This is a genomic window from Bartonella sp. CL25QHWL, assembly GCF_042195335.1.
GTDB lineage: Bacteria > Pseudomonadota > Alphaproteobacteria > Rhizobiales > Rhizobiaceae > Bartonella.
The window spans coordinates 1-57,671 of record NZ_JBHIOE010000002.1 but is presented as its reverse complement, the minus strand read 5'-3'; the positions used below and the strand labels follow the sequence as shown (position 1 = coordinate 57,671).

Annotated in this window: 47 protein-coding genes, 1 tRNA gene and 5 pseudogenes (1 of these 53 running past the window's edge); 22 read left to right on the top strand and 31 right to left on the bottom strand. The window is 36.5% G+C overall.

From position 1 onward, the window contains the following. Positions 1-78: the 3' portion of an HlyD family type I secretion periplasmic adaptor subunit gene (locus ACFILY_RS01505; RefSeq protein WP_375637417.1), read on the top strand. The gene continues 1,248 nt to the left of window position 1, outside the view; the window shows 78 of its 1,326 coding nt (coding positions 1,249-1,326); its start codon lies off the left edge, out of view; the stop codon is at positions 76-78. Then, the gene (locus ACFILY_RS01500; RefSeq protein ID WP_375637418.1) at positions 78-542 is read left to right on the top strand and encodes a toxin-activating lysine-acyltransferase; all 465 of its coding nucleotides are present in this window, start codon (positions 78-80) and stop codon (positions 540-542) included. Before ACFILY_RS01505 ends, ACFILY_RS01500 begins: the two co-directional genes overlap by 1 nt. A gap of 232 nt (positions 543-774) precedes the next feature. On the opposite strand, the gene ACFILY_RS01495 is transcribed toward ACFILY_RS01500, so the two are convergent. Continuing rightward, positions 775-849, bottom strand: a tRNA-Gln gene (locus ACFILY_RS01495). 875 nt (positions 850-1,724) lie between these two features. On the opposite strand from ACFILY_RS01495, the gene ACFILY_RS01490 reads away from it, so the two are divergent. After that, positions 1,725-2,327 carry a superoxide dismutase gene (locus ACFILY_RS01490; RefSeq protein ID WP_375637419.1) on the top strand — a complete coding sequence of 201 codons (603 nt, stop codon included), beginning with the start codon at positions 1,725-1,727 and terminating at the stop codon, positions 2,325-2,327. Between the two features lie 82 nt (positions 2,328-2,409). Here the strand turns inward: ACFILY_RS01490 and ACFILY_RS01485 are convergent, their stop codons facing one another. Further along, positions 2,410-4,503 carry a S9 family peptidase gene (locus ACFILY_RS01485; protein ID WP_375637420.1) on the bottom strand — a complete coding sequence of 698 codons (2,094 nt, stop codon included), beginning with the start codon at positions 4,501-4,503 and terminating at the stop codon, positions 2,410-2,412. 853 nt (positions 4,504-5,356) lie between these two features. Here ACFILY_RS01485 and ACFILY_RS01480 point away from each other — a divergent pair. Beyond that, positions 5,357-5,794, top strand: coding sequence for a MucR family transcriptional regulator (locus tag ACFILY_RS01480; protein WP_012754848.1), 438 nt, complete (start codon positions 5,357-5,359; stop codon positions 5,792-5,794). Between the two features lie 98 nt (positions 5,795-5,892). Here ACFILY_RS01480 and ACFILY_RS01475 read toward each other — a convergent pair whose 3' ends face one another. Further along, positions 5,893-6,303, bottom strand: a complete 411-nt coding sequence (locus ACFILY_RS01475; protein WP_375637421.1) for a SufE family protein — start codon at positions 6,301-6,303, stop codon at positions 5,893-5,895. 108 nt (positions 6,304-6,411) lie between these two features. After that, a pseudogene (locus tag ACFILY_RS01470) lies at positions 6,412-6,787 on the bottom strand (DUF5330 domain-containing protein). A gap of 1,038 nt (positions 6,788-7,825) precedes the next feature. Between ACFILY_RS01470 and ACFILY_RS01465 the strand changes: the two are divergent. Continuing rightward, entirely contained in the window at positions 7,826-8,659 is an 834-nt protein-coding gene (locus ACFILY_RS01465) for a peptidoglycan-binding domain-containing protein (RefSeq protein WP_375637422.1), read from the top strand. 823 nt (positions 8,660-9,482) lie between these two features. Here the strand turns inward: ACFILY_RS01465 and ACFILY_RS01460 are convergent. The 4 genes from ACFILY_RS01460 to ACFILY_RS01445 all read right to left on the bottom strand — a co-directional run bounded on the left by ACFILY_RS01460 (position 9,483) and on the right by ACFILY_RS01445 (position 14,487). Continuing rightward, positions 9,483-9,704 (bottom strand): hypothetical protein, encoded by a 222-nt coding sequence (locus ACFILY_RS01460; protein WP_375637423.1) that lies wholly within the window; start codon positions 9,702-9,704, stop codon positions 9,483-9,485. A gap of 696 nt (positions 9,705-10,400) precedes the next feature. Then, a complete protein-coding gene (gene ppdK, locus ACFILY_RS01455) occupies positions 10,401-13,067 on the bottom strand; it encodes a pyruvate, phosphate dikinase (RefSeq protein WP_375637424.1) in 2,667 nt (888 codons plus the stop codon). A gap of 177 nt (positions 13,068-13,244) precedes the next feature. Then, complete coding sequence (locus ACFILY_RS01450; protein ID WP_273791562.1) at positions 13,245-13,904, bottom strand: DsbA family protein; 660 nt, start codon at positions 13,902-13,904, stop codon at positions 13,245-13,247. Positions 13,905-13,986: 82 nt separating this feature from the next. Beyond that, positions 13,987-14,487: a DUF721 domain-containing protein gene (locus ACFILY_RS01445; RefSeq protein WP_273791561.1), complete on the bottom strand. Its 501-nt coding sequence runs from the start codon at positions 14,485-14,487 to the stop codon at positions 13,987-13,989. Between the two features lie 202 nt (positions 14,488-14,689). On the opposite strand from ACFILY_RS01445, the gene mutY reads away from it, so the two are divergent. Further along, complete coding sequence (gene mutY, locus ACFILY_RS01440; protein ID WP_273791560.1) at positions 14,690-15,748, top strand: A/G-specific adenine glycosylase; 1,059 nt, start codon at positions 14,690-14,692, stop codon at positions 15,746-15,748. Positions 15,749-16,504: 756 nt separating this feature from the next. On the opposite strand, the gene ACFILY_RS01435 is transcribed toward mutY, so the two are convergent. After that, positions 16,505-17,593, bottom strand: a complete 1,089-nt coding sequence (locus tag ACFILY_RS01435) for a site-specific DNA-methyltransferase (protein WP_375613050.1) — start codon at positions 17,591-17,593, stop codon at positions 16,505-16,507. Between the two features lie 371 nt (positions 17,594-17,964). Between ACFILY_RS01435 and ACFILY_RS01430 the strand changes: the two genes are divergently transcribed. The 8 genes from ACFILY_RS01430 to ACFILY_RS01395 all read left to right on the top strand — a co-directional run bounded on the left by ACFILY_RS01430 (position 17,965) and on the right by ACFILY_RS01395 (position 28,815). Further along, entirely contained in the window at positions 17,965-18,660 is a 696-nt protein-coding gene (locus ACFILY_RS01430) for an HAD family hydrolase (protein ID WP_375620663.1), read from the top strand. A gap of 430 nt (positions 18,661-19,090) precedes the next feature. Beyond that, positions 19,091-19,264 carry a hypothetical protein gene (locus ACFILY_RS01425; RefSeq protein ID WP_375637425.1) on the top strand — a complete coding sequence of 58 codons (174 nt, stop codon included), beginning with the start codon at positions 19,091-19,093 and terminating at the stop codon, positions 19,262-19,264. A 1,403-nt stretch (positions 19,265-20,667) separates the two neighbouring features. Beyond that, the gene (locus ACFILY_RS01420) at positions 20,668-21,024 is read left to right on the top strand and encodes a hypothetical protein (protein WP_273791363.1); all 357 of its coding nucleotides are present in this window, start codon (positions 20,668-20,670) and stop codon (positions 21,022-21,024) included. A gap of 174 nt (positions 21,025-21,198) precedes the next feature. Next, positions 21,199-21,561, top strand: a complete 363-nt coding sequence (locus ACFILY_RS01415) for a hypothetical protein (protein ID WP_273791362.1) — start codon at positions 21,199-21,201, stop codon at positions 21,559-21,561. A 216-nt stretch (positions 21,562-21,777) separates the two neighbouring features. Further along, on the top strand, positions 21,778-22,140 hold the full coding sequence (locus tag ACFILY_RS01410; RefSeq protein WP_273791361.1) for a hypothetical protein: 363 nt from the start codon (positions 21,778-21,780) through the stop codon (positions 22,138-22,140). A gap of 636 nt (positions 22,141-22,776) precedes the next feature. Beyond that, complete coding sequence (gene thrC / locus ACFILY_RS01405; protein ID WP_273791360.1) at positions 22,777-24,174, top strand: threonine synthase; 1,398 nt, start codon at positions 22,777-22,779, stop codon at positions 24,172-24,174. A gap of 82 nt (positions 24,175-24,256) precedes the next feature. After that, positions 24,257-25,531 (top strand): M16 family metallopeptidase, encoded by a 1,275-nt coding sequence (locus tag ACFILY_RS01400; protein ID WP_375631389.1) that lies wholly within the window; start codon positions 24,257-24,259, stop codon positions 25,529-25,531. A gap of 398 nt (positions 25,532-25,929) precedes the next feature. Next, positions 25,930-28,815, top strand: a complete 2,886-nt coding sequence (locus ACFILY_RS01395) for an EAL domain-containing protein (RefSeq protein ID WP_375637426.1) — start codon at positions 25,930-25,932, stop codon at positions 28,813-28,815. A 42-nt stretch (positions 28,816-28,857) separates the two neighbouring features. Here the strand turns inward: ACFILY_RS01395 and ACFILY_RS01390 are convergent, their stop codons facing one another. Continuing rightward, a complete protein-coding gene (locus ACFILY_RS01390; protein WP_375631387.1) occupies positions 28,858-29,442 on the bottom strand; it encodes a YqgE/AlgH family protein in 585 nt (194 codons plus the stop codon). A 71-nt stretch (positions 29,443-29,513) separates the two neighbouring features. Here ACFILY_RS01390 and ACFILY_RS01385 point away from each other — a divergent pair, with 71 nt between their 5' ends. Beyond that, positions 29,514-30,392, top strand: coding sequence for a protein-disulfide reductase DsbD domain-containing protein (locus ACFILY_RS01385; RefSeq protein ID WP_273791356.1), 879 nt, complete (start codon positions 29,514-29,516; stop codon positions 30,390-30,392). Between the two features lie 26 nt (positions 30,393-30,418). Here ACFILY_RS01385 and rnhA read toward each other — a convergent pair whose 3' ends face one another. The 4 genes from rnhA to cyoE form a co-directional block, all read right to left on the bottom strand. Beyond that, a complete protein-coding gene (rnhA, locus tag ACFILY_RS01380; RefSeq protein ID WP_375637427.1) occupies positions 30,419-30,886 on the bottom strand; it encodes a ribonuclease HI in 468 nt (155 codons plus the stop codon). A gap of 5 nt (positions 30,887-30,891) precedes the next feature. After that, entirely contained in the window at positions 30,892-31,851 is a 960-nt protein-coding gene (locus ACFILY_RS01375; RefSeq protein ID WP_375637428.1) for a homoserine kinase, read from the bottom strand. Further along, entirely contained in the window at positions 31,851-32,906 is a 1,056-nt protein-coding gene (gene ispH / locus ACFILY_RS01370) for a 4-hydroxy-3-methylbut-2-enyl diphosphate reductase (protein ID WP_375631385.1), read from the bottom strand. Before ispH ends, ACFILY_RS01375 begins: the two co-directional genes overlap by 1 nt. A 182-nt stretch (positions 32,907-33,088) precedes the next feature. Further along, a complete protein-coding gene (gene cyoE, locus ACFILY_RS01365) occupies positions 33,089-34,024 on the bottom strand; it encodes a heme o synthase (protein ID WP_273791365.1) in 936 nt (311 codons plus the stop codon). A gap of 344 nt (positions 34,025-34,368) precedes the next feature. On the opposite strand from cyoE, the gene ACFILY_RS01360 reads away from it, so the two are divergent. Further along, positions 34,369-34,908 (top strand): invasion associated locus B family protein, encoded by a 540-nt coding sequence (locus ACFILY_RS01360; protein WP_273791352.1) that lies wholly within the window; start codon positions 34,369-34,371, stop codon positions 34,906-34,908. A 110-nt stretch (positions 34,909-35,018) separates the two neighbouring features. Next, positions 35,019-36,443, top strand: a complete 1,425-nt coding sequence (gene tldD, locus ACFILY_RS01355) for a metalloprotease TldD (protein WP_273791351.1) — start codon at positions 35,019-35,021, stop codon at positions 36,441-36,443. Positions 36,444-36,961: 518 nt separating this feature from the next. Here tldD and ACFILY_RS01350 read toward each other — a convergent pair. From ACFILY_RS01350 to ACFILY_RS01315, 8 genes are all read right to left on the bottom strand, one after another. Beyond that, a complete protein-coding gene (locus ACFILY_RS01350; RefSeq protein ID WP_375637429.1) occupies positions 36,962-38,215 on the bottom strand; it encodes a class I SAM-dependent RNA methyltransferase in 1,254 nt (417 codons plus the stop codon). Continuing rightward, positions 38,212-38,955 carry a TlyA family RNA methyltransferase gene (locus ACFILY_RS01345; protein WP_375637430.1) on the bottom strand — a complete coding sequence of 248 codons (744 nt, stop codon included), beginning with the start codon at positions 38,953-38,955 and terminating at the stop codon, positions 38,212-38,214. The genes ACFILY_RS01350 and ACFILY_RS01345 overlap by 4 nt, the downstream gene beginning before the upstream one ends. Positions 38,956-38,971: 16 nt before the next feature. Continuing rightward, on the bottom strand, positions 38,972-40,879 hold the full coding sequence (gene dxs, locus ACFILY_RS01340; protein ID WP_375637431.1) for a 1-deoxy-D-xylulose-5-phosphate synthase: 1,908 nt from the start codon (positions 40,877-40,879) through the stop codon (positions 38,972-38,974). Positions 40,880-41,115: 236 nt separating this feature from the next. Further along, positions 41,116-41,370, bottom strand: coding sequence for an exodeoxyribonuclease VII small subunit (locus ACFILY_RS01335; protein ID WP_273791347.1), 255 nt, complete (start codon positions 41,368-41,370; stop codon positions 41,116-41,118). Between the two features lie 7 nt (positions 41,371-41,377). After that, a complete protein-coding gene (gene ribB, locus ACFILY_RS01330; RefSeq protein ID WP_375637432.1) occupies positions 41,378-42,481 on the bottom strand; it encodes a 3,4-dihydroxy-2-butanone-4-phosphate synthase in 1,104 nt (367 codons plus the stop codon). A 15-nt stretch (positions 42,482-42,496) separates the two neighbouring features. Beyond that, positions 42,497-43,585 carry a chorismate synthase gene (aroC, locus tag ACFILY_RS01325; protein WP_375622315.1) on the bottom strand — a complete coding sequence of 363 codons (1,089 nt, stop codon included), beginning with the start codon at positions 43,583-43,585 and terminating at the stop codon, positions 42,497-42,499. Positions 43,586-43,731: 146 nt separating this feature from the next. Further along, positions 43,732-44,550 carry an enoyl-ACP reductase FabI gene (gene fabI, locus ACFILY_RS01320; RefSeq protein WP_273791344.1) on the bottom strand — a complete coding sequence of 273 codons (819 nt, stop codon included), beginning with the start codon at positions 44,548-44,550 and terminating at the stop codon, positions 43,732-43,734. 127 nt (positions 44,551-44,677) lie between these two features. Then, the gene (locus ACFILY_RS01315; protein WP_375637433.1) at positions 44,678-45,580 is read right to left on the bottom strand and encodes a DnaJ C-terminal domain-containing protein; all 903 of its coding nucleotides are present in this window, start codon (positions 45,578-45,580) and stop codon (positions 44,678-44,680) included. Positions 45,581-45,904: 324 nt separating this feature from the next. Here ACFILY_RS01315 and pdxH point away from each other — a divergent pair, with 324 nt between their 5' ends. Beyond that, positions 45,905-46,528 (top strand): pyridoxamine 5'-phosphate oxidase, encoded by a 624-nt coding sequence (pdxH, locus tag ACFILY_RS01310; RefSeq protein ID WP_375628318.1) that lies wholly within the window; start codon positions 45,905-45,907, stop codon positions 46,526-46,528. 237 nt (positions 46,529-46,765) lie between these two features. Here the strand turns inward: pdxH and ubiA are convergent, their stop codons facing one another. Beyond that, entirely contained in the window at positions 46,766-47,770 is a 1,005-nt protein-coding gene (gene ubiA / locus ACFILY_RS01305; RefSeq protein ID WP_375631380.1) for a 4-hydroxybenzoate octaprenyltransferase, read from the bottom strand. Between the two features lie 90 nt (positions 47,771-47,860). Here ubiA and purD point away from each other — a divergent pair, with 90 nt between their 5' ends. After that, positions 47,861-49,144, top strand: coding sequence for a phosphoribosylamine--glycine ligase (gene purD, locus ACFILY_RS01300; RefSeq protein ID WP_375631379.1), 1,284 nt, complete (start codon positions 47,861-47,863; stop codon positions 49,142-49,144). 1,069 nt (positions 49,145-50,213) lie between these two features. Here purD and ACFILY_RS01295 read toward each other — a convergent pair. From ACFILY_RS01295 to ACFILY_RS01285, 3 genes are all read right to left on the bottom strand, one after another. Then, on the bottom strand, positions 50,214-50,741 hold the full coding sequence (locus tag ACFILY_RS01295) for a DUF6101 family protein (RefSeq protein WP_012754813.1): 528 nt from the start codon (positions 50,739-50,741) through the stop codon (positions 50,214-50,216). Between the two features lie 144 nt (positions 50,742-50,885). Beyond that, complete coding sequence (locus tag ACFILY_RS01290; protein WP_273791339.1) at positions 50,886-52,295, bottom strand: FAD-binding oxidoreductase; 1,410 nt, start codon at positions 52,293-52,295, stop codon at positions 50,886-50,888. A 2-nt stretch (positions 52,296-52,297) separates the two neighbouring features. Next, the gene (locus tag ACFILY_RS01285) at positions 52,298-53,260 is read right to left on the bottom strand and encodes an L-threonylcarbamoyladenylate synthase (protein WP_375631377.1); all 963 of its coding nucleotides are present in this window, start codon (positions 53,258-53,260) and stop codon (positions 52,298-52,300) included. 282 nt (positions 53,261-53,542) lie between these two features. Between ACFILY_RS01285 and ACFILY_RS01280 the strand changes: the two genes are divergently transcribed. Together ACFILY_RS01280 and ACFILY_RS01275 are read left to right on the top strand one after the other, a co-directional pair. Further along, positions 53,543-53,827, top strand: a complete 285-nt coding sequence (locus ACFILY_RS01280) for a type II toxin-antitoxin system RelB/DinJ family antitoxin (protein WP_375631376.1) — start codon at positions 53,543-53,545, stop codon at positions 53,825-53,827. Positions 53,828-53,834: 7 nt separating this feature from the next. Beyond that, positions 53,835-54,116 (top strand): type II toxin-antitoxin system YafQ family toxin, encoded by a 282-nt coding sequence (locus ACFILY_RS01275; protein WP_273791336.1) that lies wholly within the window; start codon positions 53,835-53,837, stop codon positions 54,114-54,116. Positions 54,117-54,176: 60 nt separating this feature from the next. On the opposite strand, the pseudogene ACFILY_RS01270 reads toward ACFILY_RS01275, so the two are convergent. The 5 genes and pseudogenes from ACFILY_RS01270 to ACFILY_RS01250 form a co-directional block, all read right to left on the bottom strand. Beyond that, positions 54,177-54,394 (bottom strand): annotated as a pseudogene (locus ACFILY_RS01270) (hypothetical protein). Between the two features lie 146 nt (positions 54,395-54,540). Next, positions 54,541-54,741: a hypothetical protein gene (locus tag ACFILY_RS01265; protein ID WP_375637436.1), complete on the bottom strand. Its 201-nt coding sequence runs from the start codon at positions 54,739-54,741 to the stop codon at positions 54,541-54,543. A gap of 12 nt (positions 54,742-54,753) precedes the next feature. Beyond that, a pseudogene (locus ACFILY_RS01260) lies at positions 54,754-55,110 on the bottom strand (glycoside hydrolase family protein); the annotation flags it as partial. Next, positions 55,105-56,118: pseudogene (locus tag ACFILY_RS01255) on the bottom strand (hypothetical protein); the annotation flags it as partial. The pseudogenes ACFILY_RS01255 and ACFILY_RS01260, both read right to left, overlap by 6 nt. Continuing rightward, positions 56,118-56,330, bottom strand: a complete 213-nt coding sequence (locus ACFILY_RS01250; protein ID WP_375645322.1) for a hypothetical protein — start codon at positions 56,328-56,330, stop codon at positions 56,118-56,120. The pseudogene ACFILY_RS01255 and the gene ACFILY_RS01250, both read right to left, overlap by 1 nt. Positions 56,331-56,582: 252 nt before the next feature. Here ACFILY_RS01250 and ACFILY_RS01245 point away from each other — a divergent pair. Next, positions 56,583-57,671: pseudogene (locus ACFILY_RS01245) on the top strand (tyrosine-type recombinase/integrase); the annotation flags it as partial.

Below are 57,671 nucleotides of genomic sequence, written 5' to 3'. Positions count from 1 at the left end.
ACCTCAAAACGACGTCTCATTTCTTATTTCTTTGAACCTATCACCAAAATTTTAGAACAATCTCTAAAGGAAAGATGATGTCTGTAAATGAAAATCCATCACCATCACTCATAGATCCTCTTACGGCTTTGGGTGCCATGGTTGTTTTAATGCTTACATCTCCCTTATACCGCCGCTGGCGAATCTGGGATATTGAACGCAACATAGGCCCCGCCTTACAGACTGGGCAATATAAACTCTATAAAAATGAACGTGGAGAATTTTGTGCCTTTATCACTTGGGCTTTTTTAGATGAGAAAAATCATCAATCTATGCTTGAAAAGGGAGAGCTTTTACCCGATGTCAATTGGCAGAATGGAAAATACGTATGGTTTATTGATTGTGTAGCACCCTATGGCCATACTGCTCATATTGTACGCGATATGCAACGAAATATATTTCCTGATCAGCGTTATTGCTACGCTGTTCGACGTAATGAAGATGGTGGAATACGAAAAATTGCACGCTGGTGTTGCTATAGAGCGCAAAATCCAGCCAAATAGTTTTTCTAAAGCAAGTGCGCATAAATCATTTACCCCTCGTCTTATAGAAAAGAATCTTTTAAAAGAGTTCTTTGAGCGATAGCTATAGCAAGAGAACCTTACCATATTTAGAGCTAACCCACTATAAATAAGTGTTTCTCAACTTACCAGACTTGCTATGAATAGCAACACAGAGGTTAAGGGGGCTAATCCACTCTCAAGCTGAACTTTGATTAACTAATTTCACTAGAATTGGCTGGGGTACCTGGATTCGAACCAGGGAATGCCGGTACCAAAAACCGGTGCCTTACCGCTTGGCTATACCCCAAAAAAACACGCTTTATAGCGACTCCTGCACCTTATAGCGATTCCTGTGATTGGACGCAATATCTGAAAATCAAAGACTTTACTTTTTTATCATAAAATTTCTGAGTCTTGTATGGCATTGCCATCGATACAAATTCGTAGCAGAAACTGATATACAGTTGTGATTTTAACATAAGAAGGAACCATTTATCCATCAATTATTTTGCTCTTTGTATTGATTTTCTAGGAACAGAAAATGAAAATCTTGCAGTTTACTCATGTATCTAATAAATTTGCATATGATTTACTTTTCTTGATATATTAAAATCCCATCTTGCTCAATTTAAGAAAAAAGCTGTCACCACATTGGCAACCGGTAAGTGTATGATAGTGCTGCAGTGCTCTTGCATTAAGCATAAAGATGGTAATGTCCACTAATTTTTACATTATATTATTCATGGGTAGCACCATAAAATAAAATCAAGCACATTGAAAAATATTTCCTAAAAAATAACACTTAATATTCTGTTGAAAACATTATGATACACCCATAAACTGGAAGAGTTTTGCAAAAATTAAAAACATTTTATATGGTATTTGAAAAAATAGAGATACAAAAACAAGGAATAATAGCTATTTCCATTTACTTTTTATTCAAAAGATAATGATATTTATTACCCACTCATAGATGTAAAAAATCTTCAGAAGCAATCTTTATGTAGACCAATACCCTTTTTGATTGATGAATATACATTTCCTAAAAGCTTCTTTTACAAAAAGAGAGACATTAAAACTATTTCATACAAACTAGGTATTCAACATTTGCTTTTAAATGCGGTAAATGGCAAATTAGGCTTATGAAATAAGCTTAACAATTAGAATCGAGGAGATTTTTAAATGGCTTTTGAATTGCCCCCATTGCCTTATGATTACGATGCCCTTTCGCCTTATATGTCACGCGAAACGCTTGAATATCATCATGATAAGCATCACCTCGCTTATCTTACCAACACCAATAATTTTGTGAAAGAGTTAGGCTTAGAAAATGAAAGCCTTGAAGATATTGTTAAAAAAAGTTTTGGAAAAAATATTGGTTTGTTTAATAATGCAGCGCAGTATTACAATCATAACCACTTTTGGCTTTGGATGAAAAAAAATGGTGGTGGCCAAAAACTTCCTGAAAAGTTAGCAAAAGCTATTGACGCTGATCTAGGTGGTTACGACAAATTCCGCGCTGATTTTATTGCTGCTGCTAGTGCCCAATTTGGTTCTGGATGGGCGTGGGTTGCTGTTAAAAATGGCAAGCTTGAAATTATGAAAACGCCTAATGGCGAAAATCCCTTAATTCACAATGCTCGACCTATTTTGGGTGTCGATGTGTGGGAACATTCCTATTACATTGATTATCGCAATACTCGACCGAAGTACCTCGAAGCCTTTGTAGACCATTTAATTAATTGGGACTATGTTTTGAAACTTTATGAAGAATGTGAATTTTAAACTGTCTCAATAATTTTTTAGTGTATGAAAGTCCCTATAATCCAATAAATTATCGGAGACTTTCATACAGAGGTATTATGGATTAGCAAAAGTCTTTTCCTGCTATCTTTAGAATATATGCATAGATATAGGCAACTTCTTCTAGCTTTGAAAAACGTCCAGCTGCACCAGCGTGCCCTGAATCCATATTAATACGTAATAAAACTGCATTATCGTCTGTTTTTAGGTCTCGTAATTTTGCCACCCATTTTGCAGGCTCCCAGTAAGTTACACGAGGATCTGTTAATCCTGCCATCACAAGTATAGGGGGATAGTTTTGAGCTTTGACATTATCGTAAGGGGAATAGGAAGCAATAAGCTTATAATCTTCTTCTGATTCAAGAGGATTCCCCCATTCGGCCCATTCTGGAGGAGTGAGTGGCAATGAAGCATCTAACATTGTCGCTAAGACATCAACAAAAGGCACATTTGCTACGATCCCAGCAAAATCCTGTGGAGCTATATTGGCAATGGCTCCCATCAACATCCCCCCTGCTGAACCACCATGAGCAATCAGCCGGTCGTGAGAAGTGAATTTATTGTTTACAAGGTAACGCCCACAAGCAATAAAATCTGTAAATGTATTGTGCTTAAAGAGATGTTTTCCTTTCTCATACCATTCTACTCCCTTTTCTTTTCCTCCGCGAATATGAGCAATAGCGTAAATAAAACCTCTGTTTACTAGAGAAAGTACATTACTATTGAAACTGGCAGGTATAGAGATCCCATAAGCACCATAACCGTAAAGCAGACAAGGCGCACCACCATCAAGGGGAGTATTTTTGTGATAAAAAAGTGAAATAGGAATCTTCTCACCATCGTCTGCTATTGCTGTAATACGTCGTGTTACATATGCATCTTTATTATGCCCAGAGGGAATTATTTGCGTTTTTAAAAGCATCCGTTTACAACTTTTCATCTCATAATCAAACACTTGATCAGGTGTTGTCATAGACGAATAGGAAAAACGAATAGTTGGACTGTTATATTCTGCAACTCCTTGCAGACCTAAAGAATAAGCCTCTTCAGTAAAAGCAATGGAATTAACTTGTTTAGTGGTACGTTCCATTACTTTTATACGTGGAAGCCCCTCAAAACGTTCGATCCAGACAAGAAAATCTTGATAAGCATCATGGGATAATATTAGGCACCCAAGCTGATGTGGGACAAACTCAGACCAATTTTCTGATTGTGGAGATGTATATGGCGCTACCATAATTTTGAAATCTTTTGCATTATCTAAATTGGTCAGAATATAAAAGACATCACCACCTTCTGTAAGTGAATATTCAATACCTTTTTGTCGTTTCCGTACACATTGGGGAATAGTAAAAGGCGCCTCAGCAGGAATTAACCAGATCTCGGATGTTTCATGATCATGAATATTAATATAAATAACATCATTAAGCTTAGAACCGCTTACATCTAAGAAAAAACCTGGATTGTCTTCACGAAAAATAAGCTTATCTTGTGATTGATCTGTGTTTAATTGGTGATAATAGAGCTCTGAAGGTCGGTGGTTTTTATCCATCTTAGTATAGAAAAAACCTTCAGATCTAGCATCCCATACAATTTGACCAGATGTATCAGTAATTGTGTCTATACAGTCAGACAATGTCTCAAAATTACGAATTTTAGCTGTATAGAATTCTGATCCTTTGTCATCATAGGTCCATACCACATGTGTATGGTCAGGAGATTCTTGAACTGAACCAAATTTGAAATATCCTTTGCCTTCTGCCAAGACGTCACCATTAAGGTACACGTTTTTTTCTCCGCCATTCCTTGGTGTCCGAAAATAATGTGGTTGTTGGCCTCCGGTAACATAAGAGAATCCGTAAGCAAAAGGACCATGTTTTATAGGAACAGAACTATCATTCTCTTGGATCCTGTTTTTCATTTCGGTAAAAAGCAAATCTCGTAGTGGTTTTGTATCAGCCATTTGAGCTGATTGATAAGCATTTTCTTTTTCAAGATAATGTCGAATATTGAGATCAAGACAGTTAGGATTTTTAAAAACATCTTGCCAGTTAGACGCACGTAGCCAATGATAGGGATCATCACGAAAAATACCATGATATATTTCCTTATGAGTGATTCTAGATGCTTTGGGAGGAATTGCAAAAGTGCGAGTCATACACAATCCTATATTAAAATATGTTAACAGCTTCATTTATATGTTAGAATCACAATTATTGATGCAAGTGTACAAATCTATAAGTTCTATTCACTTGCAAAAATAGTGCCATGATAATTTTTAAACTAATACCTTTCTGTTCATTACATATCACAGCTATTGTTTTCTAGGGATATAATACCACTTTTATAATGAAAGTGACTGGTAAAACAATTAAACTATGAGAAAAAGAATTGATTTTTTTTGAAACAGTATAATCGCATAATTTTATAGAAATGAATAAATATATCAGAAATATTATTATTACTTTATAAAAAATAAAAATATTCTATGTCGTTTTAATGAATAGTTTTATATTATAAACAATGCTATTGTGTCATGTTTGTAATATATATTGTTTTTTATTATTAAATTTAATAAATATAAATAATAAAAATAAATTTGAAATTTATTAAAAATAAACTTACTAAATTATAAGTATTCAAAACATAAAATAATAATTTATATATTATATTTTTATAATTAGTAATTTTATTTTTACGTTCTCAAAAAAATAAATAAATTTCATCCTATATCTTTTTATATTTGTGATGTATTATATATTATGTATGATATGTTATAGGCTAAAAATATATTTTAGCATGTAATAATTTCGTTTTTCTTATTGTATATTATGACAAAAAATAGGTATTTATTTGATTTTTTTGTGTTTTGGCAATTTTATAGAATAATTGAATTGACAAAAAAGATTTTTGTACAATATGAAACTCATGTGCATGAGATCTTTATATCATGAGTATATGCACTATATCTCGATTTTGAATTACTCAATTTTAAATTAAAGGAAACAAGAATGGAACATCGTGCAGTCTTAGAGACTGAAAGCAATTTAGTTATTACATTGGTTGCTGATATTGTTGCTGCCTACGTGAGTAATAATTCTATTCGACCGACTGAAGTGCCAAGTTTAATTGCTGATGTCCATGCTGCTTTTCGTAAAGCAGGGAATCTAGAGTTAACAGAAGTCGAAGTTGAAAAACAAAGGCCTGCCGTTAATCCAAAACGTTCAGTATTTCCTGATTATCTCATTTGCCTTGAAGATGGAAAGAAGTTTAAATCTCTAAAGCGTCATCTCATGACACATTATGGAATGTTGCCAGAGGAATATCGTGAAAAATGGCAGTTAGATAGTTCTTATCCTATGGTGGCGCCTAATTATGCAAAAACACGATCGGCTTTGGCCAAAGAAATGGGTCTTGGACGCAAAAGCAAACGGAAAAAAACTAAATAATCTTATTTTGCGAAAAAATGGTTTCGTGTATAAAGTTGATTTTAGTATACATGTGTTGTGTGAAGCTTTTGTATATATAGCAATTTCTATCAAGGGGATTACATATAGCTTTCGTTACGAATCCGTTTAATCATTGATTTCAAACCATTTGATCGTTGTGGTGTAAGATTTTCATTTAAACCAAGTTTTTCAAAAAGCTCTTGAGCATCAGAATTGCGAATTTCAGAAGCTTTTTTGCCTGAATAAAAAGCAAGAAGTATATAAATGAGTCCACGCACAATATGAGCATCGGAATCACCTTGAAACGTCAATATTGGATCTTCTGAGTTATTACGTGAAGATAAAAGCCACACTTGGCTAACACAACCAGGAACTTTGTGAGCATCATTTCGAGCGCTTTCCGGAAAAGGTGGCAATTCATAGCCAAGCTCGATGACATAACGATAACGATCTTCCCAATTATCCAAAAGCGAAAAGTTCTCTATAATAGTACCGATTTTTTCCGCCATTATTTTAGTCCTGTTTCGTTTGAATAATCATTCTTGAATACACTTATAAAAAATAAATATTTATTCTTCCTAACATAAATAACACGAAGAACGTTAAAAATCCTTATTTCAAGATAACATTTCATGGTTTTGTAAGAACTCTTGTATTTCTATTTTGTAAGAAACATTAGGGGAAGTCTCTGATATTATTTTTGTTCCCTAATATGTTCCCTAAATATTCATAAGCAGCTCTTGCACCGTAATATGCGCGTTCGCCAAGTGAACTTAAAAAAGATTTTCCTACTTTACAGGTTTTTATATTACGGTCACAAAATGCGCCTAAATCATTTAAGGCTTCCTTAAAAGCAATAATCACATCGCTCGTTGTTGTCTCATTATTTTTGGGGCTAGAAGAATGATTACTGCTTGGATCTGCTACAAAAAATGAAATAATGACAAAAATAAAAAATAATAATAATAATAATTTGATTAAAAAACGTATCATGGATAATCAATGTAGCGCAGTGGTAAATACAATAAAAGAAGCATTTTATATACTGTTGCTTTATAAACAATTTATAAAATGTGCTTTTTATAAAATTGAGTATTCATGTATTGGGTCTATATCATTGGCTTTTTTATAAATATGGCACAATTCCGCCGTATAAAATAGGATACATTGTCTATTCAGTAAAAAATTAACATCAAAATTATACACTTACAGGCTGATCATGTTAATGAACATACTATGGTAAAAAATGAGAGATATAATTATGTCGTGTACATACTTATTTTAGATAATAGCTCACCATCTTAGCTTAGTTGAAAAAGCTAAAAAGAGTAAAATTCTGTTATTCTGACTCTAGTGTCGATAAAATATTTATATTATCTATAAAATTTTTACTAGCACATCATAAACATGATCAACATGTCGATCAAAATATTAAACAATAGATGCATCTCTTACAACTCCATCTAAAGATCTCAAGACCAGTTTTTCTATAACATTGTAAATCAATTTAATTGATACGAAGTTATTTACACTAAAATATAATTATATTAAGAGATAATTATATTTTACCAAACCGTTTATGGATAAGTAACCATCTATATGTAAATTATAAAGAATAGATAATGATTGTCATCTGTTTAGTGTTATAGGCAAATATTTTCAATTTTATTTTAAATAATAGGCAAACATATGCCCCAAAATGAAGAATAACGTGGCATTATTGTTTAGATAATTATATGTGATAATGCAGTTTGCAAACACCAAAATGATCTTGAATGCTAATCATTTGGTGCTCTCTTTATACACATTAAAGACTTGTCAAAATGAAATGAATAAAAGTTGCCAAGAACTCTTGTTGATTTATCAACTTATAAATTGATATAATGAAGCTGCTCATTTTAGGAGTTTGAAAGGAAAAATCAATAATATCAATGCACTTCTCTCTGGCTGGAAGTAAGAACTGATTCATATTCGTTTCCTAATTTATATTTGTTTCTTTGTAAAAAATAAACGCAACTGAAAATAAAAGTAATGGCAACAAAACGAAAGACATACCGAAAAAAAAATGTAAAACACCGTAAATACTATAGTAGTATTGTTATAACACTTCTTCTTATAATTTTTCATTTTATTTTTTGGAGTGCAAAAACTCTTTATTTCTATACGCGAAAAAATACTTTATTTTTTGTTGGATCTCTTCTTTTTAGCATTAGTTTTTTATTTATTTCATTTAATGCTTTATTTTCGCAAATGACAACGCATCAAAATATTTTAACTCAAATGAAATTTTCCTCTGTTCAAAGTATAGGTAAGAGCTCTACTTTATCGGAAAAAGAAGAAAAATCACAAGAACTCTCCCGTGTAACTTCTGTACATTCTCAAAATCATAACCACACAAATTCATCTTTATCCTCTCAATCAGCAAGCATGCTGGAAAAGCAAAAAGAACTAGCAAAATTAGGCCTTTATGATGGACCCTTAGATGGATTGGAAGGACCTAAAACACGCCGAGCCATCACTTTATGGAAACAGCAAACTGCTCAGAGAATGCAAAAGAATGTTCTATCTAATCCCGCAACAGATGAAATCGCGATATTAATTAAGCAAAGCGAAATAGAAACAAACAATACAAAAAATATGACACACTTAAAAGAAGCTATTTTAGAACCTTCTGTTGAAGATATTATACAAGTGCAAAAAGCTTTACATATTTTTGGGAATGAAGAGGTTATTGTCACAGGAATAGAAGATCAAAAGACGATAGAAGCTTTAAAACAGTTTCAAAAAATATTTGATCTTCCTGTAACAGGTAAAATTAATCACACAATTTTAATGAAAATGCGTGAAATTGGTTTATTTAATTGAAGCTAATCATCTACATTATAAAAATAATCTCTTAATTTATAATGATAATTCATCTTTCGTTTGTTTAATGCTCCCCTCAAACATTCCTTCATCTCAAGCCCTCTTATATTCAATCAATCAGAATGGTTTTCTTACACATTACATATTGAGCCGTATAATTTGCTGCAAGAAAACCACAACCGATTGCAGAAAAAAGAAATATTGCAAAATAGAAAACGCGCTTGTTCTAGCATTTTTATTGCTTCTGATGATAAAAGGACACAAAATTTTTGTAGTATCACGTAAACCTTTCATATTATCGAACCACGAATTGTCCATATATTATCGTCAATTTGATCTTTATAAATATGATGCAAAGAATTTATGCAAACACCTGTAAGGATAAGTAGACGTAAAGCTAGTTGTGTTATGGTTGTTGTTTTGCAAAGTATCTGAAAAAAACAGCACTTCTCTCCAATCTATTGCTGGAAAATTATGTGTTTTATGACATTGTTTTCCTAAAATAGCGTGTGTATTTAATATTGCCTATAAATCAACATCTAAATTTAACGCAGCAGTATATTTGAAACAAATGTTAAGACAGTTTAGTACTTTTCTCAGCTGTTATAGCTTTTGTATGCCAAATGGAGGCAAGAATATTGCGCATCTCTGTTTGTATAATCTCTTAAAACAGGGAGACAGCCTAATTTGGGAAGAATATGAAATTTTAAGGTAAAAACCAGTTTTCATCTTTGCCATTTCCTTTTAATTCAGCTTTACGCCTTTCAAAGACATCTAAAGCAATATCTTTAAAATAATGGAGATTACCTATTGCCTCATGCTTTTATTTATCACATGTCTTTTTGAACTCACCCCCCCCCTCACGCAAAACAAAATGTCCCAAACGAAATACACTTGGATTGCCATTCACGGGCTTTCTTAAAAAAACATCTCTTAAAGCACCCAAGACCATTTCACAACAACGCCCGTGAATAATAGCAGCCCCTACTGCGCGCGCGCTATCATTTTTACACTTGTGAAAAAGCAAGCCAGCACCATTACACACTGTACCTACCTTCAATTTGTGACAGCTCTTGACACTTGAGACGATTCATAAGAGGCATATCCTTGCTTTATTTTTTATCCACAGACGCTCATCCCGCCTATAACATGCAAAAAACATGGTTTTGATTGATTCATTATAAAAGAGGTTGAAATGAGAAGATCTTATGATATTTACAGCTTTTGTTCAATATAAGAAATAAAAAAATATCATTATAAATCAACATATTGTATAACTTTGATATTCCTTCATAAAGGTAAAGATGGTAGCGTATAGTGGAGTTTATAAACTTACGGGGAGTTTACATAATCCCCATTCCACGAATGTCAATGTGAAATGGACATCCACTGAGAGATGTCTATCTCAAACAGCATGATGTGCAAAAAAAATACATTTGTTTGGAGCATTCTATTTTGCGTGAGGAGCTCATTCCCCCATAAAAAAGCAAACGCGTAAATTGACTGCACAATAACACGTTTCTCTCTATCAAGAGGTTCTTCAATAGAAAGTGTATTAATAATACATCTTTGTCTATCCTGCTTTATATTTTTTCTTATAAACTTCTAAAAAAAGCACTTTCTCGCGTAACATAACTTATCGTGCATTTTAGAAGCATTTTTATTCCCTTTATTAAAGAAAATAAAAGAATATATAAAAATTTATTTCAGTAATAACGATACAACAAAAAATATTAACCCATTACATCCTTTTTGCTATTGCGGCCTGAGCTGCTGCTAAACGAGCAATTGGTACTCGAAAAGGAGAACACGAAACATAATCTAAGTTATTTTCTTCGCATAAAGTAATAGAAGCAGGATCGCCTCCATGTTCACCGCAAATTCCCAATTTTATTTTTGCACGCTTTGAACGTCCACGCTGTGCAGCAATGGTAATAAGTTCCCCTACTCCATCACGGTCAATAGACACGAAAGGATCTTGCTCTAAAAGACCTTTTTGAAAATAGGTTGCTAAAAAAGGAGCAGCATCATCACGGGAAATCCCAAAAGTAGTTTGTGTCAAATCGTTTGTTCCAAATGAAAAAAATTCAGCAGTTTCAGCAATTTCATCTGCTCGAAGCGCCGCCCTTGGAAGTTCAATCATCGTTCCAACCATATATTGAATAGTGCTTCCCTTTTCTTTCATCACTTCTTCAGCAACCCGATCAATACGCGCTTTTACAAAATCGAGTTCAGATTTAAGCGCAACCAGTGGCACCATAATTTCAAGCATAACAGGAGATCCAGATTTTTGGGCAGCTTCTGCTGCTGCTTCAAAAATCGCCCGCGCTTGCATTTCTGCAATTTCAGGATAAGTAATAGCTAAACGGCATCCTCGTAATCCAAGCATAGGATTAAATTCGTGCAACTGCTGAGCGCGTTCAGCAAGAACTTCAGCAGAAACCCCCATAGCTGTTGCAACATCAAGAATTTCTGCTTTCGTTTTAGGCAAAAATTCATGTAATGGTGGATCTAGCAAGCGGATAGTAACAGGTAAACCACACATAATTTCAAATAATTCACTAAAATCTGAACGCTGCATTGGCAAAAGCTTATCTAGTGCTTTACGACGACCACTTTCATCATGACTTAAAATCATTTCACGCATAGCAACGATACGTTCATCAGAAAAAAACATGTGCTCCGTACGGCAAAGACCTATACCTTCAGCCCCAAAAGATCGCCCCATACGGGCATCAGATGGTGTATCAGCATTAGCGCGAACTCTTATACGTCGCATCCCATCAGCCCATTCCATTAATTTTGCAAAGTCTCCGCAAAGCTGAGGCTGCAACATTGCAACTTTCCCTTTGAAAATTTCTCCACTTCCACCATCAATTGTGATAACATCACCTTTTTTTAAGCTTTCTCCTGAGGCAAACAACGTATTTGTGTTATAATCAATCCGCACACTGCCAGCACCAGAAATACATGGTTTTCCCATCCCCCGCGCAACAACAGCAGCGTGACTTGTCATACCGCCACGCGTTGTTAAAATTCCTTCTGCAGCATGCATACCATGAATATCTTCTGGGCTTGTTTCTACACGGACCAAAATAACTTTGCGACCTTCCGCCGACACAGTTTCTGCCTCTTCTGAAGTAAAAACAATTTCACCAGTTGCGGCTCCAGGAGAAGCAGGTAAACCACGTCCTATAACAAAACGTTCTGCTTTAGGATCAAGTGTTGGATGCAAAAGTTGGTCCAGCGACTTTGCATCAATACGCATCACAGCCTCTTCACGGTTTATTAACCCCTCCTCAACCATTTCAATTGCCATCTTGAGAGCCGCACGAGCCGTGCGTTTTCCTGAACGAGTCTGAAGCATCCATAATTTACCTTTTTCAATGGTAAATTCGAGATCTTGCATATCCCGATAATGCTGCTCAAGCTTCTGCGCAATCTGACATAATTTCAAAAAAGCCTCAGGCATAATTTTTTCTAACGACGGTCTATTTGAACCAGCAACAATACGCGCACTTTCTGTAATATTTTGAGGCGTTCGAATGCCCGCCACAACATCTTCCCCTTGCGCATTAACTAAAAATTCACCATAAAGTTCTTTTTTCCCTGTCGATGGATTGCGTGTAAAAGCAACACCTGTTGCCGAATCTTCTCCCATGTTACCAAAAACCATAGCTTGCACATTAACTGCCGTTCCCCAACTTTCAGGAATGCTATGTAAACGGCGATAAGTAACTGCGCGTGCCGTCATCCAACTTGAAAAAACGGCTCCAATTGCCCCCCATAACTGTTGTTCAGGATCTTGTGGAAAAGGGGTTCCTAATTTTTCTTCAACATAGGCTTTATAAGAAATAATAACATTCTTCCAATCATCTGCTGTCATTTCTGTATCAATAGTGTAACCATTGCATGCCTTTGCTTCATCAAGAATCTCTTCAAAATACGAATGGTCTAGCCCCAAAACAACGTTAGAATACATTTGGATAAAACGCCGATAACTATCATAAGCAAAACGTTCATTATTGGCTTGTAAAGCAATGGCTTTTACAGTCTCATCATTCATGCCAAGGTTAAGCACTGTATCCATCATCCCTGGCATAGAAGCCCTAGCCCCTGAACGAACAGACAGCAAAAGTGGCTTTTGCTCACTCCCAAATTCACGTCCTGTTTGTTCACCAACACGTCTTAGTGCTTGCTTAACAGATTCCTGTAGCTCTTCTGGATATGATTTGTCATGGGCGTAATAAAAATTACAAACTTCTGTTGTCAGCGTAAATCCTGGCGGTACGGGCAAACCAAGATTACTCATTTCTGCCAAATTAGCCCCTTTACCTCCGAGAAGGTTACGCTCACTTGCACTTCCTTCTGCCTTTCCATCTCCAAAACTATAAACCCATTTTTTCACTGTACAAATCCTCCCATATCAGCATCAAAACATCATTCAACCGAGGCTCATTTAAAAGCAATGATTTGATTCAAAATTGGCTCAAAAACAATATCGCTTCATAAATGCATAATATTAATCCTTCCAAAGGAGATAATGGCCAAAAGTATCACTATCCATCTTCTGGAAGATTAAGATTCAGTTTTTAAGAAAACTATCAATCACCGAAAAAAATTCTTCTACTTTCATGGCACCTTCATATTTACTACCATTAATAAAGAAAGTAGGTGTTGCTGTGACACCAAGCTCTTTACCGCGTTCAAAAGATGCATTTACTTCATCTAAAATGGACTGATTTTTCAAACAAGCAGTAAAACTTTCATCTGTAAAACCAGCCATTAAGCCAATTTTTTTCAATGGTGTTAGAGCATTTTTTCCGAAAGCCCATTCATTTTGTTTTTGAAATAAAACTTCTATCAAAGGAAAATAGCGATCTTCTGGTGCACACCGTGCCAACATAAAACCTGCTGTTGCCCGAGGATCAAAAGCATATTCTCGGAAAATAAGTTTTACTTTTCCTGTTTTGATATATTTTTTACGAATTTGGGGAAGTATATCATTATAAAAATGCGCACAATGGGTACATGTCAACGAAGCATACTCAACAATGACGACTGGTGCATCCGCCTCTCCCTCAAAGCGATCCTTTACTTTACCCGATTGGAGAAGCTCTGCCATATCAACAGTTGTTGCCACTGGTTTGGGATCACGCGCTAAAGCAACTGTTACACTGTTTTGTACAATCGTTATGAAGAGAAAAATTATCCCGAAAGATAAAAAAGAACGATATTTTACCATAAATAATACTTTTCTGTTGTTATTAACAAATAGGAATCCAATGCTTTCTCATATATTAAAGAAAAATATATAAAATATCTTTCTATTTATTATTTTTTTCCAAGAAAATGCAACAGCCAAGTTTATAAAGTGCTTGGTGCAAGCTTTTATCTTCAATTCCTTCAAGCATTTTTTCCACGCATTTTTTGTCTTGTTCACTCAAAGGCGGTTTTAGAGGCAAGTGATTCATAAAAACCGACATACTCCTTTGCTCAATCTTGATGCGATCAATAGCAATATAGCCAAAAAATCCGTTAATTCTATGAAGTAATTCCTCTGTTTCATGCATCAATTTTAACGCAGCAAATCCTTCACATGCGACAACAAGTGTTGCTGGCTGAAAAACTTCATCTTGATCTGCACGACGTTTCCAAATAATTTTAAGCGGCATTGTATGTTCACTGATATCATAGCCCGCAATCTGTGGCCAATGTTCTATAAGCGCTACATTAAGCCCTGTCCGTTTGCGTAAAACTGGATCAAGTATTTTGTATACCGTCTCAGAAAGAGAATAAAAGATACGTTTTTTAAGTTGTTTTCTCATTTTTAGATCATTGTTCAACCGCTTACTAAATTAAAATCATTTGTTTCATCTAAAAATTGTTGCCTCCTCAATTTATGAAATATCAACAAAATAAAAAGCCTTTTCTCACCAGAGCCTTGACAATAAAGAGCAAAAAACATGAATTACAAAATAAATAATTTTTTCCTTTGCATTTTATATCTCCCTATGCTTGAAAGCAATCATGTATGAAATTTCTTCGCACCTCCTTGCTTGGTACGATCAAAATCACAGACATCTTCCATGGCGGATTACCCCTGAAAAGCAAAAACAAGGTATCCGTCCTGATCCTTATCAAGTTTGGCTTTCTGAAATCATGCTTCAACAAACAACCGTTGAAACAGTTAAGCCTTATTTTAAAAAATTTCTAAAACTATGGCCTGATCTTTTCTCTTTAGCAAAAGCCTCACAAGATGATATCATGAAAGCATGGGCTGGACTTGGTTATTATTCACGCGCACGTAATCTTAAAAAATGTGCGCGACAGCTTGTTGAAAACTACGCGGGACAATTTCCACAATCTGTAAAAGAATTGCGAACTCTAGCCGGTATTGGAGATTATACTGCCGCAGCCATTGCTGCGATTGCTTTTAACCACCCTGTAGCAGTGGTTGATGGTAATGTCGAACGTGTGGTAGCGCGACTTTTTGCTATCACTTCAATATTGCAAAAAGCAAAAGTTGAAATTAAAGAAAAAACACAAAAAATTACTGCTTTAAATCGTCCTGGTGACTTTGCTCAAGCAATGATGGATTTGGGAGCAACAATTTGTACTCCACGCAAACCATCTTGTTATACCTGCCCTCTTCAATGTTTATGCAAAGCAGAAAAGATGCAACAACCGGAGTCTTTTCCAGTTAAAGCCCCTAAAAAAGAACGCCCTTCAAAAACAGGTATTGCTTTTGTGGTCCTTAATAAAAAGAGACAAATTTATTTGGAAAAACGACAGACGCAAAAGCTCCTTGGTGGAATGACCCAAATTCCTAACAATATTGGCATAAACAACGAAAATGGGCTCCAAAACGCACCCTTTACTGCCAATTGGCAATTCAAGGGACAAATTACGCATGTTTTTACTCACTTTTCTCTAAAACTCGATGTTTACTATACCGAAGATGTTCATGAAATGAATTGTGAAAATGGTTGGTGGTGTAACATTCAACATCTTACCGAAGAAGCATTACCTACTGTTATGAAAAAAGCCATTTCCGTAGCACTTCCCAATTCTTTCAGATTTAAATAACCTTCCCTATTCATAAAAATGTTTTCTAACAGAGACTTTTGTATCTCTAGCAATTATTTATTAATCTGCAAAAGAAAAATTAAAAAAATGAAATAACCAATTTTTTCTACAGATAAGAATTAAGGAGGAATAGAAAAGCTTAGAAATCTTAAATTTAAATTTCAGGTTCTATCCTTTTTTCGCTTATGAAGGAGTAAGTCGGCTCCATCGTTATATTTACCAGCCCCCTCAACATCCCTTGGTACGTGAAACGGTTCATAAGAGGTACTTTTAGTTCTTTCGTTAACAATTTTTATTCACACGCCAACCCCGTTTATGACATGCAAGCAAGTAATTTTCATCGATTCAATATGGAACAAGTTTGAAATGAAAAAACTTGACGATATTCCGAGGGCAATTCAATATGAGTTGCGTTAAATTATCTTTATAAATAAATACATTTTACGCACTTTACAGATGTACGTATTCAAAAAAGCACTTAATTTGGAACTTCTGAATGAACCTTTTAATTCTGATATTTCATTTTTATAAGCTTATATTGAAATTTTACTGTCTTGGAACTAAAACTAGAACATAGAGTGAAAATTTCTCATTTTAATTTCTTCTACAAGAAGCATAAAAATACTCGCTTGCCGCTTACAAGCGAGATTAGTGTGTCAATAAAAAACATCTAAGAAAGGCATAAAACGCCCTCACGTCCATCTTAATCAAGATCAGGTACATTGGTGGTCAATAGAATGAAGCGATCAGCTTAGTTCATAAAACACCCGTTTTTAACATTTGTGAACGTATGATCATTCTTAAATGATCTATGGACTTCAACCGTCCATTTTCCTCATAATACCAAAAGGTCCAACCATTACAACTCTGCGAATCTTGAGCCTTTCTTCCCATTGCGTGAATTGAACCCGCTTCACCACCATGCATAATCGTACCATCAGCTCTTACAATAGCAGATACTTGCTTCTTACGATCATAAAGAACTTCTCCAGGATAGAGTAAACCTGCTTCAAGCAAACTGTTGAATGCTACGCGCGGTTCTGCTTTTTTTCTATCCAAAATCGCTAGTTCTGGTTGCGCTAAAGGTTGAACCGCCGCAATTCTCTCACATGCTGCATCGATGTAATCTTGCTCGCGTTCAATCCCAACAAAATCACGCCCTAAAAGCTTGGCAACAGCACCTGTTGTTCCCGAACCAAAAAACGGATCGAGAATAACATCACCAGGTTTACTAGAAGCCATAATAATACGCGCTAATAACGCTTGCGGTTTTTGTGTTGGATGCAATTTACGCCCTGAATCATCCTTTAAACGTTCAGCTCCAGTGCAGAGAGGGAAAAGCCAATCTGAACGCATTTGTAGATCTTCATTTGCCGCTTTTAAGGCATCATAATTAAATGTGTACTTTTTATCTTTTTGATCTCGCACGGCCCAAATAAGCGTCTCATGAGCATTTTGAAAACGGCGCCCTCGAAAATTAGGCATCGGATTATTCTTGCGCCAAATAATATCATTAAGCATCCAAAAACCTAAATCTTGTAATGCCGTCCCAACCCGAAAAATATTATGGTAAGATCCGATAACCCAAAGTGTTCCGTTGGGTTTTAATACACGACGACAAGCAAGCAACCATGCACGGGTAAAAGCATCATAAGCAGCAAAACTCTCAAACTGATCCCATGCATCATCAACCGCATCAACAAGCGAATGATCTGGACGGTATAAAGCTCCATCCAATTGCAAATTATAGGGTGGATCCGCAAAAATCATATCAACAGAATGTTTTGGAAGTTTTTCTAGAACGGAAACACAATCTCCTTTAAAAATTTTATTGCGCCATGGCATTTGTGAGGGGATACGAAGGAAATCTTTTTGAAGCTGAATAACTGTCATGAAAAACCCAACAAAATTAACTAAATTTGCCCTATAATCAACTAAAATAGTTTATAGGCCCGCATTACCAATCCATATTTACAAAATAGCGTAAACGTATCGTTAAAATTCTACAAAATTGATAATTGTTTTTGTTTTTTTAGTAAAAAAAACTTTCACATGAATGAAACCTTAATTTTCTTTTTTTCAATGTACTGTTCCCATATCTTTTATTTCGTAAAAGAATTAAGAATCATTTTCAAAACTTATTTTTATGAAATAAGATCCTCTCAATATCGTTTTCATGAAAATTGTCCATCTCGTAACATGTAAAGGAATATCTTATGCCTCAGATAGATCTTATTATTTTTGATTGTGACGGAGTTCTCGTTGACTCTGAATATCTTGCAGCAAAAATTGGATCACAATTGCTCAAACAAACAGGATATGAAATATCACCCGAAGAATTGAGTGAGCGTTTTGCAGGGCTTATCTTTCGCGATATTCTTAAACACGTTGAACAGGAAACAGAAAAACCAATTTCTGCTCATCTCATAGACCAAATGACTAATATTTTTCGTACACAAATAAAAACTAAATTACGGGCTATTGATGATGTAAGAGAAGCTGTAGAAATTATTCAAACACGCTATCCCTACTGTATCTGCTCTAATGCAAAAAGCGTAGATATAAAAGAGATGCTCACCACGGTTGATCTCTATGACCTTTTTGAAGGTAAAATATTTTCAGCACCTGAAGTTGGAACAAAAAGAACGAAACCGGCCCCTGATGTTTTCCTTTTTGCCGCACAACAATTACAGGCAGAGCCCCAAAACACTATCGTTATAGAAGATTCACTTCATGGTGTACACGCAGCCATAGCAGCAGGCATGCGTGTCATCGGCTTTACGGGAGGATCACATAGCTATTTGGGCCATTCTAATGCACTTGCAGAAGCTGGTGCAGAAACAGTTATTGCAAAACATGCTCATTTAGGAGAAGTCTTAGAAGCAATGGCAGTATGGCGAGATCTATTATAAAAAATCTCTTGAATATATCAATTTGTAAACTCTTGTAAGAAGCATTTTTATTCAAATGTCCTTCTCTTCTCGCTGCTCCTTTTATAATAACTTCAATAAATGCGTAATTCACGACACGGGTGAATTGCATCTCAATGTGAAGGAAAAATATAGTGCCTCATTGAAATCATAAGTCTGTTAACCATTGCACGTGCTTTAAAAAAAGCAAAAAACAGGGGTGCCAACTCATAAAAATTAAACCCTGCTTATCTATCTCAACTCCGATATCCCACTCCCAACCTCAGCAGCTCATCCTGATAAATTATTATATTTGTCAAAAAAGGAATATTACGATGCCTTGCTCGATAAGATGTGAGAATTGCTAGCCTCTTTCATCTGATCAAAAAAATCACATACTATGGTAAAATTGTAAGGGATGTGCCTATTGATCATGGAAAAAAATATTAAAATTCGCGGAATCTATGGAACACAAAAGTTTATTGAAAATGACAAAAGCGTCCTTGTTGAGTTACACGGGCTTATATTTATTCAATCCAAATCTCGTAAACTTGTTGAAGGCTTATTTACTTTGCTGCTCAAACAGTATTTTAACAGCATCAATTAGTACAACCTCCCTAAGATTACAAAAAACAAAAAGAATACATTTTTATGAAAAATGTGCCTTTTATAAAAAACATTTCATACCAAGTAATTTACAGACAACATGTTGATTTATAATCAATAATTAATCATTATTCAAATTAAGCAAAAAAACCGAATATTGTAAGATTCTCTCATTTAAAATCTGGATATGCTGAATTAAAGAAATAAAAATGCCTTTTAATGAATTATCTCAAAAGGCAAAAATTAGTAGCAACATTAGGAGCGAGCAAAGTGTATGGCACTGCCATCTTTCTTCTTTATAAACGTCAAAAATTCTGATGTCCTAAGAATTTTATATTATGGGACTTTATCATCATATATAGCGTTGCAAAATAGGCTTGAGTACCTTGAGAACGGTTTCTTTAAAAAAGCACTTAAATATGAAACATACAATCATGTTAAACAACGTACAGAGATACCAGTAGTTGCTCAAAATTTTCCAAAAGCACTTAATAGACTTTTTAAATAAGCAATGAAATCAGATCTTTTCAAAAGTAATCCAACTTTAGGAAAAACACCCTTTCTAAAAATAAAAGCGGCTTTTCAGTTTGGAAAGAAGAAAATGTCGAAAAATATTATCCAATGCTGATCTTTCGGCACTCATAAATATGTCTGAATTGACATTCTTCTATACACTTTGCATCATAGTAATACGCCGCTCACATTGGCGAGAAAAAGATAATATCATTTATCTCTATCCAATTCGAGCTCTACTTTCCACTATGAGAGAGCTGTATATTTTTTAGTATCTATAACATATTATTATCTATAAGATAAATGTATATAATTAATAGTTAAGTAAGCAGTAGTATTATGCTATCATGATGCAATTAATAATCATTGAATAATAACTTAATAATATCTATATAACACATATTATTAAAATAATGACTATCTATAATAACTCATATAAATAATAATATTTTAGCATGTCCATTAATATTTTAATTTTTAAGAATATTTTTATAAATAAATCATAATTTTTATGTTTTTATTATAAAATCTATAATAAATAAATTTATATATATTTATTATGTAAAAAGTTTGATCAACTTTATTATTTATAATTGTATTAAAAAAAATAATATTAATATCATTTTATAAAAATCATACGATAACCACGTGTTGTTTTATATATAACACATAATAAGATATTTTATAAAATTTTTTAAAAAATATTTTTGTAATTATTACTGTTACTTTTTTACAATAATGTTTATAAAAAATTACAGTTATATTTTTATATGTATTTTTATTATTGACTAAAAATACATATTGAAATATATAAATTATATATAGTGTGAGATACATAAACATTATGTATATTTCTTACATATATAACTTAAAAATATTTGAGGTAAAGTTATGATAAAAATATTTAAAAATTATATCTTAAGCATTTTTATAGCGAGCACTTTTTTTATTTCACAAACTGTAAATGTTAATGCAAACTATTTGAAAAATGATACTCCAAAAGAGGAACTTTCTGTTTTCCCAATGGAACAAGTAAAATATGCGACATCCGATGTAGTTTCTACGACTGCTTTCTATGTTCCATCTGTAAATTATCAAACAGAAAATGGAACAACTGGTGAAGGAAAATTAGAAAAGGTCGTTGAGCCTATAACTATAGGAATGGGACTATTGTTTACTGGATATGCAATGAGCTTTATAGGATCGATAATAAGTTGGATAAAGGACATAGTATTGATGTTCAAATAATTCAACCTCATCTAGAACTCTAGAATATTAGCTTCATTATGTGTCTATAATTTATTGTAAATAATTACATAATGAAGCTCATCTTTCTACAAAATATAAATGTTGTAGATTATATCCAAATATCCAAAGTATAAATTTACGCATATATATAGTATAAAATATTTGAGGTAAATTATGATTAAATTATTTAAAAATCATATATTAAGTATTTTCATTATGTCTGCCTTTTCTCTTTCTCAGGTTGTAAATGTACATGCAAACTCTTTGCAAAATAGTACTCATCGTGAGAATACTTTTGTTTCTGCAATAAAGCAGAAAAGAAAGGATGCAGTCCATACCGTTTCTCTCTATAGACCCAGTCTAAATCGTGGAGTGAGTAATGAAACTACTATTGAAGGAAAATTTGAAAAGGTCGTTGAACCTCTTACAATCGGGGCTTTTGGTATGGGGATGGCACTTGGATATGCATCAAGTACGATAGGCATGTTTTTAGGATGGATAATAAGTAAAATAATATCGTGTTTTAAATCTCGTTAGAATTGAAATTTCATCAGAATAAAACCTTCTCATATGAAATATAAACTATGGATATATTCTGTGTTGATCGATTGTTGATGACAAAAAACTAATGAATTATCACACTAAGAATGAAAAAAGCTTTAAATGCTTCTGTTTCTCTCAATGTGCACTAATTCTGCCGACGAATCTATTCAATTCAGATTAAAATAAAAGTAAAAGTAGTGGTGAAAAATTATGATTAAAGTATTGAAAACTTACGTATTAAATATTTTAATAGCAGTTTCTTTTTTGCTTTCACAAGTTATAAATGTTCATGCCAATCATTTGAACAATGATACTCAATGGGAAACTGTCTCTTTAATAGAACAAGGAAAGAAAAAAGCTATCGATATAGCGGCTCTTTATGTCCCAAGTTTCACTCATAAAGCAAAAAGTGAATCTGCCTTTGAAGGAAAATTTGAGAAAGTGTTTGAACCAATTACGCTAGGAATTTTTTCTACAGTAGGAGCTTTAGGTTTTGGATTCTTGACTGGATTTGTTATGTCCATATTTAGCGGGATAATCGGATGTGCAATAGGAAAAATTAAAGGAAAATAATTCAAAGATACTCAGTATTTTTTCTATTAAAAATGAGAATACTTTACAGCCTGCTTCACATCATTTAGCAGGCTGTTGTATGTTTTCTATGGATAAACTTTAAGTTACCATACTGTATAGCATAAATATAATATCTATTATTATACAAAATGATAAATTATGCTAAAAAAAGATTATGCAAAGTATAGATTTGCGCACGAAATGCCATAAAATTACCTTATAAATCTTCCAGTGTGAATTCTGAGATGTATCATTTTAACATTCGGTTTAGCAGATGTAATTGTTACAAAGTATTAAGAGCATAAAATAACTATGAATGATTGAGTTTTATACAAAAGTTCTTCAGTAACTACCATTCTATCTATTTAATTTTATTATTTTAGAAGGTGCACAAGTGAAGATACGTTGTAAAATTTAAGTGAGTGAATAATAGAGAGGAAATTTTCGTCTGCAACAGATTTTCTGTGAACATTTGACGTTTATATCTTAAAAATAAAAATGCTTAAGACTATTTCCTTTCATTATTGAGTTAAAAAGAAGAAAAGAAGCTCTATCCATTTAATAATTTAAATATTATGAAAAACGTGAAATAAATAACTTCACCAATTTGCCAGAAATAAAAAAAGGATAAGACTTATGGAATATATCAGCACGAGAGGTGAAGCTCCTGCTTTAAGCTTTACGGAAACAATCATGACAGGGTTGGCAAGTGATGGGGGACTTTATTTGCCAGATAAATTTCCTCAGCTATCATTTGATGCGTTACGAGCACTTCGTGGTCAGTCCTATACAACAATTGCTAAAACTATTCTGTGGCCCTTTGTGAATAACGAAATCGAATATACAGCTTTTGAAAATATGATCGCTGAATCTTATGCAACCTTTCACCATCCAGCAATCTGTCCGTTACGACAAACTGGAGCAGATGAATTTATCCTTGAACTCTTTCATGGTCCTACTTTAGCTTTTAAAGATGTAGCAATGCAGTTTCTTTCTCGACTGATGGATTATGTTTTGACTGAAAAAAATAGATGTGCAACGATTATTGCTGCAACATCAGGTGATACAGGTGGAGCTGCGATACAAGCTTTTGCTGGAAAAGAACACTCAGATATTTTTATTTTATTTCCTAAAGGACGTGTATCACCTGTTCAACAACGGCAAATGACAACCAATCAATGTTCAAATGTTCATGCCATTGCCATTGAAGGAAATTTTGATGATTGCCAAGCCCTTGTCAAAGCAATGTTTAATGACCACAATTTTCGTACAAAAAGAGCACTTTCAGGTGTGAATTCTATAAATTGGGCGCGTATCATGGCGCAAATTGTTTACTATTTTTCATCTGCACTTTCTTTAGGAGCTCCTGATAGAGCTGTTTCATTTACTGTTCCTACTGGAAATTTTGGTGATATTTTTGCAGGTTATGTCGCAGCCCGTATGGGATTACCCATTGCTCAACTGGTCATCGCAACGAATGATAACGACATCCTTGTACGTACATTGACCAGTGGTACTTATGAAACACAACCAATAGTCCATACAACATCACCTTCTATGGATATTCAGGTCTCTTCTAATTTTGAACGTTTGCTCTTTGAAAGTGGCAATCGTGATCCAATCTGGATTCGCAATGCAATGGAAAACTTGAAAAAAACGGGGCTCTTTACTCTTGATGAAAAGCAACTCAAAAATATTCGTTCCCTATTTTCCGCCGGGAAAAGCAACATGGCTACAACAGCTCAAACAATTGATAGTGTCTATAAGGAAAGTGGCTATCTTGTTGATCCACATACAGCGGTTGCTCTTCAAGTAGCGCGTGAAAACAAAAAACCGCATATTCCAATGATCGTTCTTGCCACGGCTCATCCAGCTAAATTTCCTGATACGATTAAAAGCGCTTGTGGCCTTCATGCTCCATGGCCATCTCATCTCAATGATGTAATGAAACACGAAGAACATTTTATAAGTCTTGCTAATGATGAAAAAATAGTAAAAGATTATATTTCTTTAAAATCGCGTGCATCTTATTAAAGTTAGCTGCATTAATTTAAATCAAGAATATTCTAATACCTTTACAATGAGGTATTTAGCTTATTAATGGAGTTGTAAATACATGGATGTAGATATATGTCGCCTTAGTAATGGTTTGACTATCGCCACACATACAATGCAACAAATTGATAGTGTTGCCCTCGGGATATGGGTTAAAGTGGGCTCACGCAATGAAACCTCCACACAGCATGGTATTGCTCATCTTCTTGAGCATATGGCTTTTAAAGGAACCGAAAACCGCACTGCTTTTCAAATTGCAACCGATATTGAAGATGTTGGCGGTGAAATAAATGCTACAACCAGTATTGAAACAACAGCTTACTTTGCACGTGTACTTAAAAGCGATATCCCTCTTGCTATAGATATTTTAGCCGATATTTTAATGCATTCAAAATTTGACGACAATGAACTAGAACGAGAAAAACAAGTAATCTTTCAGGAAATTGGTGCTGCCCATGACACTCCTGATGATATTGTTTTTGATCATTTTACAGAAACAGCCTTTCGTCATCAATCCCTTGGGCGCTCTATTTTAGGAACAGCTAAAACTATTCAATCATTTACATCTACTGATCTCCATGATTTCATCAATAAACAATATAGTGCAGATCGTATGATTGTCGTTGCAGCAGGAGCTGTAAAGCACGAAAGTTTCGTGCGAGAAGTTGAAAGTCGTCTTGGTACTTTTCGCTCCCATTCAACCGCACCTCTTACTAATCTTGCAAATTATGTCGGTGGCGACTTTCGTGAATATCGCGATTTAATGGATACACAAGTTGTTCTAGGGTTTGAAGGACGCGCTTATCACGCGCGTGATTTTTATGCGGCCCAAATTCTTTCAATCATTCTTGGTGGTGGTATGTCTTCACGTCTTTTTCAAGAGGTAAGAGAGAAACGTGGATTATGCTATTCTATTTATGCTTTTCATTGGGGATTTTCAGATACTGGACTTTTTGGTGTTCACGCAGCTACCGGACAAGAAGGGCTCAAAGAACTTATTCCTGTGATTCTTGATGAACTTTCCAAGGTCAGCAAAAATATTCACGCCAATGAACTACAACGAGCACAAACGCAATATCGTGCGAACCTGACAATGTCACAGGAAAATCCTTCTAGTCAAGCACATCTCATTGCTCGCCAAATACTCCTTTATGGTCGACCAATTCCAATATCGGAAACAATTGAACGCCTCAATCTCATTACTCCTAAAAGATTAACTGATTTAGCACATCGTCTTTTTACAAACTCCACACCAACACTAACTGCTGTCGGACCTGTAGGACCCCTCATAAATTTTGATGATTTAACGTCAACTCTTTCATACAAGCTAAAGTAAAAACTTCTTTTCAAAGCAGCATCACAATAACATCACATATTTTATCATAAAATTTACCACAAAAGCTCTTCTAATTAAATAAGTTTTGGAAATATTGGGCAAAGAGGCGTACAAAACTACCCAATTCATACTTCATGTGATAAAGATTCTAATGAGTGAAGGTATATCCGTGAAATCTGGAAATTTATGGTTTAACTTTGCCCTTTTAAAATATAAAACTTCATTCGCTTCAAGTTCTATTGGAGCAAATGGGTATGTGGTTTATTTGTATATAAAATCACACAACTTAAGAAAAAGTGATAACAATTTATTATGTAAATAAATTATAAAAGGTGGACGTTTTTTCTCAAAAATCGAAATGAAAATTAAACATCCTAAAATATTGAGAGTGGGACATTGTGAAGAGTTTGCGTAAAATAATTGACATCATTTTCATTGTAGTCGTTAGTTCTTTTGTCCATCTTACATCAGCACAAGCAATTGAGCCAGTTAAAATTTCTTCTCAAGATGCTGCTCTTGATCTCTCAAAAGCAATTGAAATTCACCATACAAACAACTCTATTTTTCAAACAAGTACAGCGCCAGGACCAGATGGTATTGTATGGCGTATTGAAGTGCAGGCAAAAAATGAAAAATTTTCCGGAAATTGGGCAGTTTTTTCTCTTGCAAATCCAACAGATGAACAAGTTGATCGTCTCATTGTTGCCCCCCATTACCGCATGGCACGTTCTGGATTTTTTTGGCCAGACCTTGGATCAGCAAGGATTCAATCCATAACGCCAAGCGAAGGTTTTTCCCTCGATCGTCAACTTAGTGCAAACTCTGATATCTTTCGTATTACTCTTAACCCCAGTGCTGTTGTTACATTTGTGGCCGAACTTAACTCTGCAAATCTACCGCAAATCTATTTATGGCAACCTGAAGCTTATAAAGATGCAATTAATTCTTATACGCTTTATCATGGTATTCTTCTCGGGATATCAGGTCTCTTAGCGCTTTTGTTAACTGTTCTCTTCGTCGTCCGTGGAACAGGGCTGTTTCCTGCAACAGCTGCTGTTGCTTGGGCAGTGCTTTTTTATATTGGTATTGACTTCAACTTTTTAAATAAATTCTTTGCAGTTACACTCACAACACAACCAATCTGGCGTGCTGGTACAGAAGTAGCTCTTACTGCTACACTCTTCATTTTTCTTTTTACCTATCTCAGCCTTAACCGCTGGCATTATCATTTTAGTTACGGTGCTATCGCTTGGACCATTGCCTTTTGCAGTCTAGGAGCCTTTGCTATTTATGATCCCATCAGAGCAGCTGGAATTGCGCGTTTGTCTTTTGGCCTTACCGCTGTGCTTGGTATAATATTAATCATCTATTTCTCAATCAGAAGCTATGACCGCGCTATTATGCTTATTCCAACATGGTTGCTCATTAGCTTTTGGTGTGTTGGAGCCTATGCTTGCATAGCTGGACATTTAAACAATGATATTATCCAGCCAGCATTAGCGGGGGGATTAGTGCTCATTGTTCTTCTCATAAGCTTTACTGTCCTGCAACAAACTTTTTCTAATGACGCTTTCCATGAAGGAATATTTTCCGACCTGGAACAACAAGTACTCGCAGCAAAGGGAGCTGGAAATATTATTTGGGATTGGAATATTGAGCGTGACCGTATTGTTGTACATCCAAACATGGCAACCCTTTTTGGTACTGAAATTCATAACCTCAATGGACCTATGCGCAACTGGATTTCAGCCTTGCACCATGATGATCGTGAACGCTTTCAAGCTGTATTGGATATCATTCTTAAAAATAAAAAAGGGCGCATTGATCAAATTTTTCGTCTTTCTTCCGGTGGTGGTTATTATCATTGGTTTTCTCTTCGTGCACGTCCGGCTATGCAAAAAGATGGAAAAATCACACGTGTCATTGGAACCATTGTCAATATTACTAACCATAAAAAATCCGAAGAACGCTTATTGCATGATGCAATCCACGACAGCTTAACCGGACTTCCTAACCAACAAATTTTCTTTGATAGACTACAAAATTATACCTCTTTAGCGAAAGCAAATATCAAAATTAGACCGACTGTCTTTATGATTGATTTTGACAATTTTCGCCAAATTAATCGCAAATTAGGCATAGCAGTTGGGGATACTGTACTGCTTATAATCGCACGTCGTTTAAATCGTCTCATTAACTTTCAAGACACCTTATCGCGTCTTTCAGCAGACCGCTTTGCAATTATTTTACTTAGTGAAACCGAACCACAAAAAATTGCAGCATTTGCAGATCATTTGCACAAAACAATTTCAGCACCTATTTCACTTTCAGAAAACAAAATAATCCTTTCAACCTCTATCGGATTGGTTACATGGAGTGAAAGCCGATCGACGGCTAAAGATATTTTTAATGATAGTGAATTAGCGATGATTCGCGCAAAACAAATGGGTGGAAACCATATTGAACCTTTTCGTCCTAATTTTCGCACTTTGGGTCTCGAACATAATACTCTGGAGAAAGATGTTCATTATGCCATAAAACGTAATGAGATGAAAATCCTCTACCATCCTATTCTTAATTTATCAGACGGACATATTATTGGTTTTGAAACAATTGTAGAATGGCATCATCCCACTTATGGAAATTTAAATGTCTCTGATTTCATAAAAATCGTAGAAAATGAACAAATTGTTATGGATTTGTCACAATTTATCATCGATAATGCCATTATTGATCTTATAAATGTACAAGAAAAATTTTCCCAACAATCTTTCTTTATTTCAATTAATTTACCAAGCGCAGAAATGATTCATCCCCGTTTTATCAGTCAATTGCGTGCCGCTTTGCTTCGCCATCCGCTCCACAAAGGGCGTCTGATGATTGAAATATCTGAATTTGTCTTAAGAAATAATCCTGAACAATCAGCGCACTTTCTTGAACAAATTAAAACACTTGGAATGAATCTCGCACTCGATAATTTTGGAACAGGTTATTCGTCTCTAACCTATCTCGTACGTTATCCATTTGATATGGTTAAACTTGATCGTTCACTTATCTCAATCGACTCTCTTAAGAAGAAAATTGTTCTAAAGTCTATCATTAATATGGCAACAGATCTTAATTTGCAAATTATCGCAGAAGGTGTTGAAAATGAAAAAGAAGCAATCTTTCTTCGTCAAGAAGGCTGTAAATATGTTCAAAGTACACTTGTGACGAAACCGATTGCCATAGAAGAATTAATTACACTCGTTCAGAGCCATTTCCCTTATAAAATAAAAACATAATGGATAAAATAACGTGTAAAGTTAAAAAGCTTAGAAAAAACTCTACGCGTGTCCCATTTCAGAAGCAAGATAAGTTGGATCGATACCCATGCGTGTTAAACTTTTATCATATTTGCAGCTTAAATCGCTTTCAAAAAGAAAACTAGGTGATGTAGAACTGATTAGCCAACCATTTGTAGAAATTTCTGCCTCAAGTTGCCCCGCTTTCCATCCAGCATAGCCTAATGCGACCAGTGCATGTTGCGGACCTTGTTCGCAACTGATCGCTTTTAATATATCAATTGTCGCAGTAAAACAGATCTTATCTGCAATAAAAACAGTTTCTTCACAAGCATAATCATCTGAATGAAGGACAAAACCACGCAAAGGATCAACAGGACCACCATAGCGAACTGGAAACTGTTTTATTGGTTCAGAAAGACTTTTTTTTTGGCCACTGTCTATGACTCCCAAATGAAGCAAAAGCTCTGGAAAATCAATATGATGCAATTGATTAAGAATGATGCCCATCGCACCGGCATTAGAATGCGCACAAATATAAATAACAGAACGAATAAAGCGTTTGTCATTCATCCCAGGCATTGCTATGAGTAATTGTCCACCTAAAAAGCCATTACACCGCTTCATTAATCTGTTATTCTCCATAATTTACATGATAAAAGTTTGTTCATTTAGCACACTAGGAAAATAAAACTCCAATGAAAAAAAGTCGTATATTTACAAATTTACAAAATATCGCAACTTTCTTTTATAAAAAGCTTTTCGTTACTTTAAGCTTAACATTCATAGTTTTAGAATTACTTAACATTCCTGTAAATGCTCAAACAGAACAAAAACTCCAGCTTTTCGCAACATCTTGGTATGAATCAGATGGTGGTCGTATCCGATTAGCGATCACTGAACCTTCTCTTTCTGGAATAAGAGAAGGCATTATTGAAATTGAGCTTAAACCAGGATGGAAAACTTACTGGCGTAATCCAGGTAATTCTGGCATGGCACCATTTTTTAATTTCAACCAACAGATTTCTTATGAAATCTTTTATCCTACTCCACAGCTTTTTGAAACAGAAAATGATTGGTCATTAGGTTATAAAGATAAAGTAATATTGCCCTTCAATCTTTCTGGTTCAAGCAAAAATTTAAGTGGTGCTTTCACTCTTGGATTATGTAATAAAATCTGTCTTCCATTTACTATTAACTTTGATTTTTCGCCATCTGCTCTTAAAAATAAACATCTTCCTGCTTCCTTCTTAAAAAAGGCGCAAGATTCTTTGCCCCGCATGATGCAGAATGCACTAAAAATAAGTGCCGAAAAAAATAACAGTACCCTTCTTATAAAAATACAAAATAACAACAAAACTACGCCTTCCTCTCTCTTTTTAGATGGAGGAGAAATGCAAATTGGAGCAGCAAGAAAAGTCAGTGATAACGCAGAATATACACTCTTCAGTGCTCCACTCTATTTCGCACCAGAAGAAATAAACCAAAAAATTTTTTATACAGTTTCTTTTAAAGATCACGCCTTAAGTGGAACATTCATATTCCATACGCAGCCAACCCCGCTTGCGACTCCGTGATAAAAGAAAAAGCTCCCAAACAGCAATTATGCTGGAAAACGTCCATTTTCACGATATTGAGTAATTGCTTTGCGAGCAAGGGCATCTGCGCGTTCATTTTCTGGATGTCCCGCATGCCCTTTTACCCAGTGCCATCTGACTGTATGACAAGAACTAGCATCCTCAAGAGCTTGCCATAGCTCCATATTTTTAACAGGACTTTTTGATGCGGTGCGCCAATTATTCTTTTTCCAATCTTCAATCCACTTAGATATACCGTTACGCACATAAACTGAGTCTGTATAAAGATCGACCAAACAGGGCTCTTTAAGCGCCTTTAATGCACAAATAGCCGCCATGAGTTCCATTTGATTGTTTGTCGTATGAATCTTACCGCCATAAAGCTCCCGTTCATGACCATTCCAGCGTAAAATTGCCCCCCATCCTCCAATTCCAGGGTTCCCTGAGCAAGCACCATCTGTATAAATTTCAACGACTTTTTGTTGAGTTGCCATAAAATTTAAAAACCTAATTCACTTAGCGAATTTACATTACTGAAAAAACAAAGCTTGTGCCAATACTCCCATGGATCTTTCTTAATAACAAAGCTATTAGGCGGTGTATTAAACCAATCATATAGACGTGTGAGTAAGAAACGTAGAGATGCACCACGAGCTAATAAAACCATCTTGTCCAATTCTAAAGGGATCAATGGTCTTATTTTTTGATAACTTTCCAATAACTTACGTGCTTTGGTAAGATTATAGGAATGATCAGGCTCAAAGCACCAAGCATTTAAACAGATCGCTAAATCATAAGCAAAAAAGTCATTACAAGCAAAATAGAAATCTATCATCCCAGAAAGACGATGATTCACAAAAAAGACGTTATCATTAAATAGATCTGCATGAATAATGCCTATTGGTAAATTGAACGGCCAATTTTTCTGTAAAAAAGCCAATTCCGACTCAATTTTTTGTCCAAATTCTTTTAACAATGCATCTTCTTTGGTTTGACAACGTTGCCACAAGACCTTCCAATCCATAACAGAAAGAGTATTTTTACGACTAAGTGTAAAATCCTGTCCTGCTAAATGTAATTGTGCGAGCCCCATCCCCACTTCGCCACAATGATCTATATTGGGCTGGCGGATCCACTCTCCTTCCAGAAAAGTAATAATAGCGGCAGGACGTCCTGCTAATTCACAGATCATCATTCCATCATTTTGAATAACAGGTTGAGGACAAGGAATTCCACGCTGTCCTAAATGCTGCATCAAGCGACAAAAAAAAGGTAAATCATCTTTTGAAATACGCTTTTCATAAAGTGTTAAAATAAATCGCCCTTGTGTTGTCTCTAACATAAAATTAGAATTTTCAATCCCCTCCTCTATACCTTGATAAGACAAAAGTGATCCTATTGCATAACGTGTTAAAAACACTTTTAAATCATTTGGGTGAATATCTGTATAAACGGCCATTATTCTGCTTTCGTTGTAGATATGTTTGTATTCTGATTTTCATTTTTTGCATTATTTGCTTGACCATTGACGAAAGCCATATCTTGAGACGTTAAAATGACGTCACGTAATTCGCGACTCACTAAAAATTTTTCCGTTTCTACCGCTGTTTCAGCTAATTCTATTGTGACATCATAACGCTCACGAAATGCTGAAATAATTTCATCAATAATAATTTCAGGAGCCGAAGCCCCTGCTGAAAGACTGACAATAGAAAGAGATTTTAGGTTTTCAAAATTAATTTCATCAGCGCGCTGAACTAAAATAGCTTGCCGCGCACCAGACTTTTCGGCAACCTCTACTAAACGTCGTGAATTAGAAGAATTTGGTGCTCCAACAATCAAAAACAAATCGCTCCCCTTTGCCGCTGCTTTAACCGCATCTTGTCGATTCGTTGTAGCATAGCAAATTGACTCAGCCGCCGGGGCTGCTAATGTAGGAAAACGTTGTTGTAATATATCGATAATTCCTGCAGTATCTTCAACAGAAAGCGTTGTTTGTGTCACAAATCCTAATTTATCTGGATCATTGGGTTGATAATGCAAAGCATCTTCTATCGTTTCAATAAGCGTCACAGCCCCTTCTTCAAGCTGTCCCATTGTCCCTATCACCTCAGGATGACCAGCATGACCAATCAATATAACATGACGACCATGACGTTGATGTCGTATCGCTTGTTTATGCACTTTCGAGACCAACGGACATGTTGCATCGAGATAAAACAAATTATAGCATCGCGCTTCTTCTGAAACAGATTTTGGTACACCATGAGCAGAAAAAACAACCGGTTGATTGCGATGTTCTTCTGGAATCTCATCAAGTTCTTCGACAAAAACAGCTCCCCGTTGCTGTAATCCCTCAACCACGTAGCGGTTGTGTACAATTTCATGACGAACATATACTGGAGCACTATATTTTTTTAATGCAAGCAGAACAATCTGGATAGCACGATCAACCCCTGCACAAAATCCACGTGGACCACAAAGACGTATCGTTAAAGGGGGAAGTCCAGACATAAATCATCCTTAATCTCTATAGTTTTAGCTATATATTCAAACAACCTATTATTATACATGAATAAGCAATGTAAAAAAACGCGCAATATCATCTTTTGCATAAGAACAGACTCTATCGTGTTTTCTTACAGAATTTTCTTGAAGAAAAGCTCTTTTTAAATTTGCTTTTTCATTTTATTTGCCTAAAGAGCGATAAAATACCAGACAAGAGATTCAATCAAAAGAACTCCAAAGATAGCTGCCAAATAGAGTAACGAAAAGAAAAACGTTTTTTTAGCCATCAAAATAGTTTCATTATGTGTATCAGCTTTCCATAAACGATAGGCAAAATAAATAAAGATAATGCTTAAAATTGTTGAAAAAATAGCATAAAAAATTCCGCCAAGACCAATAAAGCAAGGAGCAGCAGCACATAATGCCATCAAAATAGTATAAAATAAAATCTGTTTTTTTGTTGAATGTTCACCTCGTACATTAGGCATCATAGGGATGCCTGCAGCCTCATAATCAAGAGATGAAAATAAAGAAAGAGACCAAAAATGGGGGGGGGTCCACATAAAAATGATCAAAAATAATAAAAAGCTATCAATACTCACTGTCCCTGTTGCCGCGGCCCATCCAATCATTGGTGGAAAAGCCCCAGAAGCACCACCAATAACAATATTTTGTGGTGTGATACGCTTTAACCAAATTGTATAGATAACGACATAAAAGAAAATCGTAAAAGCAAGAAAAAATGCCGCAAACCAATTAATGAAGCTCCCCATAACCAATACCGAGAGCATAGAAAGAACCATGCCAAAAATAAATGCCTTTTGAGAGCTGATTTTACCCATGGGAATGGGACGCTTTTTAGTCCGTTCCATCACAGCATCAATGTCAGCATCATACCACATGTTCAGTGCTCCCGCACCACCGCCACCAGCAGCAATACATAAAATTGCTAAAAAACCATACCACGGATTGATAGGAACAGGAGACACCATCAAACCAACTAAAGCCGTAAAGATCACAAGAGACATAACACGTGGCTTTAATAATGTGATATAATCACTAATAGTGGATTTTGGTGGCGTTGATTTACCATTCACAACCGATAACTTTTCTGAAACTGACATTCCACTCAAAGCCCTTTTCCATTTCTGTCATTCACAAACCCAATATTATCTGACAAATATTATCTAGCGTATGGAAATGACCAATTAAGACCAATCGTATTTTTGAGAAAATATGAAATATCTCTTTCGCACGTATACCCTAAAAGTAGATGAAAATACTGGCAATAAAAACACATTTTTTCAATCAACGTTCTTTCCCATATTACAAGTGTATCATAAAAATATATCCTATGAATTAATATATTTGGGTAAATACTGATTTTGTGTTATAGTTTTTTATAGGGAATTCATTTTTTATGTAAATCTATGCATGGTTGTGAGTGTTAAGTCGGATAGGATTTTCTGTGATACTTTATAAATTACTCAAAAAAACTTTTTTTATTGGCACTGTTTTTTACACACTTTATAGTAGTTTTATCAGTCATGCATTTGCACAAACACCCTATGCGCAAAGTGTCCCTGCTCCACAAACCTATGGTGCATGGACAAAAGTTTGTTCTCTACCACCAGGTACACCTAACATGCAGTGTGAAGTTGTACAAAACGTTCACACACAAGGGCGTCAAGATATTACCTTGCGCGTTACATTTTATAAACTTCCTCAAAAGCAAGGTGCCTTGATGCGTGTTTTTGTTCCGATTCGCGTTGAATTACGTCCTGGCGTTGGAATTAAAATTGACGATAAAAATATGGGCAGAATGGAATATCGTCGTTGTCTTGGTGATAATTGTGTTGCTGAAGCCTTTCTTAAAGAAGACATATTGCAGCTCTTTTTAAAAGGAAAAATGGCAACCTATTTTATCTTTACAACTCCGGAACAAGGGATTGGAGGTTTTGTTGACCTTCATGGTCTTGGCGACGCCTATGCAACCTTACCAACATGAGTGAAATCAATACACTTTAAACGATTGAAATTTCATCGTATATTTTGAAAGATTCTTAAAATTAGATTGATAAAAATCTTCTAAGCCCCCATAAAAATAGGATAATTCTTATGAAATCGCTGATTGATCATTTTGATATTGCTTCCTCTAAAGTGCAATCACTTGTACAGGAAACACTTCATCATGCTGATGATGGTGAGCTTTACCTTGAGTACACAGAAAGCGAAGCTCTTTTATTTGATAATGGGCAGCTTAAAAACGGCTCATTTCATCAAGATATGGGATTTGGACTACGCGTTGTTGCTGGAGAGGCTACTGGATATGCTCACTCTAGTGAGTTATCAGCTGCTGCACTCAAACGTGCCAGTGAAGCTGCTAAAGCTGTTACCTATAATAATCATGCAGGGCCTTATAGTATAGCACCTCAACAAACAAACAAAAGACTTTATCAACCGCATAATCCCCTTGATGCTCCATCATTTGAAGAAAAAAGTGCTCTTTTGCAAAAAATTGATGCCTATTTACGTGCTAAAAATGATAAATTGCATCAAGTGACTGTTTCTCTTTCCGGCTCGCTACAACATGTTGAAATTTTACGTGCAGATGGTTATTTGGTTCGTGATATTCGTCCCCTTGTGCGACTTTCTATATCTGTGGTCGTAGCTGAAGGCAATCGACGTGAAAATGGTTTTTATGGGTGTGGAGGGAGACAAGCATTTAACCAATTTATTCATGAAGACAATTGGAAGAAAGCTGCAGATGAAGCCTTACGTATGGCTTTAACAAATTTAGAAGCAGAAGCAGCACCTGCTGGATCTTTTGATGTTGTCTTAGCCAACGGATGGCCTGGTGTTATGCTCCATGAAGCCGTAGGTCATGGTTTAGAAGGTGACTTTAACCGTAAAAAAACATCCGCTTTTGCTGGACTTTTAGGACAACAAGTTGCAGCAAAAGGTGTTACAGTTGTTGATGACGGAACAATTCCACAATGCCGTGGCTCTCTCACTGTTGATGATGAGGGGACCCCTTCAGGATATAACGTTCTCATTGAAGATGGAAAGCTCGTTGGTTTTATGCAAGACAGGCTTAATGCACGGCTTATGGGAGGTAAATCAACTGGAAATGGACGGCGTGAATCTTATGCTTATGCACCAATGCCACGAATGACCAATACAATCATGCTAGGAGGAGATAAAACACCTGAAGAAATCCTTTCTTCACTTAAAAGTGGTATCTATGCTGTTTCATTTGGTGGAGGACAAGTTGATATTACTTCTGGAAAATTCGTCTTTGAATGTACTGAAGCATACCGAGTAGAAAATGGTAAAATTTGTGCACCAATCAAAGGGGCAACTCTTATTGGAAATGGACCGGATGCTATGAAACGTATCACAATGATTGGTAATGATAGTAAACTAGATAATGGTATTGGTATGTGTGGAAAAGCTGGCCAAAATGTCCCTGTTGGTGTTGGCCAACCTCACCTTCGAATCAATAATATGACAATCGGTGGAACTGCGCTTATAGAGGAATAAGCTTGCTCATTCCTTCCCCGTATTGCCTCCTTCTCGTCTATTACGACCATTTTGTGAGGGGGTACAATGCATTGATTTATAAAGATAATCTAGCGTTATTCATATTGTATTAGAACCTTGAATACCGTAAGATTCTCTCATTTTAAATCTGTGTCTGTTGAACCAATCAAAATCATTCGTTTATACATTACAGGCAGGGAGAGTTATATGGATAAAAACTGTACAAGAAAGAACTAAAGATTCTTCTTATGGACCGTCTCAAGTACCAAGAATTTTAGAAACATTGGGAGATGGCAAATATAACGATGGAACAGGCTTATTCAGACACATATTCTTCGTAATCCATTCGTCTTTTTTGTGGTTTTTTTGTGTGGGGTAACTTGTCTTTTATATTTCATAATAAAAAAGCACTTTCTACATTCAGTGCTCTTAGATCAACGAGAAAAAGGTTATTATTATAGATAAATTTTGGAGAGATTTTATAATAATACTCAGGTAAACTTTTAAAAAAAATTAGGCTAAAGTTTCCAACCTTTCTTTTTTTTCTTTTTGCTCAAAACAGCAACAATTTCGACATGTGGTGACCATAAAAATTGATCGATCGGTATGATTTTTTCTACTGTATACCCCCCTGCAACAAGAAGAGATAAATCACGAGCAAATGTAGTAGGATTACAAGAAATTGCCACAACACGTGATACTGTTGTCTTCGCTAATTCACGTACTTGTTGCTCTGCACCAGCACGGGGAGGATCCAAAACAACACTCTCAAAACATTCAAGTTCCTTTACAGAAAGGGGATGTCGGAAAAGATCACGTTTTTCACAAGTGACCGTTTTTAAACCAGTCGCAAAACGTGCTGCTGTATTTAGATTTCTTAATGCATCTTCATTATTTTCTACTGCATGAACATTCATCTTTTTTGCCATACGCAAGGTAAATGTTCCTACCCCTGAAAACAAATCAACAGCATTCTTTGCTTTTTTTAAATGAGTCAAAATAATATTGCCCATTATATTTTCCGCTTCACAAGTTGCTTGCAGAAAACCACCAGAAGGAAATTCAACACGGACATCTCCAAAGTAAATCTCTGGTTTTTCTCGTTCAACCAAAACTTCACCGTCAACAGATAAACGTATAATCCCATATGAAAGAGCAGCACTGATCATTTTCTGACGAAGTGATTCATGGTGTATAATGCAACCGCTTAAAGCAACATCTAAACCATTTTCAACACATGTTATCGTAACATGAAACCGTTTGGCAGAGCTCTTTAGAAAAGCACAGAGCTCTCTGATATTATGCAACTGAGAAATAAGCTCTGGACGGCTTACTGGGCATTCCTCAAGAGCTACAATCTCATGAGAGAGATAACGGTTAAAACCAACTTTTTGCCCCTGTGGGGTCATGGATGCTGTTAGAGTAATCCGCCGTCGGCTATAAGGTTTACATTCTATTAAAGGCGCAACAACATTATTAAGTCCATACTTTTTAAGCGCCTCAACAACCAATTGTTGTTTCCATACGCGATAAGCATCCATATGCCAATGCTGAAGAGTACACCCTCCACATTCTCCAAAATGCTGACAAAGAGTATCAATGCGTTCTGATGATTTTTCTTTTAATGCTATATATGTTGCATATTTTCCATGAACAGTAATTTCAGCACACTCTCCTGGTAAAGTAAAAGGAACAGAAACGAAGCCGTGAGACATCTTAGCAATACCATAACCATTTACTCCGATATGATCGATTATGACATTGTCATTCACTCTTGTTTTTCTCCGAATAGTAAATATTCCACGTTGCCATCACCACCTGTAATAGGGGAAGAAATTAAACCTTTTGCACTCCACCCTGTTTGTGTATTTAACCAAACAAAAAGTGCCTCAGCAGTTTCTTTAGCACTTGATGGACTTAATATTCCTCCCTTACTAAAATGTTTACGACCAACCTCAAACTGAGGCTTTACCAGTAAAACAGCTTGGGCACCCTTCTTGGCTAAAGACAACACGGGAGGCAATGCAAGTTTGAGCGAAATAAAGCTAACATCTGAAACGATAAGATCAATTTCTCGCCCACCTAAATGTTCCTGTTTAAAATCTCTGACATTCAAGCATTCTAATAACGTTATAGCACTGTTGCCCAATAAACGTTTATCAAATTGATGATGCCCAACATCAACGGCAATAACATGATCTGCTCCACGCTCTAAGAGAACTTGCGTAAAACCACCTGTTGATGCACCAACATCAATGGCTGTCACTTTATCTGTTATAATTGGAAATGCATCAAGTGCAGCAATCAATTTTAACGCTGCCCGAGAAACATAATTCTGCGCTGGATCACAAACGGTAATCTCTGCATCATCAAAAACGATTTGCCCAGCTTTAAAAACGATTTCTCCGTTAACTTTAACAGTTTGGCGCATAACAGCATCACGTGCGCGTGAACGTGTCTTAAAAAAGTTTTTTTCAACTAAAAGAATATCGAGTCTTTTTCTGGCAGCCATCTCATACTCGAATTTTTTATCCTGTTCGAATCTCGCGGTCCAAAGCTGTAAAAACCGTGTTGACAATGCCCATAGCATCAAGCCCGATACGTGAAAGAACTTTTTCTGGTGAGCCTTGATTCAAATATTCATCTGGAAGTTGTAGTGTACGAACTTTCAAACCATGCTCTAAGAGCCCTTCTTGCGCTAAAAATTGTAATATGTGCGCTCCAAATCCACCGATTGCCCCTTCTTCAATTGTCACCAATACCTCATGCTCACGTGCCAAACGACGCATCAAATCCTTATCTAAAGGTTTTGCAAACCGTGCATCTGCAACCGTTGTAGATAACCCTTCAACCTCCAACGCATCAGCAGCTTGCAACACTTCTGACATCCGCGTTCCAAAACAAACCAAAGCGATCTTATTCCCTTCACGCAGAACGCGCCCTTTTCCAATTTCTAATAACTCACCACGTTGCGGTAAATCTATACCAATCCCCTCACCACGCGGATAACGAAAAGAAATTGGTCCCTGATCATAAGCTGCAGCTGTACGCACCATATGCATCAATTCAAGCTCATCAGAAGGTGCCATAACAACAAACTCAGGAAGAGTGGACAAAAAAACAATATCAAAACTTCCAGCATGTGTTGCGCCATCTGCCCCCACAAAACCTGCTCGGTCAATAGCAAAACGTACCGGTAATTTTTGAATTGATACATCATGAATAATTTGATCATAAGCACGCTGTAAAAAAGTAGAATAAATTGCAACAAAAGGCTTATACCCTTCACAAGCAAGTCCTGCCGCAAAAGTTACGGCATGTTGCTCAGCGATACCAACATCAAACATTTTTTCAGGAAATTTTTTCGCAAAAGAATCAAGACCTGTCCCTGTTGGCATCGCTGCTGTTATGCCAACAATCTTATCATCATGGTGAGCTTCTTCTATTAAAGCTTTAGAAAATACCTTGGTATAGGGTAGAATATTACTTGATGCTTTAACCTGTTTTCCTGTCGTGACATCAAAACGATTAACACCATGATATTTATCAGACGAGGCCTCTGCAGGTGGATATCCCTTTCCCTTATGGGTTACAACATGCACCAAAACAGGACCATTAGGATATTCACGAACATTTTTAAAAACAGGCAATAAATGCCCCAAATTGTGCCCATCTATGGGTCCAACATAATAAAAGCCAAGCTCATCAAATAAAGTTCCCCCAACCAAAAGGCCACGCGCAAATTCCTCTGAACGACGGGCCTTATCCAAAAAAAACTTTGGCAATTTTTCGCTCAACATCTTTACGCGTTCACGCAAATGACGATAAGAAGGACGAGACACTAATCGTGCAAGATGTGCACTCATAGCACCTGTAGGTGGTGCTATAGACATATCGTTATCATTAAGAACAACAATCAAGCGCGCATTCAAAACACCAGCGTTGTTCATTGCTTCATATGCCATACCCGCAGACATTGCACCATCACCAATGACAGTTATGATATTGCGTCTTGTCTCTGCTTTCAAAGCACTTGCCACCGCCATGCCAAGCCCCGCTGAAATAGAAGTAGATGAATGCCCCGCTCCAAATGGATCATACACACTTTCTGAACGTTTTGTAAAACCAGATAATCCGCCCTCTTGACGTAATGTGCGAATTTTTTCTCTACGCCCCGTTAAAATCTTGTGTGGATAGGTTTGATGACCAACATCCCAAATAATCCTATCCTCTGGTGTATTAAAAATATAATGTAATGCAACAGTGAGCTCAACAACACCAAGTCCCGCCCCAAGATGACCACCTGTTACAGAAACCGCATCAATTGTTGCTGTCCGCAACTCATCAACCAACTGTACCAAATCAGACTCATGCAATGCCCGCAAATCTTGCGGAAAACAAACACGGTCAAGCAATGGTGTTAGGACCTGAGACAAAAAAAATCCTTTCTATTATCTTAACTCAAGAAAACGCAACGAAATACATCTTCTCTACTCTTATTTACAGTTTTGCATCTTTTTTTACTGAAAAATGCTCTTTTCTATTGAGATGAACTATAATTTCCTCATTTTTAAATTATTATATAAAAAAGAAATCAATAAATTTTTCTGTTTATAAACTAAGGTTATTGCATCTCTTAAGTCCCACAATAAATATCCAAAAAGATTTAATATTATTTAGCATCAAGTGGTTCTACTCCTTCTGGAGAACCTTCTTCTGAAAACTGGATTTTTTCAACTTTAGCTTCAGCAACTCTTAAGAGTTTTTCACAATGCTTTTTAAGCGCTTCACCGCGTTCATAAATATCAATGGATTGTTCCAAAGGCACATCGCCACGTTCCAAATTTTCGACAATAACTTCAAGTTGCTTAAGCGCTTGCTCGAAACTTAAGGTCGTAATATCCCCCTCTTGTATCTCTTTTTTCATATGAACCTCAAAAAATATCTGTTCTGGATATACGAATTCCAAAACCTTCCAAACCTACATAATGGCGCTCTTTAGAAGCATAAACAATAACAGAGCCTATTCCTAAATATTTTAAAATTTGTGATCCTAAACCAATTTTGCGCCATTCTTCTTCGCGTTCAATCGCCTGCACATGGTTTTCTGAACTGTCTCTTGCCATGTTTTGAATATCAATAGCTGATTGTATAACAGATCCTTCACGCAAATAAATAAATACGCCACGTTTTTCTTTTTCCATCATACGCCGCATCATCACCATAATATCTGAAGTTTGACAAAAAACGTCATTTATAATGTTTTCATGATGTAAATACACAGGAATATCCTCCCCCTCACGGACATCACCAAAAACAATTGCAATATGCTGAACGGCTTCCCAAGGGAGTTGATAACTTTGAATAATAGCGGGACCTACAAATGTTTCAATAGGCATTTCTCCAACATTTTTGATCAATATTTCCTTACGTTGGCGGTAAGCAATTAAATCTGCAACCGTTATAATATGCAACCGATGTTCTTGCGCAAATTTCATAATCTGATCGCCATGTTTAACGCTTCCATCATCATTAACTAACTCACCGATAACACCAACCGGCGGCAAATTAGCTAATTTACATAAATCAACAGCCGCCTCTGTGTGACCTGAACGCATGAGCACCCCCCCTTCATGCGCAATCAAAGGAAAAACATGCCCTGGACGAACAAAATCATCCGCACTTGCATTTGAATTCGCAAGATTACGTACAGCTAATGTACGGTCATGTGCTGAGATCCCTGTTGTTATGCCGTGTTTAAAATCAACAGTAACCGTAAATTGTGTCCCATGTGCAGAGTTATTATCTGGTACCATAGGAGAAAGATTAAACCGTTTTGCTTCTGTTTTTGGCATAGGTGTGCACACAATACCTGTTGTGTGACGAAGAATAAACGCCATCTTTTCTTCTGTACAATGCGCTGCAGCAACAGTTAAATCACCTTCATTTTCACGGTCATCATCATCTGTTACCACAACAATTTCACCGCGTTCAAAAGCTTTAAGTGCAGAAACAATTTTTTTTTCATCATACGCCATTGTTCACCTTTTCAATCACCCAACTTGACCGCGATGTCTTAGATAATGGTCAGCAATAGCACAAGCAACCATCGCTTCACCAACAGGAACGGCACGGATCCCAACACATGGATCATGACGCCCCTTTGTTATAACGTCTATATCATGACCATCAACATCAATAGAGCGACGAGGTGTTAAAATTGATGAAGTAGGCTTTACAGCAAAACGTGCAACAATTGGCTGTCCACTCGATATTCCCCCTAAAATACCTCCCGCATGATTTGATAAAAAAAGCGGTTTTCCATCATTTCCCATTCGCATTTCATCGGCATTTTCTTCTCCCCTCAAGCGGGCTGCCGCAAAACCATCACCAATTTCCACACCTTTTACCGCATTAATCGACATAAGTAACGAGGCAATATCTTGATCAAGCTTTGCGTAAATAGGGGCTCCTAAACCTGCCGGAACATTTTCTGCAACGATCTCAACAACCGCTCCAACAGATGTTCCCTCTTTACGGAGTTCACTGATATAATCACTAAAAATGTGAACCATCTCTGCATCAGCTGTAAAAAAAGGATTATTATTAACCTCTGACCAATCCCAACGATCACGATTAATATTATGAGGACCAATTGCTATCACTGCTCCTCGTACAATCAAACCAGGAACGATTTTACGAGCAAATGCACCAGCTGCAACACGTGCTGCCGTCTCCCGTGCCGAAGCACGTCCCCCGCCTCGAAAATCACGAATGCCATATTTAATATCATAAGTATAATCCGCATGTCCTGGACGATACTGATGGGCAATCGAGCTATAATCCTTCGAACGCTGATCTGTGTTTCGAATCAACAGAGAAATTGGTGTACCTGTTGTCACCAATGTCGTCCCATCGTCTTGAACAACAACTCCTGAAAGGACCTCTACTTTATCTGGTTCTCGGCGCTGCGTTGTATATTTTGATTGTCCTGGTTTGCGTTTATCAAGATAAGCTTGAACTTCTGCAAGAGTAAAAATAATTCCAGGTGGACAACCATCAATGACACAACCAAGAGCAGCACCATGACTTTCACCCCATGTTGTTACACGAAACAAATGACCAAATGTATTATGCGACATGAAAAAGATCCGTTTCTCTGTCAAATATTACAACGACAACGCATGTTGTATGCTATACACAAGGTAGCTCTTTGCGCTCAAATACTCTTAGCCACTTTAAATTTGGTCAAATTACTGCTGTCCAATAAAATCCTATAAACCAAACTTTATTCTTTAACGACAGAAATGTCTGGTGCATCAACGGCTTTCATACCTATGATATTATAACCCGAATCGACATGATGGACTTCACCAGTAACAGAACGAGACAAATCTGAAAGAAAATAAAGCGCAGAATCACCAACCTCTTCAATTGTTACCGTACGACGTAATGGAGCATTATATTCATTCCATTTTAAAATATAACGAAAATCACCAATACCAGAAGCTGCTAACGTTTTAATGGGTCCAGCAGATATAGCATTAACACGAATATTTTGAGGACCTAAATCTACCGCTAAATATTTCACGCTCGCTTCGAGAGCCGCTTTAGCAACCCCCATTACATTATAATTTGGAACAACCTTTTCTGCTCCATAATAGGTCAGTGTCAAGATTGAACCACCATCTGGCATCAATTTTTCTGCACGCTTCGTTAGAGCCGTTAGGGAATAAACGGAAATATTCATGGTCATCATAAAATTTGATTCGCTGATATCAATATAACGACCACTTAATTCATCTTTATCAGAAAAGCCAATAGCATGAACTAAAAAATCGAGTTTTCCCCATTTCTTCTCTATTTCTTTAAAGACCGTATCAATAGAGACACTGTCAGAAACATCACAATGTCCACAAACAAACCCCTTTAATTCTTCAGCCAAAGGCTCAACACGCTTTTTCATTGCTTCACCCTGATAGGTAAAAGCAAGCTCTGCCCCGGCGCTACTTGCCGCTTTAGCGATTCCCCAAGCGATGGAGCGATTATTGGCCAACCCCAAAATTAAACCACGCTTACCGTACAATAAACCATTACCCTTAGCCATCAGCACTGCCCCATTGTTACTTAAAATTAATATTATTCATCTGCCTATGACACAGGTCAACTTTTTCTTCAAGCAATTGGTTTAAAATCAAACAAAAACTACGCTTTTATATATAAAAATTTTAAAATTAATCTTGTTGCATTTGCAAAAACTGTTCTAGCGCGGCATTTTCACCTTCCGGCAACATAATGCGAACATGCACATAAAGATCATCTCTTGTACCATTTTTTAAACGAAGCCCTTTCCCTTTCAACCGTAAAACGCGATCAGAACTTGACCACGCAGGAATCGTTAAAACCACACGTCCCTCCAACGTCTCAACTTCTTCTTTTGCTCCCAAAACAGCATGTTTAAGAGAAACTGGTAAATCAAGATGAAGTGCTCTTCCTTCAACCCGAAAATGAGGATGTTTTTGAATCTGAATGGTTATCAACGCATCTCCTGCTTGCCCAAGAGCTACCTCTTCTCCCTGACCTTTTAAACGAATAACCTGTCCGTCTTCAATATAATATGGAAGTTTAATTTTTAACTTTTTTCCATTTGGAAAAACAGCTTCCACCTTTTCTGCGCCAACCATCTGCTCTAGTGTTATGGCAAGATTAGCACGAACATGTGCTCCTTGTTGGGGACGGTTATAGTGTGTGGAATTCGAAAAGCTACCTCCTCCTCCAAACAGATCCCGAAAAATATCACTCGCATCAAAACCTGCACCACCTGAAGAGGAAAAATCAAATCCCTTTGCTCTTCCTGAAAAAGGATTTTGTTTATTGCTAAAATTTTCACCAGTACCATAGGCCTGATAAAGCGGTTTTCCTTCCATATCAATTTCACCGCGGTCAAATTGTGCCTTTTTATCTTTATCACCTATAATTTCATAAGCTTGATTAATTTCAGCAAATTTTTCTTTAGCCTTTGCATCATCTCTATTATGATCTGGATGATACTTCTTTGCTAATCTTCTAAATGCCGATTTAATCTCTTGCGATTTTGCGGTACGTGCCACACCCAGAATCGTGTAGGGATCACGCATATTGCCCTCTTTTCAATTTCTTCGTTTTCAAAATATCAACTGATACGTTGTTAATACCCTTTATAGCTTCATCAATCTATTCTAGAGAATAATTTCTTCTTTTCTCTTTATATGTCTATCAATAAACTAAAATACCAGATAAAATGAGACATTTATTTAATATAGCTCATTGTAGTCTATGCTAAAGTAAAAATAATTAAACTACCATAGAAATACACGATAGCATTGGCTTTTTGAAAATAAGGAAAAATGGTACTGTGACTTCTTGATGATAAAGTAAATGAGAAAATGCCTCACCCATGCTCACTGATATTTGGAGAAACTATGAGCAAAAAAATACCAACAGATGATCATTTTATGCAAATGCAAAAACCTTTTGAACTTTTCGCAAAGTGGCTTGAAGAGGCAACGATAAGTGAAATAAATGATCCGAATGCTATGGCATTAGCAACAGTTGACGAAACAGGACTCCCTAATGTTCGTATGGTTCTCCTCAAAGACTACAGTCCCCAAGGCTTTGTCTTCTATACCAATTATGAAAGCTGTAAAGGACAAGAAATTTTAAAATCAATGAAAGCATCCTTAGGTTTTCATTGGAAATCGCTCCGTCGTCAGGTAAGAATTAGAGGAATTGTTGAAAAAGTAAGTCAACAGGAAGCCGATGCCTATTTCCAATCACGACCACGTGGTAGTCGAATTGGTGCATGGGCATCTAAACAATCTCAACCTTTAGACAATCGTTTTGTGCTCGAAAAAGCAATTGCTCAATATACTGCGCGTTATGCTCTAGGTAATATTCCACGACCACCTTATTGGTCTGGGTTTCGTGTTAAACCCCTTTCTATAGAGTTCTGGTGTGATCGCCCATTTCGTTTACATGATCGTCTGCTTTTTACACGAGATTGTGTTGAACACAGCGATTGGAAAAGACAAAAACTTTATCCCTAATCCTTCAAATTTCATCGTTATGAAGATTTTTTCTTCCCAACAGTTAAACAAATATTTTTTATTTGAAAAATTCTAAAAGAAGATGATTTATTTTATTTAAATAGAAGAATTTCATTTCCACTGTAACAGTTGATTAGTAATATTTTCTACTGTATCGCTTAAAAATAGATTAGCAACAAGCTTATTTAAAAAAACATACTGTATTCAGTAGAAACTATGATTTTAGCTAACTTATTTTTAGACCGCAGGATAAAATATCGTCCATATACCCCCACATACTAAACCAGCAAAAATCACAAAACCAATAAGCGAATTAGATTTGAAAAGCCTGAGGCATTGTGAACTGTCATCTATATCAATGACTTTAATTTGAATAAACATATGGATGCTTGCCACAAAAATCCCCAAAAAACTAAGAACAGGGACTCCAGCTAAATAAAATGCTAGACTAATGAACATCACAAAACCACCATACAAAAATACTAAAGCACGCTTGGTTGCTTTACCAAAGAGAAGAGCCGTAGAACGGACACCAACAGTAACGTCATCTTCTTTATCTTGATGTGCGTAGATTGTATCATATCCTATGGTCCACAAAATTGATCCCACATAAAGCAAGATTGGTGCCCAGCTTAAACTTCCAAAGACAACAGCCCACCCCATTAATGCCCCCCAATTAAACGCAACGCCTAAAAAAAACTGCGGCCAATATGTTACGCGTTTCATAAAAGGATAAAATGCAACAGCTATCAATGACGAAATACCTAGAAAAAAACTAAACCTATTAAATTGTGATAAAACAACTAAACCAACCAAACATTGCACAAGTATAAAAACTCTTGCTTGAAACCGACTCACATGACCTGTCGGCAATGGGCGAGAACGTGTCCTTTCTACCTGAGCATCAATTTTATGGTCAATAAGATCATTCCAAGTACATCCTGCCCCTCGCATAGCAATAGATCCCAGAAAAAAAAGAAAAAGATACCAAACCCAATGAAGAAACATTGATAAAAGAGTATCGTAATGCATTTTATAAGAGAAAAAAGCCATTGTTGTTGACCAAAAACAAGGCCACATCAACAATTGCCATCCAATAGGCCGATCCCAACGCGCCAATTGCGCATAAAACCATAAAGAACAGGGAAGGAAATTGTAAACCCATTGTTTGGAAGATGCATCCATAACCCGTCCTTGGCTATCATAGGACTGAACATGCGCGATATTTTTATTTTTTTTCATCAAATGATTTACCTTTGGTCTTGCGATAGAGACATTTCATTCTTATGAGAAGGGGATGAGATTAATCATCTTTTATGAGAGGAGCAAGCAATGAATATTCTTCTTATTGGCTCAGGTGGACGAGAACACGCTTTAGCATGGAAAATAGCAGCATCACCACTGCTAACAAAGTTATACTGTGCTCCTGGAAATCCTGCAACAACAGAATTTGGTGAAAATATTAATTTAAACATTGATGACCATTCCCTTGTTATTGATTTTTGTAAAGCACGTTCTATTGATCTTGTAATTGTAGGACCAGAAGCACCATTGGTTGCGGGTATAACAGACTCTCTTAATAGCGCTAACATCTGTGTATTTGGTCCTACTCAAAAAGCTGCTCAACTAGAAGGTTCAAAAGCTTTTACAAAAGATTTATGTCGTAAGAATAACATTCCTACAGGAAGTTACCAATGCTTTAATGATGCCTCTAAAGCTAAAGCTTACATTCAGCAACAAGATGTTCCCATTGTTATTAAAGCTGATGGCTTAGCAGCTGGTAAAGGTGTTGTGGTTGCAACAACTATGGAAGAAGCATTTAACGCAGTTGATGCCTGCTTCAAAAGTACATTTGGAGATGCAGGAAACAAAATTGTTGTAGAATCTTTTCTTGAAGGTGAAGAAGCAAGCTTCTTCTGCCTTTGTGATGGTAAAGTTGCTCTTCCTTTTGGATCTGCTCAAGATCATAAACGTGTAGGTGATGGGGATATTGGAGCAAACACCGGTGGTATGGGTGCTTATTCACCAGCGCCCATCATGACCAAAGAAATAGTGAATCGTACTCTCAAAGAAATTGTTGAACCAGCTTTAAAAAGCATGAAAGAAATGGGCGCTCCCTTTAAAGGTATTCTCTTCGTCGGATTAATGATAACGCAAAAAGGACCTGAATTAATTGAATTTAACGTACGATTCGGTGATCCTGAATGTCAAGTTTTAATGATGCGCCTCAAAGATGACATTTTGCCAATTTTTCTTGCTGCTGCTCAAGGAAAACTTGAAAATAAGCCTCTTCGGTGGTCTGAAAAAGCTGCTCTCACCGTTGTTATGGCTGCTAATGGTTATCCAGACTCTCCCCAAAAAGGTACTGTTATCCGTAACGTTGATCAAGTAAACTCTCTTCCCGATGTGAAAGTTTTTCAAGCTGGTACAGTGTTGCGTGATGGAGAACTCATTGCAAATGGTGGACGTGTTCTCAATATAACTGCAACAGGAAAAACGATTACGCATGCACAAAAACGTGCCTATGAAGCTGTTGATTGTATTGATTGGCCAGAAGGTTTTGTTCGTCGTGATATCGGATGGAGAGCCGTTGCGCGAGAAAATAAAATCCTTTGAATATTCTTTTTTACGATTTTATTATTTTATATAAGAGCATGACACACAAATTTTCTCACTGTTTTACGTTGACCATAATTTTGAAAAAATGAGTGTGCTTTCCTTTGAACAATCAAATATTATAAATAGAATATCTACTCATGATAAAATAGGAAAATTTTTTGAATCTGAAAATGTAATATAAAATGATCATTTTACTGTTACTTTAAACGTATTTTCTCATCATTTTTATAAACACTTTCTTTCTTATAAAGTCCTGAAGAAAAACATATATACTATCATTTCTTTTATCTATCGCGTTTTTAATGAAATTCCGCTTTTACAAAAAATAAAATGCCCAAAAAAGATAGTTATATTATTCACATACAAATTCTTAAACAATACCTCTCATGCTCATCACTCCCATTTTACGACACTACCTGCAAATAGTATAAATCCACTCTTCCATCTTTCTGGAATAAAAACCGATACCATCTTTGTATTTTCCAACTCTCAATATTACGATAACCCTTTCTATCTAAATGATTTTGATTATAAGAGAGAGAGAGATGAAATAAGAATATTCTGCAATATTCAAAGCTCTCATTCAACATGGAGAAATTATTTATAAAAAAATTCAAAAACACTTCCAGCAATCTGCTGGTGTTTTTATGATGTGGCAAAAACCCAAAATTATACCGCCAAAAAAAACAGTTTCTATTGTTATGAAAACCGTTTTTACCTCTCCGAAAAAAGCGTTTTACATAATCGATTTCTGCTGCCAATGTATGGTGTCAAAAAACTCTCATTTACAATCATTGACTTCCTCTTTTTGTTTTCAAGAACCAAAAGTCACACCAAATCCCGTCTGTAAAGGTCTGGATTCTCATTGAGCGGGTTCCTCTTGCTTCCCACTCCTATGCTGCACTTACACAAATATCTACAAGCAAACTTAAGAATATTTGCCATATCTCCTAAAACACTTCATGTGTGAAGTTTACATGCCTTATATTACCGCTCCAAACAACGATGTTTTACAGCACAACAAGATAAATGCTGACGGTAGTACAAAAATAAATGCATGTTAATATTACTGGAGTGCAATTCGATTCGCAATCACCAAACGCAAGCCTAACGGATTGCTATAACGAAGTAAAAAACGCTTTTGTTTAGAATGTGCTGTTGTACCAAAAAATCGATGTAAATCAGAACGATCTTTTACAACCAGAATGCGATTATCTTCATTGATCATAAGCATGGGAAGGCCATAAGTATCCGCCCATAACCGCCAATCCAGAAGAACATTATTCAAATCTCTGGAAACCAAAAGCGGTATACAAGCTTCCTCATCGGCATGAAGTAATTCTAATGCAACAGCTCTTTCTCCTGAACGCGTTTTTACGGTACGTGCTGCAATTCCTTGGAAATGATAAGGGGGTATTAAATGCGATAAACTTGAAGGCATATCCGTTTTAAAAGAAACACCACGCTCATTTAACGAACAAATAACCTGATTACCCGTTTTGGATGAAAAATATGTCGTCGTTTGTGGCAAATGGCACGGATCTAACCGAAATTCAAGCACCGCTTTTGCCTGATTAAAGCATTGATTAGCCATATACATTATCCCAATTTATCTTAAATAACATACACCCTTTAGCAGCTTTTTCTCATTGGATTATTAAAAGTTTGAATAAAAAACAACTGGTTTCTTTTTTGGTTATTAAAATCTAAACAAAAATACATGATCACCATTCTTGAATTATAATACTTTTCCAGGATTCATTATCCCTAAAGGATCGAGCGTTTTTTTAATCCCTTGCATAATATCCAATGCGACAGGCGATTTAAAAGAACGAAGTTCTTCGCGCTTAAGCTGACCAATTCCATGCTCAGCAGAAAATGCACCTCTATAGTCCACCACTAAACTATGAATGCGATGATTCATTGTTGACCATAACTGCAAGAACACTGTCGTATCAGCTCCTACAGGTTGTGTAATATTATAATGTAAATTTCCATCGCCCATGTGTCCAAAACAAATCACCCGTGCTCCTGGAGCAATATCTTCTACAATAAGCGCTGCCTCAGCAATAAAATCAGGAATAGAAGCAAGTGGGATTGCAATATCATGCTTAATGGACCCTCCTGCTAACTTTTGTGCTGATGATATACTTTCTCGTAATTGCCAAAAAAAATCTTGCTGTTTTAAAGATTGCGCAACAACTGCATCTTCTATCACCGCATTCTTTAAAGCTTCTTCTAAAATAGTACTCAATACCGATAATGCCTCATCATTGCCTTGCAACGATGAAATGTTCATTAATACATACCATTCATGTTTCCGCTGAAGAGGAGGCTTCTCACACATCTTATAATCTAAAGCCATTTGCAAACTGAGATTTCCCATGAGCTCAAAACCTGTCAACATCCCTCCTCCATATTCTTGAGCCAGAGATAAAAACTCTAAAGCCTTCGCCGGACTATATAATCCCACCAAAGCAACAGCTTTTCCTTTTATTTTTGGAAACATCTTCAAAACGGCTGCGGTTATAACTCCCAATGTGCCTTCTGCACCAATAAAAAGATCTTTTAAATCGTAACCGCTATTGTCTTTTTTAACAAAACGCAAATCATCTAAAATACGCCCATCCGGTAAAACAACTTCTAAACCAAGACAAAGATCACGCATATTGCCATAAGCTAAAACAGCTGTCCCTCCAGCATTCGACGAAAGATTGCCTCCTACTTGGCAAGAACCTTCAGATGCCAAAGAAAGAGGGAAAAAACGACCTGATTCATCCACTTTTTTCTGTAAATCCTGTAAAATAACACCAGCCTCTACAACAACAAAATTTCCCTCAAGATTTATAGCTCTAATCTTATTTAATCGCTCCATGGATAAAAGAACGCTCCCTCCTCTTTCATCTGGTTGTTGTCCCCCCACAAGCCCTGTATTTCCACCCTGTGGCACAATCGGTGTGCGCGTTTTGCTCGCTAACTGCATAATCGATGAGATCTCTGCGCAAGAAGATGGACGTAAAAGTAAAGGTGTTTTTCCATGAAAAAGCCCACGCTCTTCAAGCAAATACGGTGCAATCAACGCTTGATCTGTTATAGCATGCTTAGCACCAACAATTTCCCTAAACCCCTCAATTAATTCCTGCTCCATGTTCATTTCTCCTTTGGAGCTGCAGCCCGTATAAGACGATCATTGATAGCCTCCCCTAATCCGTATAATGGAATAGGTTCTACTGCGATACATCTCACTTTAAATGAATCTAATTCCTTCATATATTGAAATAAATGAGAGGCTGCCTCTTCCAACTTTCCATCTTCGCTAAGGTTTAAAATAGAAACGGCATTTTCAGCCCCCATAACACGCTTTGAACCAAATGCTAAAAGCGCTTCACCATTTTCTACCTTTTCTACATTCAAACGAACCGTGGCATTAGGGGCATAATGCGATTTTAACATCCCAGGAGCTTCAATCGCCGCCCTTTGATCTATCCGTTTTAAAGACTTCCCCACAACTTCTTCAATTTTATCAGCCGAAAGCCCCCCTGGACGCAAAAGATAAATATTTTCACCACAAATTTTAATAATCGTTGATTCTAGCCCTATTTTAGCAGGTCCTCCGTCCAATATTAAAGGAACAGATTCCCCCAAAGATGCAAAAACAGCCTCAGCTGAAGTAGGGCTAAGACGCCCCGATTGATTCGCACTAGGAGCAGCAAGTGGACGGCCAAAATGTTGTACCACTTCCGCAAAACGACTGTCTGGAAAACGAACAGCCAAGGTATTCAAACCAGAGGTTGTTAAAGGATGGATATTATGCTGTTCCTTTAAAGGCAAAACCAATGTCAAAGGCCCTGGCCAAAATTCCTCCATTAATTGGCGTGAAAGAAAGTCAATTTCAACATAACGTTGTGCCATTTCGATGCCGCTGACATGCGCAATAAGAGGATTAATTTGCGGACGACCCTTTGTAGAATAAATAGAAGAAATTGCCCTCCCATTGGTTGCATCGCCCGCTAATCCATAAACAGTTTCCGTTGGTAACGCTACTAACTTCCCTTTTTCAAGAAGCGCTATTGCTTCTCTTATCGAAGCACTATCGAGTGGTAGAATCGTCATGATACATCATTTCTATAACACTCTTTTAGTGATATTATGCTCTTTTTTATTCATATATCACATTGATTTTATATAGTTTTTTTTAAAAGTGCGAGGTTCATAAATAAAGGTTAGGGAATAGGATTTTCCAATATTCTTCTACAAAACATATCTTATTCTGCCAACTTTCTCTAATCATTTTTTGAATTTTGCTAAGTTCTCTTGTGAAAAGCTATTGTTGAAACTCTTGACATAAACTTAACGTGTAGTACATTGTACTACAATTGAATAGGAGGTTTAGCAATGGGAAAAATTCAAGCCCGCATACCTGATGAAGTTCAAGAAATTGCAAGTGCAGTTATTAAGTCTACGGGTTTAACTGTATCGGATGCAGTACGCATGTTTATGACCCGCATTGCTAGAGATCGAGCATTACCGCTTGATCTATTCCAACCAAATCCGGAAACATTACGAGCTATCGAGGATGCTGAAATGAGACGCATCGAAGAACATACATCATTAGACGGCTTAAGGACCATGATACGGGAAGATAGAACCGAAATGCGTAAATCTGAAAAGCAAACCTAAGCTTGCTATGCGGGAAATTGTCTATACGCGTTCATTCCGGTGTGATCTTAAACATGAAAGCAAAGGTAGGTATGCTAATGCACTAGAGGAGAATTTACTGCTTGTGGTCAAAGCGTTAGCGGAGAATGAACCGCTAACGGCGCATTGGAGAGATCATGCACTAACATGTCAATGGCGCAATTGTCGTGATTGTCATATCAAGCCAGATTTAGTTGTGATCTATCGAAAGCCAGATACCAAAACACTAGAGCTCTTACGACTTGGTTTGCATTCTGAACTACGCTTATGATTGGATCTCCAATTCATAGTAAAAAGGATTTTTCGAAGTTTTGCTTGTATGACAGTTTTTCTAATTCTTTAAGAACCATTGTTTTAAATGTGCGAAGATGTTGTCTATTGCATCCATGAGGCGTGCAAAATCAAGGATAAGCAAAAAAAGAAAAAATGCTATCCACTTCATCAAGCGAGACATCATTTTCACGCTTTGATAGGTGATGATCATTTCTTGAAGCATTTCTTTTCTACTTCTGTAAGCTCTATGTGTTTTTTGGATTTTTTTCTAACCATGTTTCCACCCACACAAGCGTTCACCTAGATTATTGTGCTTTAAGATCTGTCTTACTAAATTGGAACTGATGGTGTTCAGATCTTGCCGGCTTAAATAAACAGGTAACCAACCAACACAAGAAGAAGCATATTTATTTGTCGCGCAATCAATCAAAGAGAGCAGCACGCACATCAGCAGCACTTTTTTGATTAACTTCACTTTCCACCTCCAGCCGTGTTGTGGCTGCTTTTAAAGCTTTTTCTGTTTGCTTTTGTTGCTCTACTTTTTTCCCAAGAGTAAAAGCTCTTGCCAAGGCAATAAAAAAAGCGGCTAAAGCCGCACCTGTTACCATCAAGTTTCTTTTCATCCATAAGATCCATAGGCGGTGCTCCTGAAAGCGTTTAGCAACAAAGAAAATGCCAGTACATGCGGCTAAAACCATAATGGCGGCTAAAGCCCATTGAATGGGTCCATTGCCCACTAAAAATCCACCCAGACCTGAGAAAGAACCAATAATCGGTGCCAATGCTTCTGCTTTGAAAACCCCCGTTGGTGCTTGCGTTTCTACTGTTTGGTAGTTAGAGGAAACATAAGCACCTTTCGTCCATAGCCCTTGCCTCTGATACACGCCGGAGTACAAGACCTTGTAAACGTTTGCCTCTTGGCTTTGGTCCATTTTCTGCAATTCGGTTGGTACAGCTTCATAATCACCCCGATTAAGCCTTTTAAGCAATGTTCTATAGCCTTTTTGAGGGCTTAACGTGCTGCCTATGATTTTCATGGCAAGGTCTGGATATTGTGTGAGTGCTTGCGCATCTTCATCGCTATACCCTTTAGAGCGTAAAAATTGCAAAGTTTGTTTATATTGTGCGCGTTCCTTGTTGCCCTGCCGCATAAGGATAGATGCATTTGAAAAACTTTCTTGTGGTGTCTTTCATAACGCAAGCCCTGCAAAAAAATCCATTAAATGCTCGGAAAATTCTGATTTTCTAAAACGCTCCCATAAGCTACTTAGATTTGCTCCTGTCTGAACAAAATTATCAAGTGACTTGATATAATCTGTTTTTTGTTCAAGATCACCACTTGCTTTTAAATGCTCCTCCTCTGGTAAGTGTGCATTCAAATGTTTTTCTTCTTCTATAGGTGCATCAAAAAGCTTTTCCTCATCATTTCCAGAATCATTTTTCAAAGAGTTTTCCGCTATAGATTTCTCATTAAGTTGAGCAATATAATCCATCACATTTTTTTGCTGTCGCCCAGCTTCATCCCCACTAGACTGATCAATGTTCCCAACAAGTGGAGATTGAGAGATCATTGATGCAACGCCTCCCTGCTCTGAGAAGTCATGCTTTTGTTGCTCTGGCGCCTCTTGTATCTTAACAGTATCCTTTGAAACATCCGGCAATGGAGGCATTTAGCGCTTTAAATCATCCGTAGACATAATCAATTCTGTGGGCGTTTTTTTCCCAGCTTCTCCTCCTCCTGTTTGAGAACCGCGAATAAGCTCTGTAGGACTCAATTTTTGTGGAGTATCAGCCCCATTGCTCGCATCAAAAGGGTTTGTGCTAAAAGCAACACGTTCTAAAAAACTTTGCGTGTATTGCCCTTACAACGGCGTGCTTAGAGGGGTAGAGAGTTGTTGAAATAAATATCTAGGTAACTGCGGTATAACCTGATACATAAAAGGACGCAAAAATTTTGGATCAAACAACTTTGATAGAGAATTCGTGTTTTCTTGTTCCATCACTGCACCCTTTCCATCTCAAAGCCAAGCTTGCCATAATCCACATGCAAAAAGCCTGTCGCCTTATGCAAGAAAACAGCTTCAGGTTTTGACTTCAAAACATCTTGCGCCATCACCCCGCGATAGCGCTCTGGATAGCCCTTGTAATTATACTCATAGAGTTTGTGTCCATCTCGCTGCCCTACTCGTACAATATTTTCTTTCGATCTGATGTCGCTAAGCCCAGCAAAAGTACCAAGGATAGTTCCAACATTTCCAACAATCTCTCATGGATTAGGTTTTGGCTACAACAATATATTGATTTATAATGATAATTTACTGTTTTGTATATTGAATTAGACCCCCGAATAACGTAGGATTCTCTCATTTCAAATCTGTTTATCTTGAATCAACTAAAACCACTCATTTGTACATAACAAGTGGGATGAGTGTGTGGATAAAATTTATATAAGAAAGGACTAAAAATGGTTCTTATGAACCGTCTTAATGCAAGGGCTGTCGCAACACCCACGAGCTGGCAAATATAATGATGGTGCCGGCTTGTTACTTCATAAGCGTAAAGATGGAGGTGCTCAATGGATTTACCGTTTTACCATTCATGGGCGGCGCCGTGAAATGGGCTTGGGTGCTTTAAGAGATGTTTCTTTAAAACAAGCCCGTGAATGTGCAATGCAATGGCGTGCTGTTTTACGTGAAGGGCGTGATCCTATTAAAGAACGTAATAAACAAAAGCGTGAGGCAATAAGTAATCTCCATTATTTAAAAGATATTGCTTTAGATGCTTTTGAAAGTCGTAAAGCTGAATTAAAAGGTGACGGTAAAAATGGAAATTGGTTTACACCTTTACGCCTTCATATTCTTCCCAAGTTAGGCTGTTTACCCGTTTCAGAGATTACCCAAACAGAGATACGCAATACCCTTGCCCCCATTTGGCATACAAAAGCTGGAACAGCCCAAGCAGCATTGATACGTCTTAATCTTTGTCTCAAACATGCGGCTGCCTTGGGTTTGAATGTTGATTTACAAGCAACAGAAAAAGCACGTGCTCTCTTAGGAAAACAACGTCATAAGATCACTAATAGACCAGCAATGGATTGGAAAGATATACCAGCTTTTTATCAGTTCCTCTGTAAAACACAAAACATAACACATCTTGCTTTGCGCTTGCTTATCCTTACAGGGGTTCGCTCTAACCCTTTACGTCATATTCATAAAGATCAAATTGATGGGGATATATGGACCATACCTGCTGAGAATATGAAAGGAAAGCGTGATACAACAAAAGAATTTCGCGTCCCCTTATCATCTGAAGCATTAAAAGTAATTGAACAAGCCCGCTGTATTTCTAAAAGTGATTTCATCTTTTCACTTACCGGTCGTGGTCCTCTTTCACATACGATGATGGCGGCGTATATGAGAAAAAATAAAATTGAAGCCTGCCCGCATGGTTTTCGTTCTAGTTTACGCAATTGGCTCGCTGAAACAACCGATGCTCCCTATGAGGTCGCTGAAACCATTCTAAGTCATACGGTCGGCGGTAAAGTAGAGCGTGC

Bases quoted from the DNA above. Each gene is read 5' to 3' on its own strand.
- ACFILY_RS01400 (WP_375631389.1), top strand. From the start codon at position 24,257: ATGGATGTAGATATATGTCGCCTTAGTAATGGTTTGACTATCGCCACA.
- ACFILY_RS01385 (WP_273791356.1), top strand. From the start codon at position 29,514: ATGAAAAAAAGTCGTATATTTACAAATTTACAAAATATCGCAACTTTC.
- ACFILY_RS01375 (WP_375637428.1), bottom strand. From the start codon at position 31,851: ATGGCCGTTTATACAGATATTCACCCAAATGATTTAAAAGTGTTTTTA.
- ACFILY_RS01435 (WP_375613050.1), bottom strand. From the start codon at position 17,593: ATGCCATGGCGCAATAAAATTTTTAAAGGAGATTGTGTTTCCGTTCTA.
- aroC (WP_375622315.1), bottom strand. From the start codon at position 43,585: ATGTCGCATAATACATTTGGTCATTTGTTTCGTGTAACAACATGGGGT.
- ACFILY_RS01265 (WP_375637436.1), bottom strand. From the start codon at position 54,741: ATGAAAAGAAACTTGATGGTAACAGGTGCGGCTTTAGCCGCTTTTTTT.
- ACFILY_RS01390 (WP_375631387.1), bottom strand. From the start codon at position 29,442: ATGAAGCGGTGTAATGGCTTTTTAGGTGGACAATTACTCATAGCAATG.
- ACFILY_RS01285 (WP_375631377.1), bottom strand. From the start codon at position 53,260: ATGACGATTCTACCACTCGATAGTGCTTCGATAAGAGAAGCAATAGCG.
- ACFILY_RS01445 (WP_273791561.1), bottom strand. From the start codon at position 14,487: ATGAGAAAACAACTTAAAAAACGTATCTTTTATTCTCTTTCTGAGACG.
- ACFILY_RS01430 (WP_375620663.1), top strand. From the start codon at position 17,965: ATGCCTCAGATAGATCTTATTATTTTTGATTGTGACGGAGTTCTCGTT.
- ACFILY_RS01485 (WP_375637420.1), bottom strand. From the start codon at position 4,503: ATGACTCGCACTTTTGCAATTCCTCCCAAAGCATCTAGAATCACTCAT.
- ACFILY_RS01410 (WP_273791361.1), top strand. From the start codon at position 21,778: ATGATTAAAGTATTGAAAACTTACGTATTAAATATTTTAATAGCAGTT.
- cyoE (WP_273791365.1), bottom strand. From the start codon at position 34,024: ATGTCAGTTTCAGAAAAGTTATCGGTTGTGAATGGTAAATCAACGCCA.
- ACFILY_RS01415 (WP_273791362.1), top strand. From the start codon at position 21,199: ATGATTAAATTATTTAAAAATCATATATTAAGTATTTTCATTATGTCT.
- ACFILY_RS01295 (WP_012754813.1), bottom strand. From the start codon at position 50,741: ATGGCTAATCAATGCTTTAATCAGGCAAAAGCGGTGCTTGAATTTCGG.
- ubiA (WP_375631380.1), bottom strand. From the start codon at position 47,770: ATGAAAAAAAATAAAAATATCGCGCATGTTCAGTCCTATGATAGCCAA.
- ACFILY_RS01450 (WP_273791562.1), bottom strand. From the start codon at position 13,904: ATGGTAAAATATCGTTCTTTTTTATCTTTCGGGATAATTTTTCTCTTC.
- ACFILY_RS01280 (WP_375631376.1), top strand. From the start codon at position 53,543: ATGGGAAAAATTCAAGCCCGCATACCTGATGAAGTTCAAGAAATTGCA.
- ACFILY_RS01465 (WP_375637422.1), top strand. From the start codon at position 7,826: ATGGCAACAAAACGAAAGACATACCGAAAAAAAAATGTAAAACACCGT.
- mutY (WP_273791560.1), top strand. From the start codon at position 14,690: ATGTATGAAATTTCTTCGCACCTCCTTGCTTGGTACGATCAAAATCAC.
- ribB (WP_375637432.1), bottom strand. From the start codon at position 42,481: ATGGCGTATGATGAAAAAAAAATTGTTTCTGCACTTAAAGCTTTTGAA.
- purD (WP_375631379.1), top strand. From the start codon at position 47,861: ATGAATATTCTTCTTATTGGCTCAGGTGGACGAGAACACGCTTTAGCA.
- tldD (WP_273791351.1), top strand. From the start codon at position 35,019: ATGAAATCGCTGATTGATCATTTTGATATTGCTTCCTCTAAAGTGCAA.
- ACFILY_RS01345 (WP_375637430.1), bottom strand. From the start codon at position 38,955: ATGGCTGCCAGAAAAAGACTCGATATTCTTTTAGTTGAAAAAAACTTT.
- ACFILY_RS01290 (WP_273791339.1), bottom strand. From the start codon at position 52,295: ATGGAGCAGGAATTAATTGAGGGGTTTAGGGAAATTGTTGGTGCTAAG.
- ACFILY_RS01475 (WP_375637421.1), bottom strand. From the start codon at position 6,303: ATGGCGGAAAAAATCGGTACTATTATAGAGAACTTTTCGCTTTTGGAT.
- thrC (WP_273791360.1), top strand. From the start codon at position 22,777: ATGGAATATATCAGCACGAGAGGTGAAGCTCCTGCTTTAAGCTTTACG.
- ACFILY_RS01335 (WP_273791347.1), bottom strand. From the start codon at position 41,370: ATGAAAAAAGAGATACAAGAGGGGGATATTACGACCTTAAGTTTCGAG.
- ACFILY_RS01420 (WP_273791363.1), top strand. From the start codon at position 20,668: ATGATAAAAATATTTAAAAATTATATCTTAAGCATTTTTATAGCGAGC.
- rnhA (WP_375637427.1), bottom strand. From the start codon at position 30,886: ATGGCAACTCAACAAAAAGTCGTTGAAATTTATACAGATGGTGCTTGC.
- fabI (WP_273791344.1), bottom strand. From the start codon at position 44,550: ATGGCTAAGGGTAATGGTTTATTGTACGGTAAGCGTGGTTTAATTTTG.
- ACFILY_RS01480 (WP_012754848.1), top strand. From the start codon at position 5,357: ATGGAACATCGTGCAGTCTTAGAGACTGAAAGCAATTTAGTTATTACA.
- ACFILY_RS01490 (WP_375637419.1), top strand. From the start codon at position 1,725: ATGGCTTTTGAATTGCCCCCATTGCCTTATGATTACGATGCCCTTTCG.
- ACFILY_RS01425 (WP_375637425.1), top strand. From the start codon at position 19,091: ATGGAAAAAAATATTAAAATTCGCGGAATCTATGGAACACAAAAGTTT.
- ACFILY_RS01500 (WP_375637418.1), top strand. From the start codon at position 78: ATGTCTGTAAATGAAAATCCATCACCATCACTCATAGATCCTCTTACG.
- ispH (WP_375631385.1), bottom strand. From the start codon at position 32,906: ATGTCTGGACTTCCCCCTTTAACGATACGTCTTTGTGGTCCACGTGGA.
- ACFILY_RS01315 (WP_375637433.1), bottom strand. From the start codon at position 45,580: ATGCGTGATCCCTACACGATTCTGGGTGTGGCACGTACCGCAAAATCG.
- ACFILY_RS01275 (WP_273791336.1), top strand. From the start codon at position 53,835: ATGCGGGAAATTGTCTATACGCGTTCATTCCGGTGTGATCTTAAACAT.
- pdxH (WP_375628318.1), top strand. From the start codon at position 45,905: ATGAGCAAAAAAATACCAACAGATGATCATTTTATGCAAATGCAAAAA.